Genomic DNA, 55,860 nt, shown 5'->3' on the forward strand with positions numbered 1-55,860 from the left:
GCAATCGTGACCGTCAAGAGCGTTGCGCATGACATTATCCCGCCCACCCGCAATCTCCACCAAGGGAACGTTGACCCACAGATAGGGATGGACATTGTGGTTTCGCCGCGCTACGGCACGCAGAACGCGGCCATCTCCAACTCGTTCGGATTCGGCGGCCAAAACGTGTGTCTGGTCTTCAGCAAGAGCTGACCACAGAACGGCGCCTGGGACGCTCATTAAAGGGTTCGAGGCATGCAAGACGGGCACTTCATTGCGGGCCATGCCGTGAATTGTGTACAGCCCAAATTTTCGACCGTTCGTTTTCGGAAATGAGGACCCGGCTGTGGCCTCCGCCCAGCCATACCCAAAAGCACGACGCGTTCTCCGCCACGGCGTCGACAATGGCGCCAACGGCAGTTTCCCCGCGGCGTATGACACGAACTCTGGTCCCAACGTTGAGATAAACCCCAGTCGTTATACGCAATTTGACCGGAGATTTATCAGTCTCACGACTTGATGGTGACGGCGTGGTCACTCAACTTCTCATTAGTGCTTGTTTGGGGTGCGGGAACTTGGGAAGGCCCGAAGGTGATTTGGCTGGGCCTAGCTTCCGGGTCGAAGACTTAGGTACCGCTGTAGTGCTTATAGTTCCGCCGGGGGTTGCTCCCAAATGGCCGTCTGGGTGTGGATCGATTTGCGGAGTTACTCGTGTTCTCCAGCGGCCCTGGCATTGCTGCTGCTCATTACAGGGGCGAAGAGTATGACCAGAAGTCCCGAAACGGGGACCAGGAGCAAGCCGAACCGGAGAGACGTTGCATCGGCTACCCAGCCAACAATGGGCGGGGACACGAGGAAACCAAGCCGTAGCAACCAACTGACGATCGTCAGGCCTTCACCGGGCCGGAATCCAGGCAACCCGTCAGCCGCATGCACTGCAGCAGGGATGAGAGGCGCTGCGGCCAGGCCAGCGAGGCCAAACCCCACCACGCTGCCTACGAAGGAAGGGAATCCCAGAGCCAGGCTCATTCCCACCAGCACCACCAAACCTGCGGCGCGGGCGACGGTACGTTGACCGAAGCGGTCTACTAGTCGGTCACTGACCAACCGCCCCACCACTTGCATTCCCTGCAGTGCAATGAAACCTGCTCCAGCTACGAGTGCCGACCCTCCAAATGCTTCAGAGAGGTAGATCGCGGACCAGGAGTTGCCTGCGTCCTCTATCAAAGCTCCTGCCGAGCCAATGATCACCAGAAGCAGGAGCGCCCCGTACTTATTGAGTGGCCATCCGCGGTTCCGGCCGGAGCTCTGCACGATTCCGGCACCCGAATCCAGGACACCAGCAGCAGGCAGTGGATCGGGCCCGGGAAGCAGGAACCTGTAGGACGCGACGGCCAGCAGCACACACATGAAGGCGATCAGGGCGAAGTGCAGGGTCCGGGATACGCCCAACCCAGCGGCGATGGCACCAGTTGCCCCTCCAGCGACTGCACCAATGCTCCACACGGCATGGAACGAGTTGAGGATCGACCTCCCGTAGAGCCGCTGGACACGAAGACCGTGAAAGTTCTGTGCAACGTCAGCGATGGAGTCCATAGCTCCTGCAACCAAAAGGCCGCCGGCGAGGACAGCCCACGATGGTGCGATGCCGGCCACCGTGGTGGCAGTCGCGGCGAAAAGCGTGGCCACAACTGCCACCACGGATGATCGGAAGCGTTGGAGCAGCACGCCTGCGCTTAGGCCTGCCATCAACGCACCCAGCGGGAAAGCTGCAACGGCCACTCCCAAGGCCGCGTTGCCCAGGTCGAGGTCAATCTTGATGTCTGGGTACCTGGGCACCATGCTTGCGAAGATCGCGCCATTGGTGAAGAACACCATGCTGACTGCAGCACGAGCACGCCGAACTTGCGTCGGACTTCGGGAAGTCATGAGTGGCGAAAGAGTCACCGGGCCACCCTATAGATCGCCCCCAAGCGGACGAAAGTTCATGCTTCGAAGAAGTTGCAGAGCAAAACGATGGAGGAGCGTTCGGGCACCTGGACGATCCTTACTCCTTGACGTTGGGGCTAACGAACGTTCGCCGTCCGAGCCGTGTCGTTGCGGCTACCGGGGTACCGCCCCCCCTTCTGTATGCCCTTAGGAACGTCAACCTGTACTAGTGGCCGGGCTCGGTTCCGGCCCAAGCGGCTTGGAGCAACTGCTGAAGATTATCCTGGGTCACGGTTCGCGGGTTCGTTGGCGGGATCACGGGCAGAATTAGCTGGACTGCTTCGGGTATGTTTGCCTCTGCCAGTCCATGGTCTCTGAGAGCTCGTGGTGCATCAATTGCCTCCTGCAGCGCGTTAAGGCCATCGACGGCTGCCTCGGCACCAAACGCGGCAGCAATACGGGCGGCGGCCTCCGGTGCAGCCGGAGCGTTGAACGCGAGGACGTGAGGGAGGACAGCGGCATGAGTTTCGGCGTGAGGAAGGTTGTACGCGCCGCCAAGAACGTGGCAGATTTTATGGTGCATACCGGAGCCGGCGGAAGCGAACGCGACTGCCGAGAGATACGCTCCGTAGAGAGCCTGCTCCCGTCCTTTCCGGTCGCACGGGTCAGCCTTGATACGCGGCAGGCCTTCTGACAGTGCCCGGATGCCCTCAGCGGCCAGGGCCTGGTTGATGGGGTCACTGCCTGGAGCCCACATGGAATCAATGCAGTGGGCCAAAGCATTCAATCCGGATGCTATGGAAAGCCCGACTGGCAGGGAGTAGGTTAGTTCGGCGTCATAGATGATGGTTTCAGGGAGTACAACGTCGTCAACCCCGGTCCTCTTACGGGACGCTTCCGTCATGCCCCAAACATTCGTGGCTTCAGATCCGGCGTACGTGGTTGGAACAGCGATGATAGGCAGGCCGCTGGTCAGGGCGATGGCCTTGGCCAACCCTGTGGTCGATCCGCCGCCAACACACACCAGCAAGTCAATACCTGCTTCGGCAGCAGCCGCCCGGGCCTTCTCCGCCTTTTCGACTGGTACATGCGGGGCGACATCCTCATAGGTCAGGGCTACCTCGATGGCAGAACTAACGCCTAGCGCAATCTCGATCTCGGTCTTTGAAGCGATCAGCATGATGCTGTGTGCCCTTCGATGGGAGACTTCCGCCTCTAGCTTCTCCGCGGCTTTGCCGGGGCGAAGAGCACGCGCTGTCCGAGAGTGTTATGTCCAAATTCGAGGTCCATAAAGGGTCCTTAGCTTGTGATTTGCCGTTTCGGGAGATATGTTGCGCAAGGCTCAGGGACGTGACTCCGGCTGCTCGAACCACGCACAGCCGTCAACGGCGGCACATTGTCCTGGTGGCGTTGGTAGCTAATGCAGCCTGTTTCCGGCATTTGGCCTTACCGCGGTTCTTTCTACTTGGAGAGCAATCTCCTCATCGCGCCGTCACACAAACTTAGGCGTTGGTTGCTATAAACGCGGCGTCGATGTTAATCGTGACTTTGTCTCCGACCAGGACGCCCCCTGCTTCAAGAGCGGCGTTCCACGTTAGGCCAAACTCTTTGCGGCTGATCACCGTTGTGGCAGAGAACCCCGCCCGAGTTGCACCAAACGGATCGACAGTCACGCCGTTGAATTCGGTGACCAGGGTTACGGGCCTAGTGATGCCGCGGATTGTCAGGTTCCCCTCCAGGTTGTATGTGTCGCCATTGCTGCTGCATCCGGTGGACTGGAAGGTAACGGTGGGAAACTGCTCGACGTCGAAAAAGTCCGCGCCGCGAACATGGGCATCGCGGTCTGAGGTGTACTACTGATGTGAGACACAGTTTGAAAGGATTGTGCTCATGTCTGCTCGACTTACCTATTCCGATGAGTTCAAGGCTGATGCCGTTGAGCTCGTGGTTTCATCTGGGCGTTCACCCGCCTCTGTCGCTCCGGAGCTCGGCATTTCCGTTACCGCGTTGAAACGCTGGGTGCGACTGTCCCGTGAAGGGCAAACGGAGGGCGGCGGCAAACCGGATGATCCGGTGGATCCTGCGAAATACAAGGCTTTGGAGGCACGGCTGCGCGAGCTGGAGAGGGAGAACGATTTCCTGAAAAAAGTTTCGGCGTTCTTCGCCAAAGAACAACGGTAGAGGACTTGTACCGAGTTGTTCAGGAGAAGAACGCCGACTTCCCGGTGGCCTGGATGTGCCGTCAGCTTGATCTCCCACGGGCCACGTATTACCGGTGGCTGGACGCCGCAGAAACCCCGACCGCGCTCCGTCGCCGGGAGCTGACCGATCAGGTGAAGACCGTCTTCGATTCCTCCGACGGGATCTTCGGCCACCGCATGGTCCACACCAAATTGGCCGCCGCCGGCATCGAGGTTTCAGTGGGTACCGTGGCCGGGATTATGGCCGAGAACGGGTGGGTCGCCAAGCGGATGCGCGCCTTCAAGCGCACCACCATCCCCTCAGATCCGGACAAGGTCTTCGCGGACCTCATCGGCCGGGACTTCACAGCAGAAGCACCCGGAACGCGCCTGGTCGGAGACATCACCTACCTGCGCACTGACGAGGGATGGCTCTACCTGGCCACCGTCATCGACCTGTGCACCCGCATGGTCGTCGGCTGGGCTATGGCTGAACACATGCGCGCTTCGCTGGTCACCGGGGCCCTGACGATGGCCAGAGACCGCGGCCATTTGAGTCCCAACGCGATTTTCCACAGTGATCATGGAACGCAGTACACGTCACGCGAAATGGGCGCCTGGTGCGCCGGGAATAACATCCGCCAATCCATGGGCGCCACCGGGGTGTGCTGGGATAATGCCGTGGCGGAATCGCTGTTCTCATCGCTGAAAAACGAGTTTTACCATCACCACCCGCCAGGACGCCAGACTGGCCACTATGCGCTACATCGAAGTGTTCTACAACCGCTGGCGGCCTCACACCAACAACGAAGGCCTGCCGCCGGCGACGGCTATGGCCAACTTCACAACCAGAAACCAACAGCTTCCCGCTGCTGCCTGACCGAAAAGAAACTACGCGACTGTCTCACATCCTTGACACACCTCAATGCGGGCCAATAATGTGCTGCCCGTACTCGAAGACCTGAAGGACGGATCCTTCCTCTCTGCGGTCTACTCCGGCCCCAAGGACCGGCGCAACAACAAGGACCCCATCACGGTCCGGGTGATCGAATACACGGTCACCACCGGCGAAGAGGTCAGCGAATTCCGCCTCATCACCACCCTTCTGGATCCGGACGCGGCACCGGCGCAGGAGCTCGCCGAGGCCTACGCCAGGCGTTGGGAAATAGAGTCCTGTTTCGACGAACTCAAAACCCACCAGCGCGGACCCGGAATCGTGCTGCGTTCCAAAACCCCCGACGGGGTCCTGCAGGAGATCTACGGACATTTGTGCGTGCACTACGCCATCCGATCCCTCATCGGCGGTATCGCCGACGATTTCGACGAGGATCCCCTGCGGTTCTCTTTCACATGGACCCTCCGGGCCGCACGGCGCTCTCTCGCCGCGCGCCCGGCTTTTTCCCCCTCAGCGCCTGGCCGAGACATTCACCATCTTCTGCCGGGAAATCCTTCATGAACTCCTGCCCCCACGCCGACAGCGCTCCAACCCCCGTGTCATCAAACGCAAGATGTCCAATTGGCCACTCAAACGAATACCAAAGACACCTAAGTAAACGGCATTGGAACTAAGAGGACTGCTCAGTCCTCTTCAATGGTCAGCGCCCTGGAGGGGCACTCCCGTGCTCCCGCACGCGCGTCGGCTTGCAGCTCTGCAGGCGGTTCCGGAAGCAGAACCTTGACGACGGCACCATCAAGGTCGTAGACATTCGGCGCGACGGCCGCACAGTTTCCATACGCCATGCATTTTTTTGGATTTGAGGTGATTTTCACTTTTTCTCCTGCCTAGCCGACGCCCTCATGCAGCGGCCTGGTTATCTGAAATTTCCTTCTCAAGGTTTTCGACAAATGCAAGATTCAACTCGGCCACGTCGGTGATACGGCGTCGGACTCCGAGCATCCATGACCGGGCATTGATGCCAACGAGGGCGCTGGGCGCTCCGTCGCGGAAGTACACGAACAGGCGCTTGTTGTCCTTTGCTTCTGAGCCAAGCAGCTCAACACGGTCGTCTCCGCGCGGGGAACCGATAATTTCAATCCTCGAACCAAACTGATCGGACCATACGTAGGGGACGGAACGGAATGACCGGGCTTTTCGCCGCCCGGCAAGCAGATTCGCTGCCGCAACCTCTCCCAGCTGAACCGCGTTGGTCCAGTGCTCGATTCGCCGCTGAAAACCCTGCAGGGGATGGTTTATCCGGGCAACGTCGCCCGCAGTAACAATTGAGTCACTGACAAACAATTTGTCATCGCAGACGACCCCGTTGTCGATCAGTACGTCCGAGTCAGCCAGCCACTCCGTGTTGGGCGCGGCCCCAATGGAAAGGAGCACATTATCGAACTCAAGGCGGGTTTCATCGTCGTTGATCACCTGAACGGACGGGACGCCGTTAACGGAACCAACCACCACCTTGCGCACCATGGATTCTGTGCGCACATCCACTCCGTGCTGTCGTTGAATATCGGCCAGCACCCGACCAACGCGGGTACCCAGAATGGCAGCCATAGGCTCAGGGTCCCGTTCGAGCATAGTCACCGCCACACCCATCCGGCGGGCGGCAGAGGCTACTTCCGAGCCCAAGAAACCTCCCCCGATGATGCCCAGAGTCTGTCCGTTACGGAGGTCTTCAGCCAGCCGCTGTGCATCCCCCATCGTCCTGATGACATGCACTCCCTCTTGATGAGGGTCCAGGCCCGGCAGACTCCGCGGCCGTGCGCCGGTTGTAATAATCAGTCCGTCATAGGAAAGATCGCCGTCTACGCCGAGAAGCAATCGTTTGTGCTCACGATCCAGGCCTGTTGCGCGGACGCCGAGGCGAAACTCAAGCTTGAGCGACTCGACCTCTTTCGGCGTCAATAACGCGATGTCTTCTCGCGCCCAGTCGCCCAGGAGAAACTGTTTGGACAGCGGAGGCCGGTCATAGGGCATTTCGGATTCTTCGCCCACCAGGATTATTCGTCCGTCGTACCCTTCCGCGCGCAGTGTCTGCGCAGCGCGCGTACCTGCCAGTGAGGCCCCGACAATAACTATCGTCTCCATTTAATGCTCCGCATTGTTCAATTCGACTGTCCTTACGTTCGAGCTCGAGTCTGATTCCGAGTCACGCGCCGGCCTCCGATCGGGGATGAGGGTGGCCGGCCGCCTGAGGTCAGACCTGAATCTCCTTAGGAACCTTCAGCCATGGAAGCCGGGGGCTTGTGGCCCCACGGGCTGAAAGCCTCGTCGAAGTTGGTCCAGATACCGGGTTCGGAGATGTCAACCCTCGGCATGTTGGCCGAGAGCTCATACCGGTTTCCGTTGATCCAGAAGTAGCAATACTGGTTTCCGCCGACACCGTGACGGCCCGGGCCAACTTCGACCTGAATGCCCGCCCTGGACAGCACATCTGCAGCTTCGCCCAGGTGTTCGAACGAATCCATCGCGAGGGCATAGTGGTTGAGCGTTGCGTTCGGGTTCTGGGTGCTAAAAACGGCGATATCGTGGTGGAACTGGCTGAACCGGGTCCAGGCCGCGCCGACAACGCCGGGCGCAGGCTGGAAAATGTCCGAGACCCTGCCCTCGAGCACGTTGACGATGAAGTCCGTGAGTCCGCCCGCATCCTGCGCGTGCAACGTGATGTGGTCGAAGTCCCTCGCCCGAATTCCTTGCTGGTGGGCGCCCGCAGAACTAGGGTTGAGGTACCCGCGTTCGACCACGGTGTCGACCAGTTCAATGATGTGTCCGCTCGGAGCAGTGAAGCTCAGGGCAACGCGGACACCGGGATCGACGTCGGTGCGCTGCTCCGTGTGGATGCCCGCGTCGGCCAGCCGTTTGGCGTAGTACGCGATGTCATCACTGGAGTCCACCTTGACGCCAAAGCGATGAACACCGCTTCGTCCTTCACGGAGAATGAGGTCGCTGACTCCGTCGATTCCGCACCCGAAACGCACGGCGCCATCCTCACGGCCCAACTCCTTGAACCCCAGAACGTCTGTGTGGATCGCCGCAGCCTCGTCGATATCCGAGACGCCCAACTCGGCATAGGCAACTCTACTGATTCCCATGTGGGGCATTCCTTTCGTCGTTTTTGGTGAATTGCTTATATGAAATATTTCCGGCGCTTTCACGCCGGTTAATCCCCAGGGAGTCAAGCAGGCGGGAATTCTCCACCAGGATCATGCGCACTTCGTCCACGGAGTCGTTGTAGTGCCGGTGCCAGACCATGGGAGGGGTGTAAATGAAATCGCCCGGACCCCAGGTCAGCGTTTCAGGTCCGATTTCGGAATATCCGGTTCCTACCGTCACGCAGTGCACCGACTCGTGCAGGTGCCGTTGAAGGTCCGATGCTTCGCCCGGCGGAATGGATTGGAGATAGAATTCCATCGCCTTGGCTGGAACATCAGCCAGAACCCCAATTTCGGTGGGATTGCCGGTCACGTCTGCCGTGAGCCAGACCGCGCTGTCAGCACGGGTGACCAGGGACGCGGGCATCGAAGCTTCCGGATCGGAGTGCTTCATCTCTTGCAGCTTGTCGAGCCATTGGTCGAAGTTCGTCAACGTAATTCTCCGTGACTTCTGGCAAGGCCCAGAGCGGCCGGTGGTCCTGCAAAGGCCGTCAGGGAGGGGGCGAAATCCGCCACCCGGACTTTAGTGCCACGCATCTAATATTTCTCCTTTGAAATGCTAAAATCTTAGAATTACTATAGAGGCTGCCGTTGCCGTGCGCAAGGGTCTTCTGGATCAAGTTCCAGAGCCGGAAGCGGCCTATAAGAGGACCCCGTTCTTACCTTCCGCCTTGATGGCCGCGTGGACCTCCTGAATCGGGTAGCGACCCGCGATGCGCTGGCGAACGAATCCTCCATCCGCGAGGCGGACGAGCCGGCTCAAGAGTTCGGATGACGGAGCAGTCATCTGAGACGCGGCCTCCACGCCCGCAGCTTGAACCCGCTCCGGGTCGTGTTGGGTAGCCACGGAGACCATGAGTAGGGCTCGGGCCCAACCCCTGTTGTGGCGTCCACGATGGCGTCAATCTGTGAGAGGCCGTCCAGCCAGGGCTGGCCCCGGAAGTCGAATGCGAAATCTGCATGTGCCCGAATGCCGGCGGCATACTCGCCATCATCTAACACCTCTGTTCACGCAGCCATTCGGCAATCGCGGTGATTGCCTCGCGGTCCTCATCAGTGAGGGTTCCCAAGGTTATGGTGCTGACGCCGAAGGCTTCATCAAGGTGCTGACGCCGAAGGCTTCATCAAGGTGCTGACCGAGGTGCCGGTTCAGGACCGCGACTGATTCGGCTGCTGTCAGGTCAATCCACCGAACCGGTTCATTGATCCGCAGCGTGTACGTCAGGCGCCCATCCCGCCATGCCGTTGTGTGGGCGGCAGCTTCGGCACGCTCTGCAGCGTCCTTGGCCTCTTCGTACGCGGAAGCTGCGCGCATACTGCGGTCAGCGCGGGCGATAGCAGCACGGTGGCGGCCTTCGGAGTGGTGCCCGATCGTGATCGGCTCGCCGCCTTCGGGCAGGCGTGCGATGTCACGGCGCTGCCGCTCCCAGACTGCATCCTCCTTCGCGGAGCGGCCGGCAGCCTTGGCGTTCCGCGCCTCCACCCGATCCTCCTGGCGGGCAGCTTTGTTGGCTTCAACTTCGGCCGTGGTCCGAATGTCGGTACTGAGATCGGTGTTCACTTCAAATCCTGCTTCGCGCAAGGCGGTCAGTACGCCGCAACCGTAGAGCGCGCTACGTCAATCAACGCCCGTGCCACCAAGCGCGGCTTTACCGGCCGCATCGAGGTCACTGGCAGCACGCGTGAAGTCACCGAGACTGACCAGGCCCGGCTCAAGCGGACACACCTCGTCGTGGACACGGAAATCACCGGAGAGGCCCCCTGCTACAACGGCTGGACGTTCCTGGCAGCCGTAGACACCGTAGAGACGGCAGACGGGGCGGACTTCGTCATCCGCTCAGCGCCCGGTGTCGAAGAGTCAGTGGTGGACCGCTCCGCCTTGGAAGCTGGCCGGTACCAGCACTGCTAGTCCATCCGCAACAACCGCAAGTACACGTACCTGGTGCGCAAGGTCGAAAACGGCGAGACGGTGCAGGTCGGCTCCAGCTGCATCAAGGACTTCACAGGCTGGGCTGCCAAACCCGTCTTCATCAGTGTTGTTAACCTCACCGAAGACCTCGGCGGCTTCATCGGCGGCTTCGCCTCAGCCCCCGAAGACACCCCGGAAACCGTGGTTGCCCTGGCATGGGCAACCAGCCGGATCTACGGCTTGGCGGCGGCTCCGCCGCATCCAACGCCAACCGCACAATCAGTCGCCCAACTCCATGACGGCGGGCCAGCGCACGAATAGACGGCCCCTCCACCCGTGCGTCCCGGCGAATTCTGGCGAACAGCTCCACTTTTGACCCCATCCCATGCCCTCCACCCTTGGAAACCAGATGAGAACAACGCTGGGATGGGTCCAAATTAAACCGTCACAAGCCACCCGGCGAGTCGGCAGGTGGGCTCAAATCAAACCAGGCGGATTCTAACCATCGACCCTTCTATGAAGCTTCTATATCTCGTCAACCCCCAATTCGCTGCTGGCGGCGGTGTTGGGACTGTAAATTTACCGGTGTAACTCCTGAGGAAGAAGGAGAGCCCCGTGACTGATGTGACGACCTCTGCGACCGATGCAGTGGATGAGGAATTGGTTCGGCAGTTGACAGAGCGTGCCCGGACCGAGGGACTGCAGCTGGCCGGGGAGGGCGGACTGCTGCAGAAGCTGACCAAGCTGGTCATGGAGTCGGCGTTGGACGGCGAACTGGACGATCATCTGGGATACGACAAGCACGATCCCGCTGGCCGGAACGGCGGTAACTCCCGCAACGGCCGGCGGCCGAAGACGCTGCTGACCGAGGCCGGGCCGGTGGAGATCTCGGTGCCCAGGGACCGCGACGCGTCGTTCGAGCCGCGGATCGTGGCCAAGCGGCAGCGCCGGCTGACCGGTGTGGACGACCTGGTGATATCCCTCTCGGCCAAAGGCCTGACCCACGGCGAGATCGCGGCGCACCTGGCCGAGGTTTATGGAGCCGAGGTGTCCAAACAGACCATCTCCACGATCACCGACCGGGTGCTGGAGGGGATGGGCGAGTGGCAGAACCGCCCGCTGGACCCGGTGTATCCGGTGATCTTCATCGACTGTGTGAACGTGAAGATCCGCGACGGCCAGGTCGCGAACCGCCCCATCTATGTCGCCCTGGCCGTCACGGTTGACGGCACCCGGGACATCCTCGGGCTGTGGGCCGGTGAGCACGGCGACGGCGAGGGCGCGAAGTACTGGCTGCGGGTACTGACCGAGATCAAGAACCGTGGGGTCGCTGACTGCTGCATCGTGGTCTGTGACGGGCTGAAAGGCCTGCCGGACGCAATCGCGAGCGTATGGCCGCAGACTGTGGTGCAAACATGCATCGTTCACCTGCTGCGCAACAGCTTCCGCTATGCCTCGAAGAAGGACTGGTCGCAGATCGCCAAGGACCTCAAACCGGTCTACACCGCCCCGTCCGAGGCGGCCGCGCTGGATCGGTTTGCGGAGTTCTCCGGCAAGTGGGAGAAGCGGTACCCGGCGATCATCAGCCTCTGGACCAACGCGTGGGCGGAGTTCGTTCCGTTCCTGCAATTCGGAGCCTGTCGCAGAATGGCGTGTCCCAGCCCGGATGGTGGCGGGGGCTTGGGAGAATCGGGTATGGCTCGGAGTTATCGTCCTGTGCGGCGTGATCAGGTGTTTCTGCTTCCGCCGGACATGCGGGACTGGCTGCCGGAAGATCACCTCGTTTGGCTTGTCATCGAGATCGTCGAGACGCTCGATATGTCGGCTTTCGAGGCGTCGCGGCGGCGGGGCGGGGTCGGCGCAGCGGGATACGATCCGCGGATGCTCCTGGGGCTGCTTGTCTACGCGTACTGCCGTGGCGTGCGGTCCTCGCGTCAGGTCGAGCGGCTCTGCCATACGGACATCGCGTTCAAGGTGGCGTGCGCCGGCGATGTGCCCGACCATGCGACGATCGCGAGGTTCCGTGCCGTGTCCGAGGAAGCGTTCGCCGGGTTGTTCGCGCAGGTGCTGCTGATCGCCGCACGGGCGGGGCTTGCCCGGTTCGGCACGATCGCGATCGACGGGACGAAGATCCCCGCGAACGCGTCCATCGACGCGAACCGCGGTCGGGACTGGTTCGAGCAGCACGCGGCAGAGATCGCCGCCGGGGTCGTCGAAGAGGCCCAGCGCGTGGACGCAGCCGAGGATGCGCTGGCCGCCCGCGGGGCTGACGAGGGCGGTGACCGTGTCCGTGGGGCGCTGGCCATGAGGTCGGCGCGGGCCGAGCGGATCCGTCGCGCAGCGGCGGAACTTGCCCAGCAGCAGGGTCGACTGGACGCCGATCGCGACGCCCGCCAGACCGGGGCTCAGGCCCGGCTGGAGACATCCCGGGCCGGGCGGCCGGTGCGAGGCCGGATCCCTGACGGTCCGCTACGGCTGGCCGAGGCGAGGGCGCATCTGGAACGGGAACTGCGTGACCACCAGGCCAAGCTCGATCGCAGGGCCGCGTTGATCGCCGCGGGGAAGAAGCCGATGGGCGCCCCGTCCGTCCCTACCGAGGAGCACTCCCGGATCATCCGGGCCCGCCGTGTCGTCGCTGCCGCCGAAGCCGCCGCGGCGCGCGACGGGCAAGCCCCGACAAGGAGCCTGTCCAAGGCCGTCGCGAACACCACCGACCCGGACTCGCGGGTGATGCCCACACGCCGGGGATTCGTCCAGGGGTACAACGCGCAGGTCGCCGTCACCGGTGACCATCTCATCGCCGCCGTCGATGTGAACCAGCAGCCCAACGATATGCCCTCGTTCGTTCCCATGATGAGCGCGGCCACCAATGCCGCCTCGGGCCTGCACGCGCGGACCGGCTCGCCTGAGCATCAGATCGGGGTCGTGCTGGCCGATGCCGGCTACTGCAGCAACAAGAACCTGGAGGCGCCCGGCGCCGACCGGATCATCGCCTTGGGCAAGGGTCGCGAACAGCATGCCAAGGCAGTCCGATCCCCGGCATCCGGCCCGCCGCCGGCCGGGGCGAACGCACGGGAAGCGATGGCCCACCGCCTCCGAACACCCGAAGGATCAGCCGCTTACAAGCGCCGCGGCGCAACCGTCGAACCCAGCATCGGAACCCTCAAGACGATCCTGAGCAGATTCTCCCGGAGAGGCCTTGATGCAGCCCGCAGCGAGCTGAACCTCGCGGCCGCCGCCTACAACATCCGGAAGATCCACACGGCAACCGCCTGAGGCGCTGGCCGCGGGGACCAGGCGAGCCGACCTGCCGACCCCGACCAACAGGCCCCCGTCACCATCCGGGCTGGGACACGCCATTCTGCGACAGGCTCTTCGACAACGAGATCCGCACCGTGATCTGCACGACCAACGCGATCGAGAGCATCAACGCGCGCATCCGCCGGGCCGTGAATGCCCGTGGACATTTCCCCACCGAACTGAGGTGTACTACTGATGTGAGACACAGTTTGAAAGGATTGTGCTCATGTCTGCTCGACTTACCTATTCCGATGAGTTCAAGGCTGATGCCGTTGAGCTCGTGGTTTCATCTGGGCGTTCACCCGCCTCTGTCGCTCCGGAGCTCGGCATTTCCGTTACCGCGTTGAAACGCTGGGTGCGACTGTCCCGTGAAGGGCAAACGGAGGGCGGCGGCAAACCGGATGATCCGGTGGATCCTGCGAAATACAAGGCTTTGGAGGCACGGCTGCGCGAGCTGGAGAGGGAGAACGATTTCCTGAAAAAAGTTTCGGCGTTCTTCGCCAAAGAACAACGGTAGAGGACTTGTACCGAGTTGTTCAGGAGAAGAACGCCGACTTCCCGGTGGCCTGGATGTGCCGTCAGCTTGGTCTCCCACGGGCCACGTATTACCGGTGGCTGGACGCCGCAGAAACCCCGACCGCGCTCCGTCGCCGGGAGCTGACCGATCAGGTGAAGACCGTCTTCGATTCCTCCGACGGGATCTTCGGCCACCGCATGGTCCACACCAAATTGGCCGCCGCCGGCATCGAGGTTTCAGTGGGTACCGTGGCCGGGATTATGGCCGAGAACGGGTGGGTCGCCAAGCGGATGCGCGCCTTCAAGCGCACCACCATCCCCTCAGATCCGGACAAGGTCTTCGCGGACCTCATCGGCCGGGACTTCACAGCAGAAGCACCCGGAACGCGCCTGGTCGGAGACATCACCTACCTGCGCACTGACGAGGGATGGCTCTACCTGGCCACCGTCATCGACCTGTGCACCCGCATGGTCGTCGGCTGGGCTATGGCTGAACACATGCGCGCTTCGCTGGTCACCGGGGCCCTGACGATGGCCAGAGACCGCGGCCATTTGAGTCCCAACGCGATTTTCCACAGTGATCATGGAACGCAGTACACGTCACGCGAAATGGGCGCCTGGTGCGCCGGGAATAACATCCGCCAATCCATGGGCGCCACCGGGGTGTGCTGGGATAATGCCGTGGCGGAATCGCTGTTCTCATCGCTGAAAAACGAGTTTTACCATCACCACCCGCCAGGACGCCAGACTGGCCACTATGCGCTACATCGAAGTGTTCTACAACCGCTGGCGGCCTCACACCAACAACGAAGGCCTGCGGCCGGCGACGGCTATGGCCAACTTCACAACCAGAAACCAACAGCTTCCCGCTGCTGCCTGACCGAAAAGAAACTACGCGACTGTCTCACATCCTTGACACACCTCAGTGATGAGTTTCCGGCGGATGGTGCCGCTGCGTGCTTTGCCCAGGTCTGGGCCGGCGAGGGTGCCGATGGCGCGCGAGAGGTTGAAGGCGATGGTCGCCAGGACCAGCCAGGCGGGTTTGGCGGTGAACTTTCCCGAGGGCAGGTGTGCCAGGGCACTGTCTTTGAGGTCCGCGTTGACCTGCTCAATGATGGCGTGTTGGCGGTGGGTTTTATCTGCGGTGACGGTGTCCAGGTCGCTGGGGGTGAAGAAGGCGTGGAAGCGGTGGGTGTCGAACAGGGTCTGTTGCCCTTCGCCTGCTTTGGCGTTCAGTTCCGGGATCCTGCGCACGACCAGGCGTCCGTGGACGCGGTCGGCTTTCTTTCGGCCCACGAAGGCGGTGAAGGCGGTTTCGGCGACTTCCGCGGAGGAAATCCAGGCTCCGGTGGTTTCATCGCGGACCGCGTCGGTGTATTGGATTGTGGTCCAGTCCTTCTCGTTGATGGTGGCGATGGCTCGTTTGACGGCCGGGTCCATCCTGGCGGTAATGGACACTTTCGCGCCTGCACGGTGGGCAGCGGCGACGACGGAGTGGCCGTAGAACGCACTGTCGGCACGCAGCAGGACCGGCCCGGTGGCATTCTTGCCGCGCAGCCGTTTCACGGTGGCAAGGATGTCCCCGGTGAACTTCCCGGCCCCGCGCGGGGAGCCGGCGCTTCCCTTGCGCAGCCTCGCGCCGATGATGACCGGCGCCGTGGTCGCGGTCGAGAGGATCCCGATCAGCGCGTTCAATCCCCGGACCCCGGAGTAACCGTATCCGGAACCCTGTTTCCGGTAGCCGTGGACTTCTTTGATGGTGTCGTCGATATCGACCAAAGCGTAATCATCGATACCGGAGGCGATCGGGGCCACGGTGGCGACGTTCACCAGCCACCGGGCGGCGAGGGCGTCGAGCTGGCGGACATGGCCGAAGGTGAACGCCCGCAGGAACGATCCCAAAGTCGAGGGGGCATATGCACCGGCGAAGAGTTTCTTCATCCCGCCGTGCCGCAGCAAGGCCATGTCATCGATGGAATCGGCCCCGGCGACCATACCCGCGACCAGCGCAGTGACCTTCAACCCTGCATTCGCGCCGAAGTATCCCGGCAGCGTCAGCCACTGATCAGCGAGTTCGCCAAGGCAGGTTTTCACCGCCAGCGCCATCGCCGGGACCAGACCTGCGGCCGACACGAGGTTGGAATCATCGAACGCAGCTGACACGCGCGTGGATCTATGGAAAAGTTGCACTTACGAGATGCCTCTCGGATTGGTTAAACGGAGTTCTAGACAAACCCCATTTTTTCCGATTCGACAGGCATTCTCCGTTAAACCGCCGCTACGACCTCAACCCGACCGGTGGATCGAGGCTTAGAGGCCGCGCACATGTAGGTCTTTGACCCCAGCGTCGCTGTGGACAAACCATCCTAGTGGTGTACCGCATTTGCACAGCGCCGTTGTGCTGCTCGTAAATGTCTTCCATGTAGGGAAGCGCTACTTCACGAAGCTCAGTATGCGCGTAGGCCAGGATCCCCAGCCGCCAGATTTGGCTGCCCATTTCGTAGCCACGGTCCCCAGCACCGGACCAGGGCTGAGTGCTCCTCCAGCTCCTGACCGATGCGGTGAACTGTGGTTAGAGGCAAGTTGTGGATCTGCGCGATATGGAAGCAAGGGACTGCCTGCGGTGCCTGGTATCGAATGTGCTCAATACAAGGGTGACCCGGCCGCTTGCCGATCTCGTCCTAGGTTCCTTCTCGGTCAAGTCGGCGATTTATCCCACTGCTTGAAGACTGGGGACTGCCCGAGTTATTGCTCCTTGACCTAGCCACCGAGTGCTCTCGAGCGCCGTGGCCCCGCCGACGGCTTATGGGGCGGAGTTCCACCTGAATGTTTTGATGTGGGCCAGTAGGGCGAGGGTGGCGGGACTACTGCAAAGGAGGGGCGCCAGCGAAGGACTCTGCTAAGCAGAACATCCATCTGGACAGCGGGAAAGTGATGTGTTTCACTGAGACCACGGATCTGACACAAGGACGAGGGAGAACCGAATGAGTTTTGAACAAATAGGCCGTCGCGGATTCATCAAGATTACGGCCGCTGCTGGTGGGACTTTATTTCTCGGAGGGTTGACGGCCTGCAGCCAGGACGGGGGCGGCAGCGGTGGGGGTAAGGCGGGATATTCGGGCGACGTAGCAATTACCGGTCTAGCCAGTCTTATCCACTCCGCCCCCTTCTTCATAGCTCAGTCTGAGGGTTATTACGAGGAGGAAGGGCTGACCCTCGAGCATATTCAGTTCCCCGGGGGGCTTGACACTGTTCGAGGGATCGAGTCGGGGATTGGTTTCGGTACGTCGTCCACTATTCCGGTCTTCATCGCGGCCGAGAAGGGTATGGACGTAAGAATCTTCGGTAACGTCTATACGGCGGCTTCTGTCGACTTCATTGCGTTGCCGGGCTCTCCAATCACTTCCATTGAGGACGTGAGGGGCAAGAAAATAGCAGTGAGTACGCCGGGATCGAACTCCTCGTATTTTGCAGACCGCACGCTGCGGGCGGCAGGCATAATTCCCGGTAAGGACGTGGAACTAATTAGCGTCGGCTCAGCGAGCGATTCCTGGACTGCCGTCTCCCAGAATGTCGTTGACGTGGCGTGGACGGCGTCGCCGCTCTCTGAGAAAATCGCGTCGGAAAGCGGAGCAAAGGTGATCTGGCGTTCCCGCGACTATGTAACGGATTGGTCGGACACTTGTCTCGTGGCTACAGGATCGTTCATCGATGAAAATACTGATGCGCTGAAGGGTTGGGGCCGGGCTCTCAAGAAGGCGATGGACCTGATCACGAACGACCTGGAAAAGGCCGCCGAGGTCTACGGAAAGGCTATCGGTTACAAGCCCGAGGTTGCACTCGAGGCGCTTAAGAACTCGCAGAATTTTTACAGCCTGGACTTTACTGATGCCCAGTTGGCCGCTGTGGTCGCCGCCGGTAAAGAACAAGGTCAAATCACGAAAGAACCTGACATGGATGCCATCGTTATGAGGAACTTCCTTTCATGAGCCAAATATTTCCGATCGATACAGTGGGGCATGACAGTGATGTCGTTTTCGACAATATTGGGATGACTTTCGGTACCAAGACGGGAGTTACCCAAGCAGTCGCTAATGTTTCGGGAGTTATACCGGAGGGGAAGTTTGTTTCCGTCATCGGTCCCAGTGGCTGCGGGAAAAGTACGTTGCTTGACATGGTCGGAGGCCTGCTCAAGCCCACCAAGGGCACGGTCAGCATCAACGGTGAGACTGTGACAGGTCCCCGGCGGGACACTGCGATGGTATTTCAAGAGGACTCCACCCTGCACTGGCGCACGGTACTGGACAATGTCGCTTTCGGCCTTGAGGTCAAAGGCGTTCCGAAAGCTGAGCGCTACGAGAGTGCACGCCGAATGATTGAACTTGTTGGGCTCAGCGGTTTTGAGGACCACCGGCCGGGCCAGCTTTCCGGTGGAATGAAGCAGCGTGTTGCTATTGCCCGGGCTTTGGCAATGGAGCCGCGCGTCCTTCTTATGGATGAGCCCTTCGGCGCTCTGGACCAGCAGACCAGGCAATTCATCGGTCGGGAATTGCTGCGCATCTGGGAGAAAACACGCAATCGCGTGCTGTTCATTACCCACGATATCCAGGAAGCCGTTTACCTCTCCGATGAGGTCTGGGTCATGTCAGCAAGGCCCTCCGTCGTCAAGGAAGTGGTAACCATCGATCTTCCGCGGCCACGACCAGAAGGAACACACACGCTGCCCAGGTTCCGTGAATTGGAAGACCATCTGTGGGAGCTGGTGAAGGTTGAGGCTGAGAAGACGCTGGGACCAGGGGCGCGGTTGGCGTGAACGTTATGGAAAAGCCCCCGGCTGTGCAGGAGAAGCAAAAAGCAGCTCTTGTACCGCGTGCATCGCTAGTGCGCTGGGCGATTATTGTGGCGATTGTTGCCGTTCTTGAATTCACCACCAGAACAGGCATGGTGAGCCAGTCGCTGATGGTGCCACCATCGGAAATCCTGATTCGGCTGGCCGAGATCGTCCCCACGGACAGGTTTGGCCAGGATGTTGCCCGGACTCTGACTACCATCCTGGTGTCGTTCACCATCGGACTTGTACTGGGAGTCCCGCTTGGGATCTTCTTATGGCGGGTACCGGCTGCGGGGCGCATCCTTGAGCCATTTATCGTGACCGGCTATGCAATGCCCACTTTGTTGTTCTATCCGGTTCTTCTGGCCATGATGGGACTCAATGCGGGACCAATCATTGTTATAGCTGCGTCGATGTCCCTGATTCCAATCGCATTGACCACGATGGTTGCCTTGAATGCAATCAAGCCGATTCTTCATAAGCTCGCAAATTCCGTCAGCGCCTCCCCGCGGCAGTATTACTTAAAGGTTCTTTTTCCGGCCGCGACGCCACTGATTTTTCCGGGCGTGAAGCTCGGATTTATCTACGCCGTGATCGGCACCGTTGCCATGGAGTTTATTCTCGCGTCCCAAGGAGTTGGTTTCCGGGCCGGCTTCTACTACCGGGAACTTAATACCGCTGACATGTGGGCCTATATCGCTGTCGTCATTGTCCTGAGTGTGTTGGTGAACAGCGTGCTTACTTGGCTGGAGAAACGCATTAGAAGGGACATGCTGTGAGTACCGATGTAACGATTCCCTCGGGAATTATCACTCAGCAGACGGCGGACAGAGTCAGGGTCATCCGAGACAACGTATGGCGCGCTGCCGTGTTGGTGGCTTTGGTACTCCTCTGGGCGTTGCTGTCTACCATGAGTGACCTCGTCGCTTCACCCGCGGATTCGCTTGATGCCCTGGCGGAACGTTTCGCCGATGGCTCCATCTACCGGCACCTCAATGCCACTCTGCAGGCAGTGGCTATCGGGTTCCTTATTGCCGCTGCCATAGGCTTTCCGTTGGGCTACGGCATCGGGCGGAGCAAGTTTCTCGGTGCTGTATTCGACCCCCTCGTCGCAGGCGCCTTCGCCATCCCGCGCGTAATCTTCTTTCCCATTCTTCTGCAGATTTTTGGAGTGGGCGTCGGAGCGCAGTCTGCAATGGCGGCACTGGCCGCGGTATTTCCCATCATGGTCTCGACAACCGCAGGCGTCCGTGCCATCAACCCGCTTCTGCCTAAGCTGGCACGCTCGCTTAGCCTGTCCCCGCTGCAGACCGTGACCAAGATATACATCCCGGCCATGGCACCCTCGCTCATGGTGGGCATCCGTATCGGCTTCAGCATCGCGTTCATCAACGTGATCATCGCGGAATTCTTCGCTGCTCGTGCCGGACTTGGACTCTTGGCGCTGCGCGCCTACGGCATGCTGGACCTGCCGACAATGTACGGCATCATCGTGCTCCTTGCTGCAATCGCCCTGGCCGGGAACCTGGTGCTGTGGGCAGTCGAACGACGGCTGGGCAACAAGCTTTAGCCCTTCGCCCAGGGGGCCTGTACGCCCGCACATGCGGGTGTCTGACAACTGAACGGTCTAAGAAAGAGGAAAGCATGTCCGCGACTGCCGCCCGAGAGGAATACCAGAAGTTAAGGTCTCAGTTCAAAGAAAAAGGACTGGGCGGGAGGATCGGCTTCGGAAGCCGGCCGGCGCTTTTGGTGATTGACATGATCCGCGGATTCACGGATTCGAGATCCCCATTGGCCGGGGATCTTGACGAACAGCTTGAAGCGACTCAGGAACTTCTCGCCAGGGCTCGGGCCGCGACCGTCCCGGTGATCTTTTCGACAGTTGCTTACGATGCTGACCTGCAGGAAGCCGGCAAGTGGATCCAAAAAATTCCGTCCAATAGCTGGCTGATTGAAGGAAGCGAATGGGTGGAGCTTGACGATAGGCTCGACCGTCAAAGCAATGAGATGCTGCTCGTGAAGAAGTACGCATCCTGCTTTTTTGGTACTGACCTTGCCGCGCGACTTGTGTCTAGGGGTATCGATACGTTGCTCATTGTTGGCTGTACCACCAGCGGATGCGTCCGGGCCACGGCCGTGGATTCCTGTTCCTATGGATTCCACACCGTTGTGGTCGAAGAGGGGGTCGGTGACCGAGCCGAACTGCCGCACCTCGCCAGCCTTTTCGACATCGATAACAAATACGGCGATGTTGTTGGCCTGGAGGAGGCAAACACCTATCTCGAGCATGTGCGCGGTTAGGAGCAAGGCGCCAAAGAGGCCGGCATGCCAGCGCTCAAACCGCACGCGGACGCAATAGCGGCATGCCATCGCCCAGCGAAGGCCAGATCCTGGGATCGTCAAGGACTGACAGATTCCTGAGCATTATCGCAACGGTATTGTTCTCGTTCGCCCTAGGAACCCTGGCAGTGATCGTACCGATACTGGCGATGGCTGCAGGATACGGCACGGTCGAGGTCGGAATGATTGTTGCACTGGCGGCTGTTTCGCAGTTGGTGACGCGCGTATTTCTGGGCGCGCTGATGCGCAGGGTTCCAGATAAGACGCTCCTGGCGTATGCGGCGCTCATGATCGCGGTCTCCTGCGCCCTTATCGCGGTGTCGCATGCGCTGGCGGTTTTCGTTGTGTCACAGCTGGTCCAGGGTTCGGCTCGTGCCTTGTTCTGGACCAGCAGCCAGACGCACGCTGTCCGCACGTCTAGCTCGTCCGTTAAGGGATTGACTGATGTCAATCTCGCCGCGGGGTTGGGAGCCCTGATGGGGCCTGCACTTGCCGGTTATCTATGGGAAGTTTCTGCCCCGCTGCCGCTGATAGTGGCGTCAGTGGCCGGAACGGCGGCCGTCATTCCCGTAGTCCTTCTAAAAAAACTTCCGGTATTTGCTCCGGACCATTCCAACGATGGAATTTTCGCTGGAGGGCTTTGGCGGCGGCCGGGGGTTGATGCCGCCTGCTGGATGAACGCTGGAGCGGGTGCCTGGAAGAGCCTCTTGGACTCCTACGTTCCCATCGTGCTTTCCTTCGCCGGACAATCGGTCACTGTCATTGGCATCTTGGTGTCCCTAGCCAACTCGGCCGTTCTGGCCGGAAGTCTGTGCGGAAGCTGGCTGCGCAAAAGTGGAAACAGGATCTCCCTTCTCACGGGCCTCCTGACCGCGGGGGTTGGTTTGGCTGCGGCGGGGCCACTGGCCGGCGTGGCAGTAGCCGCCGCCGTCGCCCTTACTGTATCTGGCGTTGGTGCTGGGATTCTTCAAACTGTCGGGCCGGCGATAGCTGCCGATGAAGTCCATCCCGAAGATCGCGGGGATGCACTTGCGCTAACCGGCACCGTGCGGGCGGCGGCGCTCTTTCTTACACCGTGCGTGATGGCCCTGCTGGTCAGCGTGATCCCGGTTGCCGCAGCGCTGGTCACGGCCGGTGTCCTTATCACCCTTCCGGCAGCGAGGGGTAACCCCAGAAAAGATCTCCCCAAGCAATCCCGGCCACCGCAATCCGCTCCGGGCAGGCCACGCCAACAAGATCAGCTGGAAGCTCCACAGAAAGAGGTATCCGATGACAACTAAAACGATTGATACAACTGCTTCGGAGACTCCCCGGCTGAGGTTGCTGCATGGGCACTCCATCCCACGCTTAGGCCTGGGTACTTGGCCGATGCTGGAGGACGAGTGCGAAGCTGCGGTACGTGTCGCAGTGCAGAGCGGCTACCGGCTGGTTGACACTGCGTTCCAGTACAGGAACGAAGAAGCGGTCGGCCGGGGGATCCGCACTGCGGGCGTCCCACGGTCCGAGTTGTTCATATCCAGCAAGTTCAACAAGGAGTCCCACAGCATTGATGGAGTGCAGCGGGCCTACGACGAGAGCCTGCGAAAACTCGGCCTCGACCATTTGGACATGTTTATGTGCCACTGGCCCGTGCCTGCCCTGGGCAAGTACGTGGACGCGTGGAAGGGACTCGTGAAGTTATTGGAGGAAGGCCGCGTGAAAGCCATCGGTGTTTCAAACTTCAAACCTTCCCACTTGAAAGAAATCATCGATGCAACCGGAGTGGTTCCGGACGTGAACCAAATCCAACTGAGCCCCGATATTGCGCGGACAGAGCCGCGCGCCGTTCACCGGCTATTGGGAATTGTCACTGAAGCCTGGAGTCCTATCGGTCGGTCCTCCGGCCTGCGGGCGCACCCCATCATCATCGAGATCGCTCAGCGCCTGAATAAGTCACCAGCCCAGATCCTGCTGCGGTGGCATGTCCAACAGGACATTGTGCCCATCCCGCAGGCTTCAGACCCGCTCTGGCTCACCGAAAACCTGTCCGTGTTTGATTTCTCGCTCAGCGCCGCCGAGATGGCCTCGATTCGGCAATTGGACAAGGGCGAGGGGGCCGCGCGCGACTCTGATCTGCCTGAAAACGGCCATTGATTCCGACGATGCTTCTTCACGGAATCGAGAGGGGTTGACGAACCTCACATTTTGCGTCATCCTCTTGATTACAGAAACCTTCTCTGCAACACAGAGAAAACATGCGGGCCCAACGAAGGAGACCTCTCATGACAGATCAGACCAGCGTTATCCAGGACGTGCAGCGCGGCATGATTCCTGCACACATTTACAACGATAAGGAGATCTTCGAGCTCGAAAAGGAGCGCCTATTCGGACGGAGTTGGCTCTTCGTTGCCCACGAGTCCGAGGTGCCCGAAGCCGGCGACTACGTAGTGCGCCGTGTGCTCGAAGATTCATTCATCATTTCCCGAGACGAAAAGGGCGAGATCCGTGCTCTCTTTAACATGTGCCTCCACCGGGGAATGCAGGTCTGCCGGGCCGAGATGGGAAACGCCTCGCATTTCCGCTGCCCCTACCACGGCTGGTCCTACCGCAACGATGGGCGCATCGTGGGTCTGCCGTTCCACAAAGAGGCCTACGGTGGGGAAGAAGGCTTCAAGAAAAAAGGCCAGACCCTGCTCCCTGCTCCTTCTCTGGGGGTATACAACGGTCTGATTTTCATCAGCCTTGACCCTGACGCGGAACCCCTTGAGGACTTCCTGGGCGACTTCAAGTTCTACATGGATTACTACACCAAGCAAAGCGCTGACGGCATCGAACTCCGGGGCCCCCAGCGGTGGCGGGTCAAAGCGAACTGGAAGATCGGCGCCGAAAACTTCGCTGGCGACATGTACCACACTCCCCAAACGCACACGTCAGTTGTTGAAATCGGTCTCTTCCGCGAACCCAAGGCTGAGAAGCGCAAGGATGGAACAACCTACTGGGCCGGCAACGGCGGCGGTACCACCTACAAGCTCCCCGAGGGCACCTTGGAGGACCGGCTTCGCTATGTCGGCTACCCCGACGACATGATCGCGCGGATGAAGGAGCAATGGAGCCAGGAGCAGCTCGATGTAGTCGGCAAGGACGGATTCATGGTCTCGGCCGCATCGGTCTTCCCAAACATGAGCTTCGTCCACAACTGGCCGCGCGTAGAGGAGGATTCCGACGATGTCCTGCCGTTTATCTCCATCCGCCAATGGCAGCCCATCAGCGAAGACGAGACCGAGATCGTCTCGTGGTTTGCCGTGGACAAGAACGCGTCTGAGGAGTTCAAGGCCCTTTCGTACAAGGCATATCTCATGTGCTTTGGCAGCGGCGGCATGTTTGAACAAGACGACGTTGAAAACTGGGTCTCATTGACCAGCACGGCGGGCGGCCCTATGGCCCGCCGCCTCCTGCTCAACAGCCGGATGGGCATGCTGGAAAACGGGCAGAACGTCGTAGAACCCCTGACCTCAGATGAGTATTCAGGACCAGGTTCCACGCGGGTCGGCTACAGCGAATACAACCAGCGTGAACTCCTGCTGCGGTGGGCTGATCACCTCGAACGCCCGATGGAGAAAGCGGCCCAGCTGCACGTCGGAACCGATCCTATTCAGGCACCCGCGGCTGCCGAGGCGGATCCTTCACCGGCCGCCGTCGGGAGCACCGCCATCCCGGCCGACCAGATCCTCACAAAGGAGGCCTAGGCCATGAGCGTTGAAACCGATCGCAACGGCAAGACCCTTTCGGAGCAGTCTGTCCTCGGTGGCCATGCCCCACGCACACAGAGGATAGGGGAATCCCTCCCGTTCGATGATGCACTCCACCTTCAAGCGCACCGTTGGCTGGTTGACGAAGCCTACCTTCTGGACGCCCAGGACTATGACGCATGGATGGCACGGATTGCTGAAGACGTGCATTATCTTATGCCCGTCCGGGTGACGACCGCCCTGGGCGCCGGCTATAGCACGTCCCCTGGTATGGCCCATCTTGATGAAAACAGGTACTCGCTCAGCCGGCGGGTAGCCCGGTTTGCCACAGAGCATGCCTGGACCGAAGACCCCCCCTCACGGTTGCGCCACTACATCACGAACGTTCGGACATTCCGCACAGACAACCCGAATGAAATCATCGTTGATTCGGCGGTGCTGCTCTTCCGCAGCAGGGGCGATGTACGGGAGGCCGCCACGGTGTCCGCCGGACGTGAGGACCTTCTGCGCCGCACCGGTACCGGATGGGAGCTGGCACGCCGGACCATCATGGTGGATGAGTCGGTTATCCGCATGCAGAATCTGGCCATATTCCTATGAAAATTGGTTGGGAAGGCGAGGAAGAAGACCGCCTTGCCGCCATTCGCGCGGCAGAGGAACGCGTCCGGCTGGAAGCGCATGCCACTGGCGCTCCGATCGTGATTGCCAATGAGTTTGCCGAGGTGCACATCACAAGGGTGGAGACCCGCAATGGCTCCCGGCTGATGATCAAATCCCCGCGCTCCGCGCAGTGGGTTTCTTTGTGCCCGCTGGAACTCGAGGCGCTGACATGGCAGGCACCGGCAACGTTTTCGGCCATGATCGGAAATCCATTCGGTCCGCTCATCGCCGAGGATGAACGACCGCCCCAATTCAAGAAGAACAGCAACACTTAGGCCAAGGAGTTTGAGCATGCCAGTCGTAAAAGCAGACCTAGCAGCCTGCCAAGGGTACGCCAACTGCGTTGTCGGGGCGACCGATTATTTTGATCTGGATGACGACGGGATCGTAGTCCTCCTCAAGACTGAAGTACCCGAGGCTGACCGAGCCCGGGTCGTGGAGGCAGCCCGCAGCTGCCCCGTTTCCGCCCTGATAGTGGAGGACTAATTGAATACAGTAACTGTCATCGTGGGCTCCTCCATCGGGGGCGTGCGGACGGCACAGTCCCTACGCCTGGAGGGATACGAAGGACGTATCGTTCTCGTCGGTGAAGAAACGGAACTGCCCTACGACAAGCCGCCGTTGTCTAAAACCGTCCTGGCAGGTACAGCAACTGAAGCCTCCATCTGCCTACTGGACCGCGACCAAGCCCAGGAATTAGGAATAGAGCTGCAACTTGGACGTGCAGCAACCGGGATCGACATCGCAGGAAACCTGCTGAATCTGCAAGGTCAGGAAGCTCTGCACTTCGACAACCTGGTCGTAGCCACAGGCGCCTCCGCCCGCCCATCGCCGTGGGGGCAGCGGCCTGGCATCCACGTTCTTCGCACCCTCGACGACGGCCGCAGCCTCCGTGCGGACCTCGCAAAGGGCGGACATCTGGCTGTTGTCGGGGCAGGTTTTATCGGCGCCGAAGCCGCGGCGACAGCGCGGGCGCTGGGTCTGGAAGTGACAGTTATTGACCCACTCCCGATCCCTATGAGCCGCATCTTCAACGCGGAAGTCGGGCAGTGGTTCGGAGACCTTCACAGTAGCAATGGCGTGAAGACAATCTTTGGTACCGGAGTCGAGGCCATCGACGGCGAACAGGGTTCTTTCGCCCTGCGGCTTACCAACGGTCAGAACCTAGAGGCCGCCACAATTCTGGTCGGCATTGGCGCCGTTCCCAACGACGCCTGGCTCGGTTCTTCGGGTCTGCTCGTGGACAACGGTCTGGTGCTCGACGAATACTGCCGCACCGTGGACGCCCCGCATGTCTATGGCGTCGGCGACGTTGCACGATGGCGGCACCAAAAACATGGCGAAGATATCCGAATCGAGCACTGGACAAACGCCGTCGAGCAGGCCGCGTGTGTCGCTTACAACATCACGCATCCGGAGACTCCCCGCGCCTACACTCCCGTCGAATACGTCTGGAGTGACCAACACGATTGGAAGATCCAGGTGGTCGGCCGGGTAGGCGGAAACGCTGAACACGTTATCATCGGGCATCCGGAAGTTCACGGACGCTTCGCCGCTCTCTATACGGTCGACGGTATCAACCTGAGCGGTGCCGCCATCGTCAACTGGCCTAAGGCGCTTCTGGCCTGCCGCCGTGGGATGGGTACGGGAGTCACGGTCCAGGAACTGCGGGAAAAACTCGAACCAATGCTGAACCCCCAGCCCCTGACGGCATCATGATGGAACAGAGTCAGCCACCCCTGACACATGCAGGGGAGAGGGAAGCGATTGCTTTGGCATGCCGTGTGCTGGCACACCGTGGCCTGGCAGACGGCATCCTCGGCCATATCAGCCTTCGAATCGGCGAGAATAAATCGCTCGTCCGCTGCAGGGGTCCCCGGGAGCGGGGATTGGCATTCACTGAAGCCGCCGACATCCGCTTGGTGGACCTTGACGGCAATCCCGCTGCTGAAGGCGAACTGGAAGGGGGATACACCGTGCCCAACGAGCTTCCCCTCCACACCGAGCTGTTACGACAACGCCAAGACATCAACGCGGTCGTCCACGCGCACCCGCCACGGGTCGTCGCAGCTGACCTCGCCGGGCTTGGCGTCCGCCCGATCGTCGGAGCCTTCGATATTCCCGGCACCCGCCTGGCAGCAGGCGGGGTACCCGTGTATCCCCGAGGGGTTCTGATCAGGAACCGCCAGTTGGCGACGGAAATGCTCCACGCTATGGGTGACCGCCCTGTGGTGCTGCTCCGCGGACACGGGCTGACCAGCGCCGCGGAGACAGTAGAGCAAGCGGTGCTTCAGGCAATCAGCGTAGATATTCTGGCAGGATTGTCGCTTCAGGTCACGGCAGCGGGGGGAACGCTCAAAGACCTTCCGGACTCGGACATGGCGGAACTGCCAGACCTCGGCGGGTCGTTCAACACGCAAACGGCATGGAGACACGAACTGGCTCGGATGAACGCTGCGTGGTGAAGCTAGCCGACAGGAGAATACAGACACCCCCACCCATGCTGGGTACGATATCAGGCATGCAATCTACAGATACGGACGCCGCGTCCAAGTACGGTCCGCCGCCACAGTACCCCATCGAATCTGTTGACAATGCATTGCGACTGCTCCTCCTATTCAAAACCCAGCCCAGCATCCGGTTAACAGATGCGAGCAACTATCTCGGTGTCGCATCGTCGACAGCGCACAGGCTTATGGGTATGTTGCTTTACCGAGGTTTCGTGCGGCAAAACCCCGCTACTCGCGCCTATGAGCCAGGCCAGGCGCTCAGCTCCATCGCCTTCGCCATCAGACGCCAGGTGGACATAAGAACCCTCGCTCGTCCTGTCCTCGAACAGCTGTTCCAACAAACCGGGGAAACGGTCCACTTCGCCAGGCTCGAGAGGACAGACGCCCAATTCCTTGATGCCATTGAAAGCTCAAGGGCAGTTCGAGTGGGCTCCCGCCAAGGCCTCACGTTGCCCGCAAACTGCACGGCTACAGGAAAAGCGATGCTGAGCCGACTCACTCAAGAGCAGCTATGGGCCCTGTACCCTAACCAGGAACTCCCCGGCCTAACGGGAAATTCAATAACGTCACGGGCCGATCTTGAAGCCGAACTTGACAAAATTCGGCGCATGGGCTACGCGACAAGCGAAGAAGAAAGCGAAGACGGCGTAACCTCCGTTGCCGTATCGATCACGGGGCCAAGTGGCACGCTTTACGGAATCAATGTATCGGTGCCGGCCCACCGGATGTCGGACAAGCTGCGCGCCGAACTTGGGGGAATGATCCGCGTCGCCGCTGAAAATTTGCAAGGCCTGCTGCTTTAGCCGGCCGCAACCCGTAATGCGGTCGGTCCCGCTTGCTACTCCAGTCGCCCGTTGATCTTTAATCCTCCACCAAGGTGACCCTGATGCCTTGTCCCTGAGATGATACAGATGGCGCAGGGCGGACGTAGTTGGTTGCTGTAAACGTGAACCAATCAGCGGCGCGCCGCGAAGGGATCCCTTCCTCGTTGTCGGCCCCGTCATCAGTGGCCCCAGCCGCGGCCGGAGTTGAATTGAGCGGACACTTCACTCCACAGAAACCAACAGCATCACTCGCACGGGACATATCTGATTCCACTCAGTCATCTTGGAGAAAGGATGCAGGAAGGATGCAGGAACTGCGGCAGGCTTCAGTCGCTATACCTTCATAACAGGGACGAGAAGGGGAATCTTCGCTTGGTGCTGATCAAACGATCAAACCATGGACAACATGGAAGCCAGATTTCTCTGCCTGGGGGCAACAGGGAACCACGTGACGAAGGTGCTTGGGGCACCGCCTGATTGTGTCAACGTGATCGGAGCCCACTAGGACGGCCCGAACGGTACCCACCCGTCGGACGTCCGGGGATGATGTTGTGAGGGTGTCTAGGGGTTCTTGGCGTGGTTTCTGGGTCTGTGAAAACACTGCCGCGGGTTGGGACGATACCCGGGGTCCCGGTTGTTGGAAGCTGGCGTCTGGCGGAGTAGTGCGTCAGAGGTAGCTGCAGATTTGTTCGGGATCGCAGCTTGCGTCGGTCCCGGACGCGGCAGTGGCGTGAAGGCCGGCGACGATGGATCGCAGCGCCATTAGTTCAGAAATCTGGTGGTCCAGTTCGGCCAGCTGGTTGGAGAGAAGGTCTTGGACGTGGGCGCAGGGGGCTTCTCCGGCGTCACGGAGGCTAAGAATTTCGCGTATTTGGGTCAGGGCGAGGCCTGCGGCCCGTCCGCGGCGGATGAATTCGAGCCTGGCCACGGAGTCGTCATGGTAGTCCCGGTAGCCGTTAGAGGATCTTTTCGCTGCCGGGAGAAGCCCGCTGTCCTCGTAGAAACGCAGCGTCTTGGTTGTCATCCCTGCCGCTGCCGCGGCCTCACCGATACGCATCATGAACTCATTTCTTAGCAGGCGGCCAGGACGGCGATTCCTTGACATTCCAGTGTAGGGGAAGGTTGAGAATGGGATGCAGAGCTGGTCTTCGGTTGAAGGCTGCACATGGCGGTCGGTTGAGCAACAGGTGTGCTGGCGGCTGCTTCCCTTCCATCTTCAGGAGTCCCTCGTGTCGGCAGCATCTTTCGATTATGACCTGGCCATTATCGGTTCCGGCGGGGCTGCTTTCGCTGCGGCCATCCGGGCAACCAGCCGTGGCAAGCGGGTGTTGATGGTGGAGCGCAGCACTGTGGGAGGCACGTGCGTGAACACGGGCTGCATCCCGTCCAAGGCCCTGCTGGCCGCCGCGGAAGCCCGCCATGTCGCCCTCGATGCTTCCGGACGGTTCCCCGGTATCAGCACCTCCGCAGAGCCGGTGGATATGCCCGAACTGGTCGCCGGGAAGCGCTCACTGGTCGAATCCATGCGGTCAGAGAAGTATGTGGATCTCGCCGCGGGCTATGGATGGAACCTGCAGCGGGGGACGGCGGTGTTCGCCGGAACCGCAGCCGCACCGGTTTTGAACATCACCGCCCCGGGCGGAACCACCGAGACAGTCAGCGCGGAACACTACCTGGTCGCGACCGGCTCCACCCCCTGGATCCCTGAAGTGCCGGGAATGGACGAGGTGGATTATCTGACGTCCACGAGTGCGATGGAGCTGCAGGACGTTCCCGCTTCGATGCTGGTGGTGGGCGGCGGGTATGTGGCGCTGGAGCAGGCGCAGCTTTTCGCCCGGCTCGGCACGGAGGTGACCATCCTGGTCCGGTCCAAGCTCGCCTCGGCCGAAGAGCCTGAAGCCGGGCATGCCCTCGCCGGTGTCTTCGCCGATGAGGGCATCCGGGTCGTCCGTCGAGCGACAGCGTCCTCGGTCCGGACCGATGAGGTGTCGGGGGACGTGGTCGTGGATGCTTCCGTCTCAGGAGGAAACGAGGAATTCAGGGCCGCGCGCCTGCTCATGGCAACAGGCCGGCGCCCGGTCACGGAGGATTTGAACCTTTGCATGGTCGGCGTTGAAACCGGGGACCGCGGGGAAGTCCTGGTCGACGGGAGCCTTCGCAGTACTAATCCGAGGATCTGGGCCGCGGGTGATGTGACGGGTCACCCGGAGTTCGTTTACGTCGCCGCCGCGCACGGGGCCCTGATGGTGGAGAACGCCTTTGAGGGTGCCGGGCGTGAGGTCGATTACCGGCACCTGCCCCGGGTCACGTTTACCAGCCCTGCCCTGGCCGCTGTCGGGATGACGGACAAGGAAGCGAACCAGGCAGGGATCCGGTGCATGTGCCGGGTTCTGCCGCTCAAATTTATCCCTCGCGCGCTGGTGAACCGTGATACCCGCGGCTTCATCAAGATCGTTGCCGACGCGGACACGGGTCGGATTGTAGGGATCACTGTCGTGGGTAAGGACGCCGGGGACATCGCCGCCGCAGGGATTTACATTCTGGAGGCCGGGATGACCGTTGATCAGGTCGCGAATCTCTGGAGCCCCTATCTGACCATGGCCGAAGGCATCAAGATAGCAGCCCAGTCCTTCACTACTGACGTCTCCAAACTGTCCTGTTGCGCGGCATGAAGTGGTCAACGACAACCTATGTGTTCGTGGGGCGGGCGGCCGCGGCTACCTTTTAGTGCGCGTTCCTTGTCAGGCTGTGGGCGAGGCGGTAGGAATCGGTGCCGGTTTCGATGATGGTGCCGTTGAACGTCAGCCGGTCAACGATCGCGGCGCAGAGGCGCGGGTCGGTGAATGTCTTGGTCCAGCCGGAGAACGACTCGTTGGAAGCGATGGCGATGGAGTTCTTCTCTTCGCGTTCGGTGAGGACCTGGAAGAGGAGTTCGGCGCCGCGCCGGTCCAGTTCCATATAGCCGAGCTCGTCAATGCAGAGCAGGTCCACTCGGCCGTATCTGGCGATGGTCTTGGCGAGGACTTTGTCGTCGGCGGCTTCGACGAGTTCGTTCACGAGCCGGGTGGCCAAAGTGTATTTGACCCGGTATCCCTTCTCCGCCGCGGCGGTGCCCAGCCCGATAAGCAGGTGGGATTTGCCGGTTCCGGAGTCCCCGATCAGGCATAGCGGTGCACCTTTTCGAATCCATTCGCCGGTAGCGAGGGTATGGATGGTAGCGGGGTTGATGTTCGTGTTCGCGTCGAAATCGAAATCACCGAGCCATTTATCCCGGGGAAAGTTCGCGGCTTTGACGCGTCGGATTGAGGAGCGACGGTCCCGGTCATCGCATTCGGCCAGCAGCAGCTCGGCCAGGAAGCCTTGGTAAGAGAGTTGTTCCTTCCCCGCGACGGTCAGAGCTTCGTCCAGAACCGCCCGGATGGTGGGCAGGCGCAATCGGCGGCATGCTTGGTCCACGGCCGCGACCGCGGCCTGCTCAGTCAGACCGCGGCGCCGTCGCAGGGTTGGGGTGATGGTGGTGGCCGGTGCGGTGGGGCTCATGAGATGTTTTCCTTCGACGCGGTTCCTGCGGAGTGTTCGGTGCGTTTGGCCAGCAGCTCGTCATAGGCGCTGATCGCCGGGAGCGGCCGCTTGTCTGGAGGGAGCCCGGCGATGACCGCCGCCGGGTCCATCAGCCGGCGCTGGGTCAGGCTGACAACTCGTTGCACTTTCGCTTCAGCATGAGCACCGCGATGACGGTCAGGACGGGACCCACCAGCAGGGATGCTGGAGGCATGTCGGCGGCCTTCAACCGCCACGACGTCGGCACTGACGGCACCTACTCCAAGGGCTGCGGTGATCCCTGCCTCGATGTCTTCGGCTTCCATCGATCGGTGCAGCAGCAGGACGTCAATCAGTTCACGGGTCCCCGCGGCATCACCGTTGACCCTGCGCGAGGCAGACCAGAAGGCGTCATGGGCGCTGGTGAAAGCACCCGACTCCCGCGCCCTGGCCAAAGCAGTGGAACCAGGCAAAGCGCCGGGCTTGGTCTTGAGGACCTCCAGATAATGGTCCAACTGGACCGACTGCCCGCCCTTGGCAATAATCCGCTGGTGCCGGGCCGCCACCGCGCGGCCGTCGAACACCACAACTTCGGATGCCCGCAATGAAACCCGGACCCGCCGACCGATGAACCGTGCTGGCACCGAGTACTTCACCATCCGCACGGTGATCATTGAGGACCGGTCCACTCTCGGGTTCAACACCAGACCGGGATCGAACTCGTCGGCCGGCAACGGTGCCAGGAACGGGCGCTCGGCGGCGAAGTCTTGGCCGATAGTGCGGATCCTGCCATCAATCCGCCGCTGATCGTCTTGAACCTCCCGGCTCCGGATCCAGTCGTTGAGCTCATCAAGGGACCTCGCCACGGGCATCGGGGTCAGCCGGTTGCGGCGGAACCAGCCCACCTCGCCCTCGACCCCGCCTTTCTCGTGAGCGCCGGCAAGACCTGGCTGGCAATAAAAGGCATCAAATCCATAGAACGAGCGAAACAACACCCACCGGTCATTCTCCAGGCGGTTCCGCCCCTGACCGAACACCACGGCCCTGACGGCACTGGTGAGGTTGTCATAGCGGATATGTTTGACCGGCACGCCGCCGATCTCGTTGAACGCCTCGACGTGGCCTTCCAGAAACGCTTCCTGGGCCTGGGTGGGGTAAATCCGGTGGATGGCTTTGCCGGAGTGAGAAAGCCGGAAGATGAACATGTGGCATTTCGTCTTTACCCCGTCCAGCACGATCCAGACTTCACCGAAGTCCACTTCCGCTTCCGCGCCCGGGGCGTGCTCCTGAGGAACAAATACCTCAACCCGGCGGTCGGCCTCCACATCGATCTGCGCCCGGCGGACCCGAACGTAGTCACGCACCGTCGAATACGACAACTCGTCCGCTCCATGCTCCTCGATGAGCCGGGCAAGAATCCTCCGGGCAGTGTGACGCTGCTTCCTCGGCGCCGTCGTGTCCTCGACGAGCATGGCGTCGATCGTCGGTTTATAAGGATCAAGCCGCGGCGAGGACCGTACAGGAGTTTTACGCTCTGGCGGGACCGGGGAACTTAACGCCTTACGCACGGTTTTCCGCGCCACCTGGTGCCTGCGGGCAAGCTCCCGGATTGACGCGCCCTCCACCCGGGCATCCCTCCGAATCTGCGCGAACAACTCCACTCTTGACCCCATCCCGGCCCTCCCGTCGTCGATCCAACACTGGATGGATCAACGTTCACAGGTGGGTACCATTCAAGCCGTCATTAGGTTCGGCATGTCCGGCTGGTGGGTACCGTTCGGGCCGTCCTAGTGGGCTCCGATCAGACTGTCATACTCACCGCCCTTCGTGAAATTATCGAAGAGCTGGGACTGAGCACCAAGCAAATTGTTTTACTCTCTCAAATCGAACCAATTGATACCCACGTAACCCGCTATCGAGTTTTGTTAACGCCAACCGAAAATGGGGCCAATAGTGCCAATTGAAAACGGGGCCACGGGGTTGTGGTTCTATTGTGCCGTACTGGCGGCGGGTTGGTTTTTGAGCCGGTAGCTGTTGCCTTTGAGGCTGATGACGTCGGCGTGGTGGACGATCCGGTCGATCATGGCCGAGGCGATGGTCAGGTCTCCGAAGACGTCGCCCCAGCGAGCGAACGGGAGGTTCGAGGTCAGGATGAGGTGTGTCAAGGATGTGAGACAGTCGCGTAGTTTCTTTTCGGTCAGGCAGCAGCGGGAAGCTGTTGGTTTCTGGTTGTGAAGTTGGCCATAGCCGTCGCCGGCCGCAGGCCTTCGTTGTTGGTGTGAGGCCGCCAGCGGTTGTAGAACACTTCGATGTAGCGCATAGTGGCCAGTCTGGCGTCCTGGCGGGTGGTGAAGCTGTGGTGATGGTAAAACTCGTTTTTCAGCGATGAGAACAGCGATTCCGCCACGGCATTATCCCAGCACACCCCGGTGGCGCCCATGGATTGGCGGATGTTATTCCCGGCGCACCAGGCGCCCATTTCGCGTGACGTGTACTGCGTTCCATGATCACTGTGGAAAATCGCGTTGGGACTCAAATGGCCGCGGTCTCTGGCCATCGTCAGGGCCCCGGTGACCAGCGAAGCGCGCATGTGTTCAGCCATAGCCCAGCCGACGACCATGCGGGTGCACAGGTCGATGACGGTGGCCAGGTAGAGCCATCCCTCGTCAGTGCGCAGGTAGGTGATGTCTCCGACCAGGCGCGTTCCGGGTGCTTCTGCTGTGAAGTCCCGGCCGATGAGGTCCGCGAAGACCTTGTCCGGATCTGAGGGGATGGTGGTGCGCTTGAAGGCGCGCATCCGCTTGGCGACCCACCCGTTCTCGGCCATAATCCCGGCCACGGTACCCACTGAAACCTCGATGCCGGCGGCGGCCAATTTGGTGTGGACCATGCGGTGGCCGAAGATCCCGTCGGAGGAATCGAAGACGGTCTTCACCTGATCGGTCAGCTCCCGGCGACGGAGCGCGGTCGGGGTTTCTGCGGCGTCCAGCCACCGGTAATACGTGGCCCGTGGGAGATCAAGCTGACGGCACATCCAGGCCACCGGGAAGTCGGCGTTCTTCTCCTGAACAACTCGGTACAAGTCCTCTACCGTTGTTCTTTGGCGAAGAACGCCGAAACTTTTTTCAGGAAATCGTTCTCCCTCTCCAGCTCGCGCAGCCGTGCCTCCAAAGCCTTGTATTTCGCAGGATCCACCGGATCATCCGGTTTGCCGCCGCCCTCCGTTTGCCCTTCACGGGACAGTCGCACCCAGCGTTTCAACGCGGTAACGGAAATGCCGAGCTCCGGAGCGACAGAGGCGGGTGAACGCCCAGATGAAACCACGAGCTCAACGGCATCAGCCTTGAACTCATCGGAATAGGTAAGTCGAGCAGACATGAGCACAATCCTTTCAAACTGTGTCTCACATCAGTAGTACACCTCAGGATCATGGACGCGTGTTCATAGCGGCTCGAGACCTGTCAGCGACGGTCGAAAACTGAGCCATTTCGTGGGCTTGGCGTCTAGTGGTCGTTGCAACACCTGAGCTTTTAGGAGTTGCAATTGGCAGATATGAAACGACCACGAAAGTCACGGGGTGCCCCTCCAAAGAACGCTGCACGGGCTCACTATGATCAGCTGATGAAACAGGGAATGGGCAATTCCGAAGCGTGCCGAATCGTCGGAATCAGCCGTAGTTCCGGCACTCGATGGCGGCACGGCCACTCAGTTGTTCTGAAGTCCGGCGACGTCAAAAAGATCGCTCCTATCTCCCGTCTTAGACCAGCCGCGATTTCTGCCCGATTTCTCTCCGAGTCCGAACGGATCACGATCGCCGACCTCCTGCATGCCGGGCGGAGCATTCGCGCTATCGCAATGGAACTCGGGCGCAGTCCTTCAACTGTGAGCAGAGAGATTCGCCGGAATATTCACGAGCCCTCTGGCAACTACCGTCCGCGGACGGCCCAGCGCAGCGCCGAACGTAGACGGAGCCGCCAGCGGACCGGGAAGATCGCGGCCAACCCGGCGCTGCAGGAGTTCGTGCGTGAACATCTGAAGCAACGCTGGAGTCCCCGCCAGATCAGCAACCGTCTACGCGCTAATTTCCCGGGACAACCCGAGATGCACGTCGTGCCCGAGACTGTTTATCAAGCTCTCTATGGGCGTGGAAGCCTGGATTTGGCCGTGGACCCTGCAGTCTCGCTGCGCAGCGGTCGGACTGGCCGCCGGCCGCGCCGCCGAAAGGAGCACCGGACCAGGCGTTTCCCGGACATGGTGATGATCCGGGACAGGCCCGCGGAAGTCATCGGCAGACTAGTACCGGGGCATTGGGAATCTCAATGTTTCTGTCAAGCCGCCTGAGCGGTGATGCGTGGCATTGGTTCCTGGTAGATGGTGTGGTCACGGAGCATCGCCCAGAGGACGTTGATGCGACGTCTGGCGAGGGCGATGAGGGCCTGTTTATGCGACTTTCCTTCTCCGCGCTTCCGGTCGTAATAGGTTCTTGAGGCCGCGCTGTTCTTCAAGCTGGAGAGGGCGGCGAGGTAACAGGTCCGCAGGAGCCTGCGGTTAAAGCGACGTGGTCGGTGCAGGTTCCCGCTGATTCGTCCGGAATCGCGCGGGACGGGAGCCAGCCCCGCGACGCTGGCGAGCCGGTCGACTGAGTCAAACGCGTCCAGGTTGCCGCCGATGTTCGCGAGAAAAGTAGCTGCGAGTACGGGGCCGAAGCCCGGCATGGTGAGCAAAACATCGGCGCTGTCGTGCTTCCCGAACAGGTCCGTGATCTGGGCATCGATGCCGGCGATCTCCGCATCGAGAGTGCTGATTTGCCCGGCCAGCCGGACGACCAGGGCAGAGCCTGTGGTCTGAGTTGGCAGTACGGTGTGCTGGGAGTTTGCGGCTATCAGTGCCTTCTCTGCCATCTTGGCACTATTGCGGCAGCCGCGTTTCCTCAGCCAACCGGTGAGCCGAGCTAGTCCGATCCGCCGGATGCCCTCGGGTGTCTGGTAGCCGCCCAGGAGGACCAGGGGCGCCTGTTTGGAGTAGTCGAACGCACGCTCGAGAGCCGGGAAATATTCCAGCAAGGTGGCGCGGAGCCTGTTGATCGCCCGGACACGGTCGCAGATCAGATCCGTACGGCGGGCGGTGAGGAGCCGCAGGTCAACGCTGATCTGGTCCGTGCGGCGGACTGGTTGGAGGTCCGTGCGCATCCGTGCCTGGTCAGCGATGATCCTGGCATCTTTCGCGTCGGTCTTGCCATCTCCGCGGTAGGTCTCCGCAGCGTGATGCACGATCCGTCCAGGTATATAGAGCAGTTGCTGGGCGTGCGCGGCCAACAACTCGATCAACAGGGCCGCTCCGCCGGAATTCAGATCCGTGGCCCAGCAGACTTCGCCCCCGGCCGCGATCTCCGCGATCGTGGCTATGAGTTCGAGCACTGCGTTTTCGTCGTTCTCGACCCGTTTCGAGAGCAGCACGGTCCCCGTCTGATCGATCACGACGCAATGATGTGCTCTTTTGCCTGAGTCGATTCCTACCCAGAATGCCGGCATGTTCAGTCTCCTTCGATCAGCTCCAATTTCGGTTGGCCCTGTCGATAACTACGCCGGCACGTCCTTACCCAACGATCAATGTCGTAATTCTCAATCAGCGGTCGAGTCATCGGCGGGCAGCGGGCGGCCATTCCCAGTGAGCCATCCAAGCGGCAGGGCGACCTAGGCCATACCCGCCACCCGAGGGTGATCGAAACACTACGACAGCTCCGAAATCACCCACAACAAAATCGTAAGGAGGGCGATCTAATAATTGGGAAGGGCGGCCGCTCGGCCATCGCCACACTGGTCGAACGAACCACTCGCTTCATCATCCTCGTGCACCTGGCAGGAAACCGTGGTGCTGAGAATCTGCGCGATCGGCTAGCTGATTCGATGAACCCGCTCCCGCCGCACCTGCGCCGTTCTTTGACCTGGGATCAGGGGACTGAAATGGCTTGCCACCAGAGTTTTACGCGGCAGACGCTGATTCCGGTCTATTTCTGTGATCCCGCGAGCCCCTGGCAGCGCGGCTCAAACGAGAACACTAATGGCCTGCTCCGGCAGTACTTCCCGAAAGGAACAGACCTCGGCGTCCACAGCCCCGAACACCTCACGACGGTCGCCGCTGAACTCAACCGCAGACCACGCGAAATCCTGGGTTGGCAGAGTCCCGTAGAGCACCTGGCTAGACTGACTTCACCGGCGACCGAACCATAAATTGTTGCAACGACCGCTGAACTCCGCCGCCGTCACTATGGCTCAGTTTTCGACCGTCACCGACAAGACCAGCTGGAAGAACAGGTTCGCCGCGTCCTGATCGAACGGGATATAGCCGACTTCATCGACCTATGCGGACATCCGCATAGGTCGATCTATGCCGAGCCCGCGACTATGCCGAGGCGGGAGTGTCTGAATAACGGTGGATCCGGGGTTGGCCTGACACGCCGGGCGGTGCCTGGCGGGGAGGACTGATCATGAGCGAAACCATGGATCCCATGGCGACTGATGTGGATCAGCAAGAGTTAGCGCAGCAGCTCCTGGCACAGTCCAGGGAGCAGGGAATCGAGCTCGTCGGCCCGGGCGGGCTGTTGAACCGGTTGACGAAGAATGTCCTGGAGACCGCTCTGGAAGCGGAGATGGACGAGCACCTCGGTTACGGCAAACACGACGTGTCCGGCCGCGGCAGCGGGAACTCCCGCAACGGCACCCGCACCAAGACCGTCATGACCGAGATTGGACCGGTGGAGATCGAGGTGCCGCGGGACACAGGATCGACGTTCGACCCGCAGATCGTGAAGAAACGACAGCGGCGGCTGACGGGCGTCGACGAGATCGTGTTGTCGCTGAGCGCGAAGGGCCTCACCACCGGGGAGATCGCTGCGCACTTCGGCGAGGTCTTCGGTGCCCGGGTCTCCAAGGACACCATCTCGCGCATCACGGAGAAGGTCATCGCCGAGATGACCGAGTGGCAGAACCGGCCCCTGGACCGGGTCTTTCCGGTGGTATTCATCGACGCTATCCACGTCAAGGTCCGGGACGGGCAGGTCACGAACCGGCCGGTCTACGTCGCGATCGGAGTCAGCGTCAACGGAGAACGCGACATCCTCGGCCTGTGGGCCGGGGACGGCGGCGAAGGGGCGAAGTTCTGGCTCTCGGTGCTGACTGAAATCAAGAACCGGGGCGTCGAGGACGTCTGCATCACGGTCTGCGACGGGCTCAAAGGCCTACCCGAGGCCATAAACGCCGTGTGGGAGTTTGCTGTGGTCCAGACCTGCATCGTGCACCTGATCCGCAACACTGAGGTGTACTACTGATGTGAGACACAGTTTGAAAGGATTGTGCTCATGTCTGCTCGACTTACCTATTCCGATGAGTTCAAGGCTGATGCCGTTGAGCTCGTGGTTTCATCTGGGCGTTCACCCGCCTCTGTCGCTCCGGAGCTCGGCATTTCCGTTACCGCGTTGAAACGCTGGGTGCGACTGTCCCGTGAAGGGCAAACGGAGGGCGGCGGCAAACCGGATGATCCGGTGGATCCTGCGAAATACAAGGCTTTGGAGGCACGGCTGCGCGAGCTGGAGAGGGAGAACGATTTCCTGAAAAAAGTTTCGGCGTTCTTCGCCAAAGAACAACGGTAGAGGACTTGTACCGAGTTGTTCAGGAGAAGAACGCCGACTTCCCGGTGGCCTGGATGTGCCGTCAGCTTGATCTCCCACGGGCCACGTATTACCGGTGGCTGGACGCCGCAGAAACCCCGACCGCGCTCCGTCGCCGGGAGCTGACCGATCAGGTGAAGACCGTCTTCGATTCCTCCGACGGGATCTTCGGCCACCGCATGGTCCACACCAAATTGGCCGCCGCCGGCATCGAGGTTTCAGTGGGTACCGTGGCCGGGATTATGGCCGAGAACGGGTGGGTCGCCAAGCGGATGCGCGCCTTCAAGCGCACCACCATCCCCTCAGATCCGGACAAGGTCTTCGCGGACCTCATCGGCCGGGACTTCACAGCAGAAGCACCCGGAACGCGCCTGGTCGGAGACATCACCTACCTGCGCACTGACGAGGGATGGCTCTACCTGGCCACCGTCATCGACCTGTGCACCCGCATGGTCGTCGGCTGGGCTATGGCTGAACACATGCGCGCTTCGCTGGTCACCGGGGCCCTGACGATGGCCAGAGACCGCGGCCATTTGAGTCCCAACGCGATTTTCCACAGTGATCATGGAACGCAGTACACGTCACGCGAAATGGGCGCCTGGTGCGCCGGGAATAACATCCGCCAATCCATGGGCGCCACCGGGGTGTGCTGGGATAATGCCGTGGCGGAATCGCTGTTCTCATCGCTGAAAAACGAGTTTTACCATCACCACCCGCCAGGACGCCAGACTGGCCACTATGCGCTACATCGAAGTGTTCTACAACCGCTGGCGGCCTCACACCAACAACGAAGGCCTGCCGCCGGCGACGGCTATGGCCAACTTCACAACCAGAAACCAACAGCTTCCCGCTGCTGCCTGACCGAAAAGAAACTACGCGACTGTCTCACATCCTTGACACACCTCACATCGACAATTCTGCTGGCTGTTTCGGGGTCGGAAGATTCTGTCAGCAGTTGCTCATTGAGGTCCTCCCGGAGGGCGCAGCGGGCGCAGATACCGCGTCGGTAGAACTCACCTTCAACATTGCAGCGGGTGCAGTGAAAGTCATGGAGGATGCCGGCGCAGGGCGCGCAGCGTGGCCCTCCGCTGATGTCCGGTGGCCCGGGTAGAAGTCTGTGCTGGCCGCACTCCGGACAGGTCCCGTGGGTGCGGGTGGCGGCGGTGAAGCAGGGCCCGCAGATTCGGCCTTCGGGCCAGGTGGCGCGGGTTCGGCCGGCGGTTCGGCCGCAACGTGCGCACGTCGCGGTCCCGGTGGTGCGGGGCCGGCCGCGGCTGGTGCTGCGGGGGCTGAGGCCTTCGGGTTTGTCAGTGGTCATCGTCGATGATGCGTGCCCGGCGGGGCCTGACGGTGCGGTTCAGGTCAACGACGTTGGGGGCGCTGGTTCCGGTTTTGCGGGCGCGGGCGTCGGCGGCTGTGACGGTGATGAGGTCCTCGGGTCCGCAGGAGAATATGTCGCAGATCGCGGCGATGACCTGCAGCGCGACGCGTTCGGGTTTCTGGTTGACGAGACGGTAGACCTGTGGCCGGGACAAGGTGATGCCGCGCTCGGCCAGCAGAGGGATGAGGTCGGTGGTGTTGTGCAGTCCCCGTGCTGCCATGAGCTCGGAAAGCCGCCACTTGTATTCGACTTCGCGCCTCACCATTGACCCCTCATCTGCACGCCCAGGACTTCATCCATGGTGCGGTCCAGCGCCGCCCGGAGGGTCGCGTTGCGGAAGTCGTCGCTGACGAACTGGTAGATCCCGGTGGTGGAGGCGTGTTCGTGGCCCATCTGATGTTGCACGAATCTAGGATCCCATCCGTCCTCCAGCAGGTGCGTTGCGTAGGAGCGCCGGAGCGAGTGCAGGTCCAGGCCATCCATTGGCAGGCCTAGCTCGGCCAGGTAGCGCCGGAGCCGGCGCAGCAGGGTGGACTCACAGATCAGGCCGCCGCGTTCGCTGGGGAACAGGTCCAGGGTGTCGAGCGTGCCTCGTCCGTTGGCGAGCCAGTCCTCGATGACACCGGCGGTCCAGTCGAAGACCGTCAGCACGCTGCGGGGTTTGTGCGGGGAGCCCTTGCGTGATTTGCCGAACCGGACCTTGCAGACGCCTGCCTTGCCGAACCTTCGTGCTTGGGGGTTGGTCGCAAAGTCGATGGTTTGCAGGTGCCTGAGTTCGTTGAATCTGAGCCCGTATGAGTAGGCGACTTTCAACATGACGGCGTCCCGGTAGGCCGCCTGCCAGCCTTTCTTGCCTGAGGCGGCGATGACTTCGACCTGGTCGTCCGCGTGATCGAAGAGCATCTGCAGTTCCGTCTTGGTGAAGGGCCGCTTGGAGGGGCGTCCCTCGTACTCCTGTGTGTGGGAGGCGGTGTTCCAGTCAAAGAAGACCTGGGACGGGTGCGTTCCGAAACGCTGTTCGCAGACCCGGTCCCAGCCGTAGTCGGGGTTCGACACGTATGACGTGAACCGGCGGAGCGTGGACTGGTAACCGCGGACGGTGGAGTGCTTCAGCCGGTGGATCGAGCGGAGGTCACCGAAATACTCCTCGACATGCTCCGGTGCCCAGTTCCACGGGAACTCGTTCACGTGGTTGACGAACCGGCGGACGCACTCGATGCCCTTGTCGATCGTGTCGAACTGGAGGTTCCTAGAGAGCTGCTGGTTGCGCCACCCGGTCAGCATGTCCTCAAGCGTCTGTTCCTCGGGATGCAGCAGCTGAACAGCGCTCAGCTGCAGCACACGCCCGGACGCGTCGACCGCCATTTTCGCCCCACAGTTCCGTCAAAGTTTGTGCTCAGATCCTGAATCAATGATTCATCAAATGCATCACCAGCACAAAACCGCAGGTCAGGCGCTCGTATTGGCCGCTTCGGGGCTGCGTGCTGCAGCCGTCAGGAGCGCTTGGGCCGCGACACATCAAAGCCGTCAGTCCGCAAATTCCGCGCAATCTCAAGGAAGTTAGAGAACTCCTTGCGGACCTGGGGGATCGAGACGATTGATTCATCTGATGCAATACGCAGGGTACAACTGGGTAAGCGGGTTATCAGTTTGGGGCTTATTCTCTGTCCCCCGGCGGAGTCCAAGGTGTTGTTGATAACTGCTTGAGGTCACTGCCAAAGCGTCAGACCAAGTGGGCGAAGGGTCACGCCCAGACCAGGGGCTGCTATTTGCTTTTGAAGCTGAGCGTGTCCGCTCCGGCGGTCCAAGTCAGGGTGTCCTGGACGAACGCCATTTCGATGGGCCGGCTTAGGAATTGCATGACCCATTGCTCCTGCGCAGAAGACTCGCCGGCGCAGCCCATCGCCCCGACTGCGGGTTTGTCGAGTGTGAGGGTGTTCCCGTTGATCACCGCCGGAGCGCTGATCGGATTGCACGGGGTTTTCGCCCCGAACTGGAGCTCTCCGTTGACGGAATAAAGTTCCACTCTCAGCCCGCCTGCCGCAGCCCACGGCAGGTCGACGCCGTTGGATGTCGCCGAAATGCTGACGTATTGCGAACATGCGGCGGTCGGCAGGAATGACGCGCATGTCGCCGCGGGAGGCGTGGAAACGGTCGGGGAAGGCGTGCTGACGTCCGTCGCCGCTTGGTCGATGGTGCCTGACGCGCACGAAGTCATGAGCAGGCTGAGAGATAGCAGACAAAAACTGTTTCGCCATAATCGTGAATGCTTCATCGATTCCCCCTGAAGATGGAAGCTGGTCGGAGCCTATACGCGGGCGCGGGCTTTGTCACTGGGTTTCTTCCGCCGGTTGGTCGCGGCTGCGTTCTCGGGTGAAGTGGGGGTTCTTGCCAACGACGTAGCTTGCCATGGGTGCGCTGGTGGCTCCCGCGTGGCGGGACAGAGTCTGCTTGCTGTATCCGAGCATGCGTGCGAGTGAGGTCGCGTCGATTTCTTTGACCAGGCTCTGCAGGGTGGCGTTGCGGATGCCCTGGATGTTGACGCCCATCCCGCGAAGCTTTAGCAGGTGGGTGTTGGGGGAGCGGGGGGATCCTGCGCGGACGCCCGGGAAGAGCCAGCGCGTGTCGCGGTTGACTGTCTGCTGGCCGCCGCGGTTCTGGAGGTGGGCCCAGAACATGGGTGCCAGCAGCTCGGGGATGGGCGCTGGGTACCGGCCGAGATTGAGAAACATGCCCTTGACGGTCACTTCGACGTCGTCGATGGTGAGCATGGCAATTCTGCCGATGGGGATGCCATAGAGCAGGAAGATCAGCCCCGCGATGCGGATCGAGACGGCGACGTTGTCGGCCTCGATGAGCTTGCGGACGAGGTCCAGGCGTTCCTGTTGGCTGAGGACAGGTGTTGTTCTGGCCAACCGCGCAGCGACCTGGATGTCCTTCCCTGGCGTTTCCCGCTTGAGGTATTGGATGAAGTTCCGGATATGTCGCCGGGTCGAGGTGCCCTCGGAGAGGTATTCGTCGAGATGCATCTGGCGGATGGAAGATGCTGTCCTGCCGTGCTCGTCGTGGAGCCAACGGAGGAACTTTCCCGCCTCGGTGATCTCCTGTTTCGCCGAGCGCACGGCGTAGTTCATGTTCTTCGTCGCGGACGATTCCGCCCGAAGCCTTTTGAGGTGATGCCAGCGCGCAAAACGCTCGATGGGTGCGTGGATTTCCGGTGTAGTGGAGAGCTGGTCGAGGCGTTCTTCCAGCCACTGTTCAAACATGGCCAGCTGACGGTCTTCCTGGGCGGGAAGGATCCGGTTGTGGGTGAGGATTGCCCGGAGGTGCTCGACCGCCGGCGTCTTCGGAAGCTCGTCGAAGGCCTGGTGGGAGAGTTCGATCTCTCGGTCGCCGATTCGCTTGAGCAGTGACGCGGATCGACCGCCGTGGCCGCGCAGCCAGGTGTAGATGCTCTCGGGCCGGGTGGAGTCGGTCAATATCTTGATCAGGCGTTTTAGCCGCAGGTCGGGCGGGTCATTTGGCCTGAGGAGCTCGGTCAGATCGGTGGTGAGTACGCAGGAGATGCAATGCCCGCCGCGGAAGCGCTCAGCCTCGCGGCCGCAGTTGTCACAGGTGAGGTTCGTCGTGATGCCGGCGCACTCCCGGCAGATGTCCTCGCCTGTATCGGTCCGGCCGGGGAGCATTCTGTCGGCGCCGCAGAGCGGGCATCGGCCGTATCGGTGGGTTGCGTTCGTGAAGCAGATGCCGCAGATGCGTCCGTCTGGCCAACGGACCCGGATTTTTCCGGTGGTCTTTCCGCAGCGGTCGCAGCCCTCGCTCGTCCTGTTGGAGCGGGGACGGCCACGCGGCTTGAACTCACTGCTCATGGGGGCGGGTAATGCGCGCCCGAACCGGCCGGTAGGCGGCCAGAAGGGGGACATCCGTGCCGTCGCCGACCGCGGTTCGACGGCGCTGAGTGCGGGCGTCCGTTGCGGTGTAGGTGAGGATTTCGTTGGCTTCGACCTTGAAAATGTCGCAGAGCGCAGCCAGGACCTGGAACGAGATCCGATCCGGGTTCTGGCCGACGAGCCGGTAGATCTGCGACTCGGAGAGCGTAATGCCGCGCTCCCGAAGCGGAGCAACAAGATCACGGCTGTTTCGCATCCCGGCGCGTGCCATCAGCTCCTTGACGCGAAACTGGTAGTCGATCTGACGGTTCATCGTGGTGTCTTTCCGGAAGGCGTTGTGGGTTTGGTCAGCACCCTGCTGTTGCTGGCCAGCAGGGTGCTGTTGAGAACGCGTTCGAGTTCGCGTGCGGCATAGTCGGGGGAGGGCAGGGTGTAGATCGTGGTCGTCGATGTGTGCTCGTGGCCAACCTGCATTGAGATGAACTTGGTGTCATATCCGTGCTCGGTCTGCATATGCGTGACATAGGACCGGCGCAGGGAGTGAAGATCAAGCCCCGGCGGAAAGCCGAGTTCATCAAGGAACCCGCGCATCCGAGCCCGGAGGTTCTTTTCCGGAACCAGGCCGCCACGGTCAGTCGGGAAGAGGTCGCCGACAGGCTGCCCATACCGGGGAAGACCGCGCCTGACCCAGTCATCAACCGCCTCGGCCGCCCAGTCCAGAAGGGTCAGGACGGACCGCTGTTTCTTGGGGGAGCCCTTCTGCGGCTTCCCGAACCGGACGCGCAGAATGCCGTAGTCACCAAAGTACGGGGCCTTAACATTGCGGGAAAAATCCACGAGGCTGAGGTGACGAAGCTCGTCGCGCCGAAGGCCCCAGCCGTAGGCGGTCTTGAAGGCCACGGCGTCACGCCAGGCGGCAAGAGCGCCCTTGCGCCCCGAATTAATGATCCGTTCGACCTCCAGGTCGGCCAGGTCGAAGAATGCCTGCAGCTCCTCGAGAGTGAAGGCACGCTTCTCTGGACCCATATCGGCATCCTGGACGTGCCGGGCCTTGTTGAACTCGGTGATCACCTGGGAAAAGGTGGTCCCGAAGAGCCGCCCGCAGTTCTCGTTCCACGGGTATTCAGGGTTGGTCGCATACTCGCAAAACAGCTTGATGTCCGTCTGGTACGCCCGGACGGTGGAAAGGGCAAGGTTCTCAACACCGCGCAGATGGGCGAACAGCTCATCCGCGTCGACCGGGCCCCATTCCCACGGATACTTGCCCGAGAAGTCCGACAGGCGCATCACCGAGGCGACCCGGCGCTTGGTCGTCTGCAGGGTGAAGTTCTGCGCCAAGTGGGATCTCTTCCACCCGGTGAGCACCTCGCTCAGGAACGCGTCACGATCCGGCTCCCGATTCGGCAGCGGCAAGAACGCGAGACCGCCGAACTTATCACCCAAGAAGCCTCCAATGCCGACTGCAAGTTTTGCAGTCAGAATGCAAAAAATGCAAACTGCGAGCCCAGGATGCCTGATACGACGCCAATTTGTGGACATGCAGCGCAGCACGTCCGGGCTCACCTGAACGGATCCCTGCCGTGACCAGACAAACAAACCGGCCGCTCACAGCCGTTATCTAGGCCTAAACAAGCCGTTATCGAGAGTGGACGTATTCGCAGAAATTGCGAACAACCTTTTTACTACTTTACATAATATCCATTATCGGCCTTTAAGCCTCAGGGTATGCAGGTGCCGTGCGGACTCCGCGTGTAGCAATTCGCCCGTCACCTCCGGGTCCGAGTCGGGACATGACAAAATAGCTAGTCCCAGCGCCTCAGCGGTCGGCGGCTCGAGGACTGACGGCTCCCACCGACGGTTTACAAGATATTTCCGGGGTCGTTCCCGGATGCTGGGGTCGAAGGAAGTTCACGATCCCCTCGGACTGGAGGCGGAGATGAGTGCAGGCGTACTGCGTCTCGTTCGTCCCCTTTTGGTGGCGGGGACGGTGTGGTTGTTCGCGGCGGGTGCGCATGTGCTCGGTGGCGGTACGCTCCCGGCGGCGGAAATTTCGGTGGCGCTGTTCGCGCTGGTTCTGGCAGCCGTGACGTTGGTCTTGGGGCGTCAGTGGTCCTTGGGGAGGATTGCGGGCGTCGTTGGAGTCGGGCAGGTGCTGCTTCACGAGGCGTTCAGCTTCCTTTCCCGCCAAACATCCTGCGGGACCTCGCCGCACGGCGGCGGGCATCATGCCGTGCAGGCGGGCGCGTGTCTGGCCCAGGCGCCAGAACCTCTCCTGCACGCGGACACAGGACTCTCCATGTCGCTGGCGCACCTTCTGGCTGCGGCCGCGACTGCGATCATGTTGAGCAGAGCGGAAGCAGCGCTGTGGCGGGTCGCTGCCTGGCTGCTTCATCCCCTGACACGAACCCTTCAGCCTGTCACCGTACTTCTCACCGAAGCGCCCTGTGCTGGATCCGGCACACGCCCTGTACCCACGTCCTGGCGGAACCTCCGCGTCGACGGGATCCGTGGACCGCCGAGATGCGTGGTTCCCTTTGGCTGGCCTGTCTGAGTGCTTTGTGGTTGGAGGGAACACGGCTCCCGTCAATTACACATTTCGCTGCCCGGCATCACTTCCGATCCGGGCGGCAGCCAGCAAAGGATTTCCCATGAGTACCAAAAATCTGCATTCGCTTAAACTAGTTGCCGTTGGGGCAGCTACGGCGGCTCTCATGACGTTCGGCCTCGGCGCGGCGTCCGCCCATGTTTCGGTGACTCCGGACGCCACTGACGAAGGCGGAACCACACAGGTGACGTTCAGGGTTCCCAGTGAGTCGAAGACGGCTACCACCACCAAAATCAAGGTGGACCTGCCCACCGCTACCCCGTTCACGTCAGTCCGGGTCAAGCCTGTCCCTGGCTGGACCGCTGAGCTTGTCAGAGGGGCGCTGCCGCAACCGGTAACCGTGGACGGCGCCACCATTACCGAGGCGCCGTTGTCCGTGACCTGGACCGCCAACGATGCGCAGAGCCAGTTGTCGGCTGACCAGTACCAGATGTTCTCGTTGTCCGTGGAAGGCTTCCGAAGTCCGGTACTACCGTGGCGCTGCCTGTAGCGCAGTCCTACTCTGACGGCACCGTCAGGAACTGGGATGACCCGGTGGTTGAGGGCCAGGCCGAGCCGCAGGACCCCGCCCCGTCCTTTGTGACTACTGCTGCTGCGGCAGGCCCGGACGGCCATGGGTCCACTACGGCGGCGCAGACGGCCGCAGTGCCGGCTGCCTCGGTGAGTACCGACGCGCCCGCCTCAATACTGACTTGGGTAGCTTTGACCGCAGGGCTGCTCGGGCTGGCCGCAGGAGTTGCTGCACTGTTCCGCGCCGGCAGGACCAGGAAGAGCTGAGCCCACCGCCTGGTGTCGCTGCCGCAATAAGCCCGGCGGCACCGGGTGGCGTTCTTTCCCGGCCGGGAACGCGAGTTTCCCTTCGGAACGCCCAGCCAACAGCGCCTGAACAGGCAAACGGGGCTTCAAGAGTTAAAAAGCGGGTGCCCGGTTTCCCACCGCAAGGTCTCCAATCGCATGCGGCCGCGGGCATGCTGAAGGCCGGTGATTCAGTGCCCCCAAGGCATTGGATCACCGGCCTTCAGTGGTTTGTTAGCCTGCGCGTACGAACGAGACAGCACCCTTTGAGGTCATCCACGTCAGGGGGTGGACGGCGGTTTCGTTCTTGCCGTTGAGGCCGGAGCTGAGCACCTGGCCGTTGCCGACGTAGATTCCCACGTGCCCGGGTTGGACCACCATGTCACCGGGCTGGGGCTCACTGACCACGGTGCCGTAGTTCATGAACTGCATCGGGCCGAGGTCCCCAACTCGGATTCCGGCGGCGTTCAGGGCGTTCTCGACCAGTCGCGTGCAGTCCTGGATCATGCCGATCTGCGCGTAGGCGGAAGACACCATCGTGGCGTTGATTGCGCCTGCTGCCGGAGCGGCAGCCGGAGCTGCAGCAGCGGGGGTAACCGTCACCTGCGCCTTGGCCGGCGCGGCTGCCTTCGCTGCCGCAGGGGCGGTTGTGGCGGGGACCGCGACGACTGGCTTCGGTGCTTCCACGACCGGCGCCGGCGTGGTTTCCACGACAGGACGCTCATAAGAGATCTGGACGGTGGCATCGGCGCTGAGCGGTGCCTGTGCCTGGCTGACAACTTCGAGGGTCGAGGCTGGCTCCGCGTCGCGCTGGACCGGGGCGTCTGCGGCCTGGGCGGCGGCAATGCCGCTGGTCAGCACGAGACCCGAGGCGGCCGCGATGACAGCGGCCTTGCGGCTTACACCGCCGGCGTTGTCCGCCACGGATTTGGACAGCGCGGCAAGGGCGCTGGTTTGGACGGGGACCGCGCGGCGGCGGCCGTGAGCTTTGCGCATGGGCATGAAAGGGCCTCTCCCACTGCCTGCGAGGTTAGCTGTCGGATTCGGATGGGAGGCACCCGGCCGCGTTGATGCACGGATGCATCAGGCACGGCTTCACCCCAAGGCCTGCGAGCAGGCCGCTGTTGGGTTCCCCGTCTCTGCCGGACGATTTTGCGAACGGATCCTGAGGCAGCGGCAGAGTTAGGCAAGTCTGCTCAGGAGTGCCGCATTCGGAGAAACCGGCACGGTTTTAGACCGTACGGCACAACAGCAACGTTTGTCACATTTCCATAACGGCACCTCCTGTGCTCTTGATGGGATGGCCGCCGGGTCCATTGACCTCCGGACCTGCAGCAGGAGGCATGACCGTTACGCTGAAGGAGTGTGTGCCTCCAGAATCGCAAACCTTGCCCCCGCGCCCGTCCGGTCGGTCACGGCCTCTGACCGGAGCCAGTGCCGCGCGTTGCGGGAATTGGCCGAAGCGGCAGCCCAGGGCCAGGGCAGGCTATGACATACCGTTTCCTTTTCACCCGTCGCTGGGTCGGCTTCCTGCTTCTGGCCGCCATGGTTGCCGCAGCGTGCGCCGGGCTAAGTAAGTGGCAGATGGACCGCAGAAATCAGGCCGTCGCTGAAATCCGCCGCGTCCAGGACAATTACGACAAGAATCCCGTGCCGTTCGCAGTTGCCAAGCAGTATTTCGAAACCGCCGATCCTGAGGTGAAGTGGAGCACCGTTTCAATCACCGGCCAGTACCTGACACAGGATCAAAGGATTGTCAGGAACAGGCCACAAAATTCGGCACCAGGGTATGAGGTCCTGGTTCCGTTCCGGGTTGCCTCCGGGGAGACCATCGTCGTGAACAGGGGATGGCTGCCGATCGGCAACGCCAGGGCCGGGTACCCGGACCTTGTTCCGGACCCGCCGGCTGGAAACGTCCAGGTGGTCGTCCGGCTGAAACCCTCCGAACCGGAACTGGATGGACGGACAGCCCCGGAGGGACAGCTACCCAGTATCGCCCTGCCCGCCTACGCCCGGCAACTCAGTTACCCACTGCTGACGGGCAGTTACGGGCTGATGGCAGCGGAATCGCCGGGTCGCAACGTGGCACCGGCGCAGCTCTCCGCACCAGCCGTGCAGGAAGGATCAAACCTTTCCTACGCGCTGCAGTGGCTGACCTTCGGAATCCTTGCCTTCGTCGGCTTTGGGTACACCGCCCGGCAGCAGGCCCGTATCGCACGGGAAGAACGTGAAGACCAGGCCGAGGACCCCTCTGAGGCGGTCCTGGAGGCCCGCCGGGAAAGCCGGGCCGGCAAGCGCAACAGCTCCGACGAGGAAGAAGACGCCATCCTGGACCGTATGGGCATCTAGGGATTCATGCTTTCGCGGCAGGGGTTGGCCGACCTTTTACATTGATACATCCTGGAATGTACTCTCGAAGGTATGGAAACCCTCACGCACGCCCCGGTGCTCGCGCGCTTCGGCTACGCGGTCTCTGATCCGACCAGGGCCAGGATCCTGCTGGCTCTGGCTGACGCGCCCGCCTACCCGTCCGACTTGGCAGACACCCTCTCGGTCTCGCGGCAAAGCATGTCCAATCACCTGACCTGCCTGCGCGGCTGCGGTCTGGTCGTGGCTGTTCCGGACGGGCGCCGGACCCGGTATGAACTGGCCGACGCCCGGCTGGGCCACGCGATCAGGGATCTGCTAGGTGTGGTGCTGGCCGTTGACCCGGCCTGCTGCGCTCCGGACGGGACGTGCGTGGCATGAGCGCAACACTCCAGCCTGCGCCGATGACACAGCGCCGCGCAGTCCTGAGTCGGCGCATTCGACTCTTCGCGGCCGCGACCATCACGTACAACGTCATTGAGGCCGTCGTGGCCCTGTGGGCCGGGAACGTCGCGGACTCCTCGGCGCTGATCGGCTTCGGTCTGGACTCGGTGATCGAGGTCGCCTCCGCGGTCGCCTTGTCCTGGCAGTTCTCCGCCAAGGATCCCGAGCGGCGCGAACACCTCACGCTGCGGATCATCGCGTTCTCCTTCTTCACCCTGGCCCTGTTCGTTACCGTGGATTCGGTCCGGTCCCTGACCGGGGGCGGGGAAGCGCAGCACTCGACCCCGGGCATCGTGATCGCCGCCCTGTCCCTGGCGATCATGCCGGTCTTGTCCTGGGCGCAGCGCCGCGCCGGCCGGGAACTGGGGTCCCGGACCGCGGTGGCAGATTCCAAACAGACCCTGCTCTGCACGTACCTTTCCGCGGTCCTGCTGGTAGGCCTGGTCCTGAACAGCACCCTGGGCTGGTGGTGGGCCGATGCCGGAGCCGCGCTGGTGATCGCCGCGATCGCCGTCCGCGAAGGCATCAACGCCTGGAAGGGTGATGTCTGCTGCACCGTCCCCGGCGCCGACGCCCACCACGACGACTGCTGCGCACCCTCCACGAAATCGGGCAAGGACTCTGTTGCTGCCGTTACCACCTCCCCTACGGGCGGTTCTTCGGCAGCGGCAACACCAGCTGCGGCGTGCTGTGAGGGTTGCGGGTCAGAGCCGGTGATTCAGCCCGGGCCCGGCAGTATGGCCCTTCCCTTGGTGCGCCGGGACGACTGAGCAGTGTCCTTTGAACTGCGCACGACACCGGGTTGCCCGAATTCCTCGCCGGCGCTGGAGCTTTTCCATGCTGCGCTGCGGGCAGAAGGTCTTGACCCCGGCCTCGTGACGGTCCTGGAACTGACCTCCGAGGCCGAAGCCGCTGCCCTCCAGTTCCATGGCTCCCCGTCATTCATCAGCGACGGGCGGGACCTGTTTCCTTCCGCGGCAGGAACCGGTCTCAGCTGCCGGGTCTATCCGACCGGCAGTGGCCTGTCCGGTCTGCCGTCCCTTGAGTCACTTCGCACCGGCGTCCGCGGCCCGGGGGCGGCCGCGTGAACGGTCTGATGACAGGGCAGGCCCGGTCCGCCCGTCGCCTGCTGGCATTCTCGGCGGCCGCCCTGGCCGTGCTGGACCTGCTGGTCAAGTTCGTTGTACTGCAGGCGCTGGGCCACGGCAGTCACGGCAGCGCCCTGGACTTCGGCTTGTTGAACGTTCGGGTCGCTTACAACACCGGGGTTTCCTTCGGCCTCGGGGCCTCGCTGCCGCCATGGACGGTTGCCGCGGCCACAGCCGTACTCGTTGTTGTGCTGGCCGTGTTTTTGTTCCGGTCCGCCCCGCAACGGACGGCTCCGTCACGGGCCGGCGCAGCCCTTCTGCTCGGCGGCGCGCTCGGGAACCTCGTGGACCGGCTGGACGGGGCAGGAGTCGTTGATTACCTGCACACCGGCTGGTTCCCCACGTTCAATCTGGCCGACGTTTTCGTTGTGGCCGGGGCCGGGCTGCTGATCCTGGGATCTGTGACCGGCCCGGCAAAGAAAGGAACCTGAACGGGTGGACATCGGTGAATTCTTTGCCTCGACCGTGTTCTCCGGGGCACTGGTCCTGGCACTGCCCTTGGCCGCAATTGCGGGGCTGGTGTCGTTTCTCTCGCCCTGCATCCTGCCGCTGGTCCCGGGCTACCTGGGCTACGTCTCCGGCCTGACCGACCCGCGACAGCCCCACAACCGGCGACGGGTGCTGACCGGTGTCGGCCTCTTCATTCTCGGTTTCGGCGCGGTCTTCACCCTCTACGGTGCCGCCTTCGGCGCCGTCGGATCATGGCTGGTGCGCTGGCAGGACCCGCTGATGAGGATCCTCGGCGTTTTCGTCATCCTGATGGGACTGGTGCTGCTGGGCAGGTTTTCCTGGCTCCAGCAGACCAAGAAGCTCCGGTCCCCCATCCGCGGGGGCCTGACCGGTGCCCCTTTGCTGGGCGTCGTGTTTGGCCTCGGCTGGACCCCATGCATGGGACCGACGCTCAGCGCAGTCCTGAGCCTGAGCGTGACTGCCGGTAACGCCTGGCGCGGCGCCCTGCTGGCCTTCGTCTACTGCCTGGGACTGGGCATCCCGTTCGCCCTCGTGGCCCTGGGCCTGAACTGGGTATCCCGGGTGCTGAAGGTCGTGCGGGCCCACATCCGCAAGGTGAACATCGCCGGGGCGGTGATGCTGGTCGCCCTCGGCGTCCTGATGGTTTCAGGGCTCTGGGTGCAGTGGATCTACCAGCTGCAGAACCTCGCAGGCACGTTCCTGATGCCGGTCTAGGCTGCCGCCCGTCCATGCCGGGGCAACATGGCGCACAGCCTGTCCCCCAACGCCTTGATGGAAGTTCTTCTACAGCCGGTAGAATTAAGAGCGGCGCCGTGGTGCCTCTCGGACTGCCGCCCGCTCCGGGCATTACCGGCAGTACCCACATAAACAGCTTTAAGGATTCATTGTGTCCGCTAGGTCCACGGGAACACCAGCACCGAAACTGTGGTGGCTTGCCATTGCCGGCCTGATCGCCATCGCTGTCGTCGTAGCAGCCACCGTGTATGGCAGAGGCGTACTGCCAGCCGAAACACGCGACCCGGGCGCGCTGGTCAGGTGGGGTTACGGCATCGTCCAGACCATCCACAACATTTCCGCGGCCGCCACGATCGGCGCCCTGGTCTTTGCCGCCTTCATCGTCCCGCCAGCGCTGTCACCGCCGCGGCGAAGCAAGCCGTCCGGCCGGGACACGGAGACTGGCGCCCCCGAACACCCTGCCTTCACCCGCATCATGCTGCTGGCCTCTGTTGCCAGCATCCTCTGGACCTTCTCGGCGCTGGCCGTCATCGTGTTCAGCTTCGCCGACATCGCCGGAATCCCGATCTCAGGCAGCTCCCAGTTCGCTTCCCAGCTGGGGTCCTACGTGACCGAACTCCCGACCGGCGCGGCCTGGCTGTTGGTGGTGGTCATCGCCGCGACGGTGGCGACGGCGACGTTCGCGCTCCGCTCCCCCGCAGGGCTTGCCGCGACCGCGGTGCTGGCCATGGGAGGGCTACTGCCGATGATCCTGATCGGCCACGCCGCCGGCGGCACCGACCACGAACAAGCCATCAACTCCCTGGGCCTGCACCTGGTGGGTGTCAGCCTGTGGTTCGGAGGCCTGATCGCCCTGGCCGCCGCCGGCACCGCCCTGGGCAAAGACACTGTGGCCGTCATCAAGCGGTTCTCCACCCTCGCCGGGTTCGCCTTCATCCTCGTCGTTGCCTCCGGGCTGATCAACGCCGCCATCCGCCTTGACCTGCCCACCGGGCTCGGATCCCCGTATGGCGTGCTCCTGCTGGCCAAAACGGCCGGCACCCTGATCCTGGGCGGCCTCGGACTCCTGCACCGCACACGGCTCATCCCCGCCCTGACCGACGCCTCCGGCACCGCGCGGACGGGGCGGTTGTTCTGGCGGCTCATCGTTGTTGAAGTGCTCATCATGGGCGCGGTCAGCGGACTTGCCGCTGCGCTGAGCCGCACACCTCCTCCGGGCGGGGAGGTAATTGAACCCGCGCTGACGCCGGCGCAAATCCTCACCGGCTACCTCCTCCCCCCGGAACTGACCCCGGAGCGGTGGTTTACGGTGTGGCGGCCGGACTGGCTCTGGATCGCCGTCGCAATCACCGCCGCCTACCTCTACCTCCGCGCGGCCCGAACGCTGAACCGGCGCGGCGACAGCTGGCCCTGGATCCGTTCCGTCCTGTGGCTCATCGGCCTGGCCGCCCTGGTGTTCTTCACCTCCGGCGGCCCCTCGGTCTACGGGCGGGTGCTGTTCAGCGCCCACATGCTCGACCACATGGCCCTGACCATGATCGTCCCGGTGTTCCTGGTCCTCGGCGCCCCGGTCACCCTGGCCCTCCGAACCCTGAAGCCGCGGCACGACGGCACCCGGGGCCCGCGGGAATGGGTCATGGCCCTGGTGCACTCCCCGGCAGCGGCCATAGTGACCCACCCGCTCTTCGTCGCAGCGAACTTCGCCGGCTCCATCGTGCTGTTCTACTACTCCGATGCCTTTGGCTTCGCACTGCGCGAACACGCCGGGCACGAACTGATGACGGTCCACTTCGTGATCACCGGCTACCTGTTCGTCCTGTCCATGATCGGCACCGACCCGCTGCCCCGCCGCGCCCCCTACCCGCTGCGGTTGTTGCTGCTGCTCGCCACGATGGCCTTCCACGCCTTCTTCGGCGTCACCCTAATGGGCTCCACCACGCTGCTGCAGCCGGACTGGTTCACCGGCCTGGGCCGGGACTGGGGTCTTTCCCCCCTGGCCGACCAGCAGATG

53 protein-coding genes, 11 pseudogenes and 1 riboswitch (2 of these 65 running past the window's edge) are annotated in these 55,860 nt (G+C 61.8%); of the genes and pseudogenes, 41 read left to right on the forward strand and 23 right to left on the reverse strand.

Annotated elements, in window-relative coordinates; genetic code table 11:
• On the forward strand, positions 1-192 hold the end of the coding sequence (locus tag ASPHE3_RS20015; RefSeq protein ID WP_013602991.1) for a beta-ketoacyl-[acyl-carrier-protein] synthase family protein. Its footprint begins 1,038 nt before the window's first position; only the last 192 of its 1,230 coding nucleotides appear in the window; its start codon lies beyond the left edge, outside the window; its stop codon occupies positions 190-192.
• Positions 193-684: 492 nt separating this feature from the next.
• Here the strand turns inward: ASPHE3_RS20015 and ASPHE3_RS20020 are convergent, their stop codons facing one another.
• The 3 genes and pseudogenes from ASPHE3_RS20020 to ASPHE3_RS21730 form a co-directional block, all read right to left on the reverse strand.
• Positions 685-1,857 (reverse strand): MFS transporter, encoded by a 1,173-nt coding sequence (locus ASPHE3_RS20020; RefSeq protein WP_254363161.1) that lies wholly within the window; start codon positions 1,855-1,857, stop codon positions 685-687.
• Positions 1,858-2,134: 277 nt separating this feature from the next.
• A pseudogene (locus tag ASPHE3_RS20025) lies at positions 2,135-3,198 on the reverse strand (maleylacetate reductase).
• A 212-nt stretch (positions 3,199-3,410) separates the two neighbouring features.
• A pseudogene (locus ASPHE3_RS21730) lies at positions 3,411-3,755 on the reverse strand (YceI family protein); the annotation flags it as partial.
• Positions 3,756-3,798: 43 nt separating this feature from the next.
• Here ASPHE3_RS21730 and ASPHE3_RS20030 point away from each other — a divergent pair.
• The 3 genes and pseudogenes from ASPHE3_RS20030 to ASPHE3_RS20040 all read left to right on the forward strand — a co-directional run.
• Positions 3,799-4,089, forward strand: coding sequence for a transposase (locus ASPHE3_RS20030; protein WP_013599941.1), 291 nt, complete (start codon positions 3,799-3,801; stop codon positions 4,087-4,089).
• A gap of 5 nt (positions 4,090-4,094) precedes the next feature.
• Positions 4,095-5,027, forward strand: coding sequence for an IS3 family transposase (locus ASPHE3_RS20035; protein WP_013602994.1), 933 nt, complete (start codon positions 4,095-4,097; stop codon positions 5,025-5,027).
• Positions 5,014-5,544 (forward strand): annotated as a pseudogene (locus tag ASPHE3_RS20040) (transposase); the annotation flags it as partial. The gene ASPHE3_RS20035 and the pseudogene ASPHE3_RS20040, both read left to right, overlap by 14 nt.
• Positions 5,545-5,666: 122 nt before the next feature.
• Here the strand turns inward: ASPHE3_RS20040 and ASPHE3_RS20045 are convergent.
• The 5 genes from ASPHE3_RS20045 to ASPHE3_RS21745 all read right to left on the reverse strand — a co-directional run bounded on the left by ASPHE3_RS20045 (position 5,667) and on the right by ASPHE3_RS21745 (position 9,750).
• Entirely contained in the window at positions 5,667-5,858 is a 192-nt protein-coding gene (locus tag ASPHE3_RS20045; protein WP_013602996.1) for a ferredoxin, read from the reverse strand.
• 25 nt (positions 5,859-5,883) lie between these two features.
• Positions 5,884-7,125 carry an NAD(P)/FAD-dependent oxidoreductase gene (locus tag ASPHE3_RS21735; RefSeq protein ID WP_013602997.1) on the reverse strand — a complete coding sequence of 414 codons (1,242 nt, stop codon included), beginning with the start codon at positions 7,123-7,125 and terminating at the stop codon, positions 5,884-5,886.
• 125 nt (positions 7,126-7,250) lie between these two features.
• A complete protein-coding gene (locus ASPHE3_RS20060) occupies positions 7,251-8,129 on the reverse strand; it encodes a VOC family protein (RefSeq protein WP_013602998.1) in 879 nt (292 codons plus the stop codon).
• A complete protein-coding gene (locus ASPHE3_RS20065) occupies positions 8,116-8,622 on the reverse strand; it encodes a cupin domain-containing protein (protein WP_013602999.1) in 507 nt (168 codons plus the stop codon). The genes ASPHE3_RS20060 and ASPHE3_RS20065 overlap by 14 nt, the downstream gene beginning before the upstream one ends.
• Before the next feature lie 639 nt (positions 8,623-9,261).
• A complete protein-coding gene (locus ASPHE3_RS21745; RefSeq protein ID WP_013603000.1) occupies positions 9,262-9,750 on the reverse strand; it encodes a DUF3560 domain-containing protein in 489 nt (162 codons plus the stop codon).
• A gap of 171 nt (positions 9,751-9,921) precedes the next feature.
• Between ASPHE3_RS21745 and ASPHE3_RS22380 the strand changes: the two genes are divergently transcribed.
• The 8 genes and pseudogenes from ASPHE3_RS22380 to ASPHE3_RS22865 all read left to right on the forward strand — a co-directional run bounded on the left by ASPHE3_RS22380 (position 9,922) and on the right by ASPHE3_RS22865 (position 14,794).
• Positions 9,922-10,098: a hypothetical protein gene (locus tag ASPHE3_RS22380; protein ID WP_013603001.1), complete on the forward strand. Its 177-nt coding sequence runs from the start codon at positions 9,922-9,924 to the stop codon at positions 10,096-10,098.
• Between the two features lie 33 nt (positions 10,099-10,131).
• Entirely contained in the window at positions 10,132-10,419 is a 288-nt protein-coding gene (locus ASPHE3_RS22385; protein ID WP_013603002.1) for a hypothetical protein, read from the forward strand.
• Between the two features lie 327 nt (positions 10,420-10,746).
• Positions 10,747-11,730 (forward strand): annotated as a pseudogene (locus ASPHE3_RS22170) (IS256 family transposase); the annotation flags it as partial.
• Between the two features lie 249 nt (positions 11,731-11,979).
• A complete protein-coding gene (locus ASPHE3_RS22175) occupies positions 11,980-13,374 on the forward strand; it encodes a transposase (RefSeq protein ID WP_254363165.1) in 1,395 nt (464 codons plus the stop codon).
• 80 nt (positions 13,375-13,454) lie between these two features.
• Positions 13,455-13,586: pseudogene (locus ASPHE3_RS22180) on the forward strand (transposase); the annotation flags it as partial.
• A gap of 38 nt (positions 13,587-13,624) precedes the next feature.
• The gene (locus ASPHE3_RS20095; RefSeq protein WP_013599941.1) at positions 13,625-13,915 is read left to right on the forward strand and encodes a transposase; all 291 of its coding nucleotides are present in this window, start codon (positions 13,625-13,627) and stop codon (positions 13,913-13,915) included.
• 5 nt (positions 13,916-13,920) lie between these two features.
• Positions 13,921-14,589: pseudogene (locus ASPHE3_RS22975) on the forward strand (IS3 family transposase); the annotation flags it as partial.
• 82 nt (positions 14,590-14,671) lie between these two features.
• The gene (locus ASPHE3_RS22865) at positions 14,672-14,794 is read left to right on the forward strand and encodes a hypothetical protein (protein WP_302050776.1); all 123 of its coding nucleotides are present in this window, start codon (positions 14,672-14,674) and stop codon (positions 14,792-14,794) included.
• A 47-nt stretch (positions 14,795-14,841) separates the two neighbouring features.
• Here the strand turns inward: ASPHE3_RS22865 and ASPHE3_RS20105 are convergent.
• Positions 14,842-16,104 (reverse strand): annotated as a pseudogene (locus tag ASPHE3_RS20105) (IS1380 family transposase); the annotation flags it as partial.
• 794 nt (positions 16,105-16,898) lie between these two features.
• Between ASPHE3_RS20105 and ASPHE3_RS20110 the strand changes: the two are divergent.
• From ASPHE3_RS20110 to ASPHE3_RS20175, 14 genes are all read left to right on the forward strand, one after another.
• Positions 16,899-17,903, forward strand: a complete 1,005-nt coding sequence (locus ASPHE3_RS20110; RefSeq protein ID WP_013603005.1) for an ABC transporter substrate-binding protein — start codon at positions 16,899-16,901, stop codon at positions 17,901-17,903.
• On the forward strand, positions 17,900-18,727 hold the full coding sequence (locus tag ASPHE3_RS20115; protein ID WP_013603006.1) for an ABC transporter ATP-binding protein: 828 nt from the start codon (positions 17,900-17,902) through the stop codon (positions 18,725-18,727). Before ASPHE3_RS20110 ends, ASPHE3_RS20115 begins: the two co-directional genes overlap by 4 nt.
• Before the next feature lie 5 nt (positions 18,728-18,732).
• Positions 18,733-19,524: an ABC transporter permease gene (locus tag ASPHE3_RS20120; RefSeq protein WP_254363166.1), complete on the forward strand. Its 792-nt coding sequence runs from the start codon at positions 18,733-18,735 to the stop codon at positions 19,522-19,524.
• Positions 19,521-20,315, forward strand: a complete 795-nt coding sequence (locus ASPHE3_RS20125; RefSeq protein WP_013603008.1) for an ABC transporter permease — start codon at positions 19,521-19,523, stop codon at positions 20,313-20,315. The genes ASPHE3_RS20120 and ASPHE3_RS20125 overlap by 4 nt, the downstream gene beginning before the upstream one ends.
• Before the next feature lie 74 nt (positions 20,316-20,389).
• Positions 20,390-21,046: an N-carbamoylsarcosine amidohydrolase gene (locus ASPHE3_RS20130; RefSeq protein WP_013603009.1), complete on the forward strand. Its 657-nt coding sequence runs from the start codon at positions 20,390-20,392 to the stop codon at positions 21,044-21,046.
• Between the two features lie 62 nt (positions 21,047-21,108).
• Positions 21,109-22,365, forward strand: coding sequence for an MFS transporter (locus ASPHE3_RS20135; RefSeq protein ID WP_013603010.1), 1,257 nt, complete (start codon positions 21,109-21,111; stop codon positions 22,363-22,365).
• Positions 22,355-23,218, forward strand: coding sequence for an aldo/keto reductase (locus ASPHE3_RS20140; protein ID WP_049786163.1), 864 nt, complete (start codon positions 22,355-22,357; stop codon positions 23,216-23,218). Before ASPHE3_RS20135 ends, ASPHE3_RS20140 begins: the two co-directional genes overlap by 11 nt.
• Before the next feature lie 128 nt (positions 23,219-23,346).
• Positions 23,347-24,810 carry a Rieske 2Fe-2S domain-containing protein gene (locus ASPHE3_RS20145; protein WP_041653596.1) on the forward strand — a complete coding sequence of 488 codons (1,464 nt, stop codon included), beginning with the start codon at positions 23,347-23,349 and terminating at the stop codon, positions 24,808-24,810.
• A 3-nt stretch (positions 24,811-24,813) separates the two neighbouring features.
• Positions 24,814-25,413: a 3-phenylpropionate/cinnamic acid dioxygenase subunit beta gene (locus ASPHE3_RS20150; RefSeq protein WP_013603012.1), complete on the forward strand. Its 600-nt coding sequence runs from the start codon at positions 24,814-24,816 to the stop codon at positions 25,411-25,413.
• Positions 25,410-25,748, forward strand: coding sequence for a hypothetical protein (locus ASPHE3_RS20155; protein ID WP_013603013.1), 339 nt, complete (start codon positions 25,410-25,412; stop codon positions 25,746-25,748). Before ASPHE3_RS20150 ends, ASPHE3_RS20155 begins: the two co-directional genes overlap by 4 nt.
• A 16-nt stretch (positions 25,749-25,764) precedes the next feature.
• The gene (locus ASPHE3_RS20160) at positions 25,765-25,959 is read left to right on the forward strand and encodes a ferredoxin (protein WP_013603014.1); all 195 of its coding nucleotides are present in this window, start codon (positions 25,765-25,767) and stop codon (positions 25,957-25,959) included.
• Positions 25,960-27,192 carry an NAD(P)/FAD-dependent oxidoreductase gene (locus tag ASPHE3_RS20165; RefSeq protein WP_013603015.1) on the forward strand — a complete coding sequence of 411 codons (1,233 nt, stop codon included), beginning with the start codon at positions 25,960-25,962 and terminating at the stop codon, positions 27,190-27,192.
• On the forward strand, positions 27,192-27,938 hold the full coding sequence (locus ASPHE3_RS20170; protein WP_085930092.1) for a class II aldolase/adducin family protein: 747 nt from the start codon (positions 27,192-27,194) through the stop codon (positions 27,936-27,938). Before ASPHE3_RS20165 ends, ASPHE3_RS20170 begins: the two co-directional genes overlap by 1 nt.
• Positions 27,939-27,994: 56 nt before the next feature.
• Complete coding sequence (locus ASPHE3_RS20175) at positions 27,995-28,786, forward strand: IclR family transcriptional regulator (RefSeq protein WP_041653696.1); 792 nt, start codon at positions 27,995-27,997, stop codon at positions 28,784-28,786.
• Between the two features lie 688 nt (positions 28,787-29,474).
• Here ASPHE3_RS20175 and ASPHE3_RS20180 read toward each other — a convergent pair.
• Positions 29,475-29,864: a heavy metal-responsive transcriptional regulator gene (locus ASPHE3_RS20180; protein ID WP_031216440.1), complete on the reverse strand. Its 390-nt coding sequence runs from the start codon at positions 29,862-29,864 to the stop codon at positions 29,475-29,477.
• A gap of 172 nt (positions 29,865-30,036) precedes the next feature.
• Between ASPHE3_RS20180 and merA the strand changes: the two genes are divergently transcribed.
• Positions 30,037-31,479, forward strand: coding sequence for a mercury(II) reductase (gene merA, locus ASPHE3_RS20185; protein ID WP_011691634.1), 1,443 nt, complete (start codon positions 30,037-30,039; stop codon positions 31,477-31,479).
• A gap of 52 nt (positions 31,480-31,531) precedes the next feature.
• Here merA and istB read toward each other — a convergent pair whose 3' ends face one another.
• From istB to ASPHE3_RS20205, 5 genes and pseudogenes are all read right to left on the reverse strand, one after another.
• A complete protein-coding gene (istB, locus tag ASPHE3_RS20190; RefSeq protein ID WP_011691635.1) occupies positions 31,532-32,347 on the reverse strand; it encodes an IS21-like element helper ATPase IstB in 816 nt (271 codons plus the stop codon).
• Positions 32,344-34,020: an IS21 family transposase gene (gene istA, locus ASPHE3_RS20195; protein WP_013603020.1), complete on the reverse strand. Its 1,677-nt coding sequence runs from the start codon at positions 34,018-34,020 to the stop codon at positions 32,344-32,346. Before istA ends, istB begins: the two co-directional genes overlap by 4 nt.
• Before the next feature lie 315 nt (positions 34,021-34,335).
• Positions 34,336-34,503: pseudogene (locus tag ASPHE3_RS21755) on the reverse strand (ATP-binding protein); the annotation flags it as partial.
• A gap of 41 nt (positions 34,504-34,544) precedes the next feature.
• A complete protein-coding gene (locus tag ASPHE3_RS20200; protein ID WP_013603021.1) occupies positions 34,545-35,429 on the reverse strand; it encodes an IS3 family transposase in 885 nt (294 codons plus the stop codon).
• Between the two features lie 5 nt (positions 35,430-35,434).
• Entirely contained in the window at positions 35,435-35,725 is a 291-nt protein-coding gene (locus ASPHE3_RS20205) for a transposase (protein ID WP_013599941.1), read from the reverse strand.
• A 243-nt stretch (positions 35,726-35,968) separates the two neighbouring features.
• On the opposite strand from ASPHE3_RS20205, the pseudogene ASPHE3_RS21760 reads away from it, so the two are divergent.
• Positions 35,969-36,661, forward strand: a pseudogene (locus tag ASPHE3_RS21760) (IS30 family transposase); the annotation flags it as partial.
• A gap of 14 nt (positions 36,662-36,675) precedes the next feature.
• Here ASPHE3_RS21760 and ASPHE3_RS20210 read toward each other — a convergent pair.
• Entirely contained in the window at positions 36,676-37,878 is a 1,203-nt protein-coding gene (locus tag ASPHE3_RS20210) for an IS110 family RNA-guided transposase (protein ID WP_013599339.1), read from the reverse strand.
• Positions 37,879-38,115: 237 nt separating this feature from the next.
• Here ASPHE3_RS20210 and ASPHE3_RS21765 point away from each other — a divergent pair.
• The 4 genes and pseudogenes from ASPHE3_RS21765 to ASPHE3_RS20225 form a co-directional block, all read left to right on the forward strand.
• Positions 38,116-38,577, forward strand: a pseudogene (locus tag ASPHE3_RS21765) (IS30 family transposase); the annotation flags it as partial.
• 278 nt (positions 38,578-38,855) lie between these two features.
• Positions 38,856-39,659, forward strand: a pseudogene (locus ASPHE3_RS20215) (IS256 family transposase); the annotation flags it as partial.
• A 45-nt stretch (positions 39,660-39,704) separates the two neighbouring features.
• Positions 39,705-39,995: a transposase gene (locus ASPHE3_RS20220; RefSeq protein ID WP_013599941.1), complete on the forward strand. Its 291-nt coding sequence runs from the start codon at positions 39,705-39,707 to the stop codon at positions 39,993-39,995.
• 5 nt (positions 39,996-40,000) lie between these two features.
• Positions 40,001-41,023, forward strand: a complete 1,023-nt coding sequence (locus ASPHE3_RS20225; RefSeq protein WP_013603024.1) for an IS3 family transposase — start codon at positions 40,001-40,003, stop codon at positions 41,021-41,023.
• Positions 41,024-41,320: 297 nt separating this feature from the next.
• Here ASPHE3_RS20225 and ASPHE3_RS20230 read toward each other — a convergent pair whose 3' ends face one another.
• From ASPHE3_RS20230 to ASPHE3_RS20260, 6 genes are all read right to left on the reverse strand, one after another.
• Positions 41,321-41,656, reverse strand: a complete 336-nt coding sequence (locus ASPHE3_RS20230) for a helix-turn-helix domain-containing protein (protein WP_041653706.1) — start codon at positions 41,654-41,656, stop codon at positions 41,321-41,323.
• The gene (locus ASPHE3_RS20235; RefSeq protein ID WP_013603026.1) at positions 41,653-42,759 is read right to left on the reverse strand and encodes a tyrosine-type recombinase/integrase; all 1,107 of its coding nucleotides are present in this window, start codon (positions 42,757-42,759) and stop codon (positions 41,653-41,655) included. The genes ASPHE3_RS20230 and ASPHE3_RS20235 overlap by 4 nt, the downstream gene beginning before the upstream one ends.
• 400 nt (positions 42,760-43,159) lie before the next feature.
• Positions 43,160-43,612, reverse strand: coding sequence for an META domain-containing protein (locus ASPHE3_RS22185; RefSeq protein ID WP_167536970.1), 453 nt, complete (start codon positions 43,610-43,612; stop codon positions 43,160-43,162).
• Between the two features lie 112 nt (positions 43,613-43,724).
• Positions 43,725-45,080: a site-specific integrase gene (locus ASPHE3_RS20250; RefSeq protein WP_013599276.1), complete on the reverse strand. Its 1,356-nt coding sequence runs from the start codon at positions 45,078-45,080 to the stop codon at positions 43,725-43,727.
• A 172-nt stretch (positions 45,081-45,252) separates the two neighbouring features.
• The gene (locus ASPHE3_RS20255; protein ID WP_012311535.1) at positions 45,253-45,597 is read right to left on the reverse strand and encodes a helix-turn-helix domain-containing protein; all 345 of its coding nucleotides are present in this window, start codon (positions 45,595-45,597) and stop codon (positions 45,253-45,255) included.
• Positions 45,594-46,847, reverse strand: a complete 1,254-nt coding sequence (locus ASPHE3_RS20260) for a tyrosine-type recombinase/integrase (protein WP_013603027.1) — start codon at positions 46,845-46,847, stop codon at positions 45,594-45,596. The genes ASPHE3_RS20255 and ASPHE3_RS20260 overlap by 4 nt, the downstream gene beginning before the upstream one ends.
• Positions 46,848-47,932: 1,085 nt before the next feature.
• Between ASPHE3_RS20260 and ASPHE3_RS22785 the strand changes: the two genes are divergently transcribed.
• Both ASPHE3_RS22785 and ASPHE3_RS22790 read left to right on the forward strand, forming a co-directional pair.
• A complete protein-coding gene (locus tag ASPHE3_RS22785; RefSeq protein ID WP_013603029.1) occupies positions 47,933-48,379 on the forward strand; it encodes a YcnI family copper-binding membrane protein in 447 nt (148 codons plus the stop codon).
• Positions 48,364-48,666 (forward strand): DUF1775 domain-containing protein, encoded by a 303-nt coding sequence (locus ASPHE3_RS22790; RefSeq protein WP_013603030.1) that lies wholly within the window; start codon positions 48,364-48,366, stop codon positions 48,664-48,666. Before ASPHE3_RS22785 ends, ASPHE3_RS22790 begins: the two co-directional genes overlap by 16 nt.
• Before the next feature lie 252 nt (positions 48,667-48,918).
• On the opposite strand, the gene ASPHE3_RS20275 is transcribed toward ASPHE3_RS22790, so the two are convergent.
• Positions 48,919-49,686: an NlpC/P60 family protein gene (locus ASPHE3_RS20275; protein ID WP_013603031.1), complete on the reverse strand. Its 768-nt coding sequence runs from the start codon at positions 49,684-49,686 to the stop codon at positions 48,919-48,921.
• Between the two features lie 3 nt (positions 49,687-49,689).
• A riboswitch (cyclic di-AMP (ydaO/yuaA leader) is annotated at positions 49,690-49,867 on the reverse strand.
• 305 nt (positions 49,868-50,172) lie between these two features.
• On the opposite strand from ASPHE3_RS20275, the gene ASPHE3_RS20280 reads away from it, so the two are divergent.
• The 7 genes from ASPHE3_RS20280 to ASPHE3_RS20310 form a co-directional block, all read left to right on the forward strand.
• Positions 50,173-51,033, forward strand: a complete 861-nt coding sequence (locus ASPHE3_RS20280; RefSeq protein ID WP_013603032.1) for an SURF1 family cytochrome oxidase biogenesis protein — start codon at positions 50,173-50,175, stop codon at positions 51,031-51,033.
• A 72-nt stretch (positions 51,034-51,105) separates the two neighbouring features.
• Positions 51,106-51,432, forward strand: coding sequence for an ArsR/SmtB family transcription factor (locus tag ASPHE3_RS20285; RefSeq protein ID WP_013603033.1), 327 nt, complete (start codon positions 51,106-51,108; stop codon positions 51,430-51,432).
• Complete coding sequence (locus ASPHE3_RS20290) at positions 51,429-52,265, forward strand: cation diffusion facilitator family transporter (RefSeq protein ID WP_013603034.1); 837 nt, start codon at positions 51,429-51,431, stop codon at positions 52,263-52,265. The genes ASPHE3_RS20285 and ASPHE3_RS20290 overlap by 4 nt, the downstream gene beginning before the upstream one ends.
• Before the next feature lie 3 nt (positions 52,266-52,268).
• Entirely contained in the window at positions 52,269-52,583 is a 315-nt protein-coding gene (locus ASPHE3_RS20295; RefSeq protein ID WP_013603035.1) for a hypothetical protein, read from the forward strand.
• An 8-nt stretch (positions 52,584-52,591) separates the two neighbouring features.
• Positions 52,592-53,074: a signal peptidase II gene (gene lspA, locus ASPHE3_RS20300; RefSeq protein ID WP_041653603.1), complete on the forward strand. Its 483-nt coding sequence runs from the start codon at positions 52,592-52,594 to the stop codon at positions 53,072-53,074.
• Between the two features lie 4 nt (positions 53,075-53,078).
• Entirely contained in the window at positions 53,079-53,828 is a 750-nt protein-coding gene (locus ASPHE3_RS20305; RefSeq protein ID WP_013603037.1) for a cytochrome c biogenesis CcdA family protein, read from the forward strand.
• 172 nt (positions 53,829-54,000) lie between these two features.
• A protein-coding gene (locus tag ASPHE3_RS20310) for a cytochrome c oxidase assembly protein (RefSeq protein ID WP_013603038.1) crosses the window boundary here: on the forward strand, positions 54,001-55,860 show its 5' portion. The gene runs 216 nt beyond the window's last position; only the first 1,860 of its 2,076 coding nucleotides appear in the window; the start codon lies at positions 54,001-54,003; its stop codon lies beyond the right edge, outside the window.

It is taken from the genome of Pseudarthrobacter phenanthrenivorans Sphe3, assembly GCF_000189535.1.
In the GTDB taxonomy this organism is placed as follows: domain Bacteria; phylum Actinomycetota; class Actinomycetes; order Actinomycetales; family Micrococcaceae; genus Arthrobacter; species Arthrobacter phenanthrenivorans.

Excerpts from the sequence above, each read along its gene's own strand:
- ASPHE3_RS20020 (WP_254363161.1), bottom strand. The coding sequence starts at position 1,857 with ATGGTGTTCTTCACCAATGGCGCGATCTTCGCAAGCATGGTGCCCAGG.
- ASPHE3_RS20030 (WP_013599941.1), top strand. The coding sequence starts at position 3,799 with ATGTCTGCTCGACTTACCTATTCCGATGAGTTCAAGGCTGATGCCGTT.
- ASPHE3_RS21735 (WP_013602997.1), bottom strand. The coding sequence starts at position 7,125 with ATGGAGACGATAGTTATTGTCGGGGCCTCACTGGCAGGTACGCGCGCT.
- ASPHE3_RS20060 (WP_013602998.1), bottom strand. The coding sequence starts at position 8,129 with ATGGGAATCAGTAGAGTTGCCTATGCCGAGTTGGGCGTCTCGGATATC.
- ASPHE3_RS22175 (WP_254363165.1), top strand. The coding sequence starts at position 11,980 with ATGCTCCTGGGGCTGCTTGTCTACGCGTACTGCCGTGGCGTGCGGTCC.
- ASPHE3_RS20095 (WP_013599941.1), top strand. The coding sequence starts at position 13,625 with ATGTCTGCTCGACTTACCTATTCCGATGAGTTCAAGGCTGATGCCGTT.
- ASPHE3_RS22865 (WP_302050776.1), top strand. The coding sequence starts at position 14,672 with ATGCGCTACATCGAAGTGTTCTACAACCGCTGGCGGCCTCACACCAAC.
- ASPHE3_RS20110 (WP_013603005.1), top strand. The coding sequence starts at position 16,899 with ATGAGTTTTGAACAAATAGGCCGTCGCGGATTCATCAAGATTACGGCC.
- ASPHE3_RS20115 (WP_013603006.1), top strand. The coding sequence starts at position 17,900 with ATGAGCCAAATATTTCCGATCGATACAGTGGGGCATGACAGTGATGTC.
- ASPHE3_RS20120 (WP_254363166.1), top strand. The coding sequence starts at position 18,733 with ATGGAAAAGCCCCCGGCTGTGCAGGAGAAGCAAAAAGCAGCTCTTGTA.
- ASPHE3_RS20130 (WP_013603009.1), top strand. The coding sequence starts at position 20,390 with ATGTCCGCGACTGCCGCCCGAGAGGAATACCAGAAGTTAAGGTCTCAG.
- ASPHE3_RS20135 (WP_013603010.1), top strand. The coding sequence starts at position 21,109 with ATGCCATCGCCCAGCGAAGGCCAGATCCTGGGATCGTCAAGGACTGAC.
- ASPHE3_RS20140 (WP_049786163.1), top strand. The coding sequence starts at position 22,355 with ATGACAACTAAAACGATTGATACAACTGCTTCGGAGACTCCCCGGCTG.
- ASPHE3_RS20145 (WP_041653596.1), top strand. The coding sequence starts at position 23,347 with ATGACAGATCAGACCAGCGTTATCCAGGACGTGCAGCGCGGCATGATT.
- ASPHE3_RS20150 (WP_013603012.1), top strand. The coding sequence starts at position 24,814 with ATGAGCGTTGAAACCGATCGCAACGGCAAGACCCTTTCGGAGCAGTCT.
- ASPHE3_RS20155 (WP_013603013.1), top strand. The coding sequence starts at position 25,410 with ATGAAAATTGGTTGGGAAGGCGAGGAAGAAGACCGCCTTGCCGCCATT.
- ASPHE3_RS20160 (WP_013603014.1), top strand. The coding sequence starts at position 25,765 with ATGCCAGTCGTAAAAGCAGACCTAGCAGCCTGCCAAGGGTACGCCAAC.
- ASPHE3_RS20170 (WP_085930092.1), top strand. The coding sequence starts at position 27,192 with ATGGAACAGAGTCAGCCACCCCTGACACATGCAGGGGAGAGGGAAGCG.
- ASPHE3_RS20175 (WP_041653696.1), top strand. The coding sequence starts at position 27,995 with ATGCAATCTACAGATACGGACGCCGCGTCCAAGTACGGTCCGCCGCCA.
- ASPHE3_RS20180 (WP_031216440.1), bottom strand. The coding sequence starts at position 29,864 with ATGCGTATCGGTGAGGCCGCGGCAGCGGCAGGGATGACAACCAAGACG.
- istB (WP_011691635.1), bottom strand. The coding sequence starts at position 32,347 with ATGAGCCCCACCGCACCGGCCACCACCATCACCCCAACCCTGCGACGG.
- istA (WP_013603020.1), bottom strand. The coding sequence starts at position 34,020 with ATGGGGTCAAGAGTGGAGTTGTTCGCGCAGATTCGGAGGGATGCCCGG.
- ASPHE3_RS20205 (WP_013599941.1), bottom strand. The coding sequence starts at position 35,725 with ATGTCTGCTCGACTTACCTATTCCGATGAGTTCAAGGCTGATGCCGTT.
- ASPHE3_RS20210 (WP_013599339.1), bottom strand. The coding sequence starts at position 37,878 with ATGCCGGCATTCTGGGTAGGAATCGACTCAGGCAAAAGAGCACATCAT.
- ASPHE3_RS20220 (WP_013599941.1), top strand. The coding sequence starts at position 39,705 with ATGTCTGCTCGACTTACCTATTCCGATGAGTTCAAGGCTGATGCCGTT.
- ASPHE3_RS20235 (WP_013603026.1), bottom strand. The coding sequence starts at position 42,759 with ATGGCGGTCGACGCGTCCGGGCGTGTGCTGCAGCTGAGCGCTGTTCAG.
- ASPHE3_RS22185 (WP_167536970.1), bottom strand. The coding sequence starts at position 43,612 with ATGACTTCGTGCGCGTCAGGCACCATCGACCAAGCGGCGACGGACGTC.
- ASPHE3_RS20250 (WP_013599276.1), bottom strand. The coding sequence starts at position 45,080 with ATGCTCCCCGGCCGGACCGATACAGGCGAGGACATCTGCCGGGAGTGC.
- ASPHE3_RS20255 (WP_012311535.1), bottom strand. The coding sequence starts at position 45,597 with ATGAACCGTCAGATCGACTACCAGTTTCGCGTCAAGGAGCTGATGGCA.
- ASPHE3_RS22785 (WP_013603029.1), top strand. The coding sequence starts at position 47,933 with ATGAGTACCAAAAATCTGCATTCGCTTAAACTAGTTGCCGTTGGGGCA.
- ASPHE3_RS20275 (WP_013603031.1), bottom strand. The coding sequence starts at position 49,686 with ATGCCCATGCGCAAAGCTCACGGCCGCCGCCGCGCGGTCCCCGTCCAA.
- ASPHE3_RS20280 (WP_013603032.1), top strand. The coding sequence starts at position 50,173 with ATGACATACCGTTTCCTTTTCACCCGTCGCTGGGTCGGCTTCCTGCTT.
- ASPHE3_RS20285 (WP_013603033.1), top strand. The coding sequence starts at position 51,106 with ATGGAAACCCTCACGCACGCCCCGGTGCTCGCGCGCTTCGGCTACGCG.
- ASPHE3_RS20290 (WP_013603034.1), top strand. The coding sequence starts at position 51,429 with ATGAGCGCAACACTCCAGCCTGCGCCGATGACACAGCGCCGCGCAGTC.
- lspA (WP_041653603.1), top strand. The coding sequence starts at position 52,592 with ATGACAGGGCAGGCCCGGTCCGCCCGTCGCCTGCTGGCATTCTCGGCG.